This is a genomic window from Pseudomonas sp. DF5 (assembly GCF_058148225.1).
The window spans coordinates 113,182-168,031 of the sequence record NZ_JBYVYM010000007.1; the positions used below are offsets into that span (position 1 = coordinate 113,182).

Sequence of the window (54,850 nt, forward strand, 5' to 3'; positions counted from 1 at the left end):
TTGCTGAGAAAGCCGATGCTGGTCAGGCCGGCCAGTGTCAGCAGCCACCCCAGCAGCAGTCGACCCAGTCCGGAGAGGTAACCATGTTGCTTGTGATAGACCAGCAGCAGGGAGTAAGAAGGGACCGAGCCCAGGAAAGTCAGCACTGCAAGTACGCGATAATGAGCTTCGATTTCTCCTGTCTGGTACAGCGCCAGAGCAAATAACAACGCATTGACTGAAGTGATGGCAATTATCCATTGCCCCCAGAAGGTCAGTCCTTTGGATATGCTGTTTCGATTAATACGATTATGTACCATCGCGGTGTCCCTCGGGCGTGCGCCACGTTGTGTATCAGTCGACGGTTAATAAATGGCAGCCACGCGCAAAGGCTGAGCGAGCGCAGTTCGGTCAGAAATTGTTTTTATTATTGGAAGGGAATAACGCGGGCTATGGCTGGCCATCCGAATGTTGTTTTCTAGTCAGCTGATACGGTTGTCTCAGTGTCCGGTTTTTATACTAGTACCTTAATCTTTGTGGGTGTCAGACGAATTATAACGGACGCCATTTCCAGGGCTCTTGTTATAAAAGGTCGTGCTCTTTTATTAGGAGGGCATCGCTAAATCGTCTATATAATTGCAGCATTCCGATAAGCGTTTGCCCGCCATGGAAGGAAACCCGGCAGGAACTATGGATAGAAGGACGTGTGAAGGACAGGCGGCGGGAAGTACAAGGTGAGGGGGGCAGGCAGTCAGCGGTATCGAGTGGTGTGAGAAGTCGCATTTATTGTTATTGTTTTTGCGATCTCACTCAGTATGCGATTCTTATCCTTTGTGCCAGGCAATAACCACGGTTTCTGACCGAACGGATCAGGCGCTCCCCGTTGGCGGCGGTTTTGAATTTTTTCTGTAACCGGCTCAAGCACATTTCAAGGCCGCTGTAATTCTCCGGGTCTTTATCGATGCGTAGAATAAGATCATTCTTGCTGAGTACCCGTCGATCACTGATGATCAGTTGGGTGAGCATTAACGATTCGGTGCCAGTCAATGGGATGGTTATATCTTCCTTGATTAATGTTCTGTCGTCGGCATTAAACCACCAGATGTCGGGATTACCCCGTGACTCTTTAACCCGGCTGACTGCTGAGATGAACTCTGCGTCTGCCACCGGTTTCTTGAGAAAGCCATCAACCCCGAAGTGCGAGAAGTGATGGAGTTCTGAATGTTCCGAGTTGGGAGTTATGAGTATGATTTCCGCATCTTTTTGATTCTTGCGGATAAAGCTGACATCGCTCAGCGAGATATCGGCCTGGTCGAGCAGGATGTGCGTGAATCGACTCTTGCGGATGCGTTCGCTGCTGAGTTTTGCAGATTCGATTTCAAAAGATAAATACAGGCGTTGTGCGAGAAGCGATTCTATGGCTTGTCGTGCCAGTTGATCTCGGGTGAAAATTAGAAAGCTGTTGTTAGGTGTATTCACAATAAGGCTCCTTCCTAGTTTGGTGAAATTTTTAAAGCTTAAATAACCTCAGTCGGAGAGTAGTATCTCCCCTGGAAAAAATCGAAAGGCATGCTACGGGCTAGTGTGTGCAGTGCTTTGTGCTCGACCCGGTCCGCGATGAACTTGACCTTGCTGTCATGGATCATGCCGCTCAGGCAGTCGTAAGACCTGTTGAAGAAGTCCTGACTGTTATCGACCATGATGTCGAAATTGGATCGGGTCAAGTCCACTTTTATGTAGTCGAACAGCTTCGGGCTGACTAGTTTTTCCGCGCTGTCATCGCTTAAGTCATAGCCGTCGAAAGCGATCTCGATCCCGTTGTCCTTCAATAAATGAATGTGATTGATAATGGTTCTTTTTTCTTTGAGGTTGAAAGAAAGAGCCGAACTGCCGTTAATGCTGGGGATTAACTGTTGCCCATGATTCTTGAGTGTCGTTTGAGCGTCGTTCAGTTCCTTGATGAACGCTTTATCCAACAACGCGGATTGGTTCATGGTCACGAACAGTTTATTGGGTGTCTGTACGGGGGGGATGGCCTCGATCTGTGAAAGGGCATTTAATTGGATCCGCATCAGTACTTCACGATAAACCGCCAACGGGTGATCGGGATGCAATGGCTGATACCCCTTGTTCAGGGGTGTCTGCTGTTTGGTTGCCTTGGCATAAATCTCACTGCCGAACAGTTCATCGTTTCGTTTAAGAATCGATTGCCTGAAGAAAACCAATTCAAAGTTATCTTGCACTGTATATTGCCTGCCGGGCTCCATCATGTAGTCCCTTTAAGAGTGAAAATTTGTTTGTTTTACTGATACAACGCCTCGAAGCAATCGATAGCCATAACCGCGAACGCTGTGAATAATGTTAATACCAAAATGCTTTTTGATTTTATTTCGCAGTCGGCTAATGGACTTTTCAAGAACGCGTGAATCATAAAGCTTTATATTCAAACCCATGGATTCGGCCATGGAGTCATGGTGCAGGATATTGCCTTCTGCGTTAATAAGCGCATCCAAAGCTTTCATTTCCTGATAGGCCAGATCCAGTTTGAACTCATTGTTGTATAAGTGCAGGCATGTCTGGTCCAGGGTCAACTTGATGGCGGGCTGCCATTCAGGTGTTTCGAGCAGTTCCGAAATTAACCTGGCTTTTTCATCTTGGTCGTTCGGTACATTGATACAGTGATCGGCGCCGGCCAGGTAACATTCAATTTTGGTTTGCGGAGCGCGAAAATTGATTGCAACGATAATGGCCAGTTCCGATGGAGTTGTCCGTAACTTTTTAATGAGTGCCAGGCAGTCATCAAGGATGGAAGGACTTTCAATGTCGATCAATACCGCGTCGTGCGGATGCACTCCGTTATCAAGGTTTGGCAGGTTTGGGTAATCTAATGTATAAACATGTGTGAGATTGGGTACAAATAACTGCCGAAGTTTCTCTGTCGAGCGCCAAGTGTGCCCAATAGCGAGAATACCCTTCTGGCTATTTTCGATTTTGCTCTCAGTACTCATCATGCAAATTACTCATATGTGCTGGCGTTGCAATCTTAATACACAAAATACTGAAGTTATCTGACTTTTTATAACATTTCAGCCTTGTGAACAGACCTCATTCCATCGTCAATAGTTTCAGCTGATTCAATGGCATAGCCAACTGTGGAGGCTTTAGCCAATTTGATTTTCTGATACCCGGCTTAGTTGGTGAGCCGCTTGGCGCCGGACTAGGCCGGCTGGGTTGACTTTTCTATGACCAACACTGAAGCGTGGCTGATCCGCGGATCAGGCTACAGAACGAGGCATCACTGAGAAGTCTTGCGTATAAATTGTGCGAAAGTCCGCATTTTTGATATCTGGATTTGATTTATAAGGATATTCCACGGTGTTCTATGGCAGTTTGGGTGCGCGCTCGAAAGGCGCCAGTTCAACTGTCGCCTCTTTTTAGGGCAAATGAGAGTGGGTATATTAATTGACTCATTTTGCATTATATTCGTAATATTTTGTATCAAAATTTGATTTTGTGAACGAGGTAGTTATTTCGTCTGGTTATTGAATAAAAAAAGCCAAAGTTGATATTAAAGAGCCATTAGACTTATGGACTAACCGGGGGGGCAGACCCGCTCATTGATCCTTTTCGCAATTAATCATCCATGACACGCCAAACCGATCGACCAGCATCCCGAAACGGGCGGCCCAGAATGTTGTCTCTAGTGGCATTTGAATATTGCCGTCTTCCGCCAGTGCTGCGAACACTCGCTCCGCCTCAGCCACACTGTCGACATTCAACGAAACCGAACATCCGCTCATACCTGCGCTGGGGCGATCAGGTGTGGTATCCGACCCCATGATTGCCTGGTCGCCTACCAGCAGGCGAGTATGAATGATCAGGCTGTGGCAGTCTGTCGACACCTGCTCGCGAGCCGGGGTTTCGCCGAAGGTCATCATGACTTCGATCTGGCCTGGCAGGCTTTTGGCGTAGAAGTTGAAGGCGTCCTGGCAGTTGCCGTTAAAGATCAGGTAAGGGTTGATTTTCATGTTCTGCTCCCGTTCATTGAGTGGGGCACATCGGTTGGACGATCAGGTTCGTCTTGCAATCCAGATGGGCATTGACTCCTCATAGCAAAGCGCTAAAACGTGGTGAGCGGCAGTGCTTTTTTAGATGTTTTTCCTATGGACGAGGCGAGGCTTATCGCCTCATATCCACGTAAGTGGGCGTTGCTCATTCCGCATACCGTATGACCTGCCGCGCCCCTCTACATCCGCCACCGAGCCCATTGCCCTATGCCTGTCCTTACCCGTTTCGCCTCTTTGCTCGACCAAGCGAGGCGTGCCTTGCTGCTGGTCTGGGGAACATCACGCGGGCTGTTCCTGGGGTTGGTGCTGGCGACACTGATTGCCGGGGTGCTGCCCGCATTGGCGGCCTGGTTGGGGCAGCGGATTGTCGACGCGGTCGTTACCGCCATGCAGTTGCACGCGCAACAGGGCAGCGCGCCGTTGTGGCCGGTCGTGCGCTATGTGCTGTTTGAAGCGGGCGTGCTTGCGTTGCTGTCCGGGACGCAGCGCGCGTTGTCGGTGCAGCAGTCGTTGTTGCGGGTGCAGTTGGGGCAGAAGGTTAACACGATGATTCTGGAGAAGGCCCAGACGTTATCGTTGGTGCAATTCGAGAATTCCGAGTTCTACGACAAGCTGGTTCGGGTTCGGCGCGAAGCATCGACCCGGCCGTTGGCGCTGGTGATGAAGTCGCTGGGGCTGATCCAGAACCTCATCGTGTTGATCAGCTTCGGTGTGTTGCTGGTGCATTTTTCGCCTTGGGCGCTGGTGCTGCTGGTGGTCGGGGCGTTGCCGGTGTTCTTTGCCGAAGCGCACTTTTCCGGAGATGCCTTTCGGTTGTTCACGCGCCGGGCACCGGAGAGTCGGCAGCAGAACTACATCGAGACACTGCTCTCCCATGAGGGCTACATCAAAGAGGTGAAACTGTTCGGCTTCGCGCCGCTGTTGTTGCAGCGTTATCGGGATACGTTTGCTCGTCTCTACGCCGAAGACCGGCGCCTGACATTGCGTCGCGATGGCTGGGGATTTGTACTGGGGCTGCTGGGCACCGCGGCGTTTTATCTGGCCTATGCGTGGGTCGTGGTCGATACCGTTCACGGCAGCATCAGCCTCGGGCAAATGACCATGTACCTGGTGCTGTTCAAGCAGGGGCAGACGGCGGTGAGCAGCAGCTTGAGCGCGATCAGCGGTCTCTATGAAGATGGCCTTTACCTGTCGAGCCTCTATGAGTATTTGGCTGAGCCGGTGGTGGCCGATGCCGGAAGCCTTACCGTGGGTGCGGTGCCTGGCGATGGGTTGCGTTTCGAGAGTGTCGGTTTCCGTTATCCGGGGGCGAGCCGCGCTGCTTTGCAGGGCATCGATCTGCACCTGTTGCCCGGACACAGTGTTGCGCTGGTGGGGGAAAACGGCTCGGGCAAAACCACGCTGATCAAGTTGCTGACGCGGCTGTATCGCCCTGATCAGGGCCGCATTCTGTTGGATGGCAGTGATTTGCAGGCCTGGGAAGAAGAGGCGCTGAGACGGCGCATCGGCGTGATCTTCCAGGACTACATTCGCTACCAGTTCTCCGTCGGCGAGAACATTGGTGTCGGCGATACCCTGGCGTTCAACGATGAAACCCGTTGGCAGCAAGCGGCCGCCGAGGGTATGGCTGCGCCCTTCATCGAGCGTCTGGATCGTGGTTATGCCACGCAGTTGGGGCGATGGTTTGCCGGTGGGCAAGAGCTGTCCGGTGGGCAATGGCAAAAGATTGCCTTGTCTCGCGCTTACATGCGCCGCGACGCCGATATCCTGATTCTGGATGAACCGACCTCAGCCCTGGACCCGGCGGCGGAGGCTGCGGTGTTCGAGCATTTCAGCCAACACACTGAAGGGCGCATGACGTTGCTGATATCTCACCGCTTCTCCAGCGTACGCAATGCCGACCACATCATCGTGCTGGACCAGGGGGCGATCCTTGAGCGGGGTGATCACGACAGCCTGGTCGCGGCGGGTGGGCGTTATGCGCAGTTGTTCAACGTGCAGGCGCGTGGTTATCGATAGCCGCAAACTTGTGTTGCGCGATCATGAACAACTCATCGGCATCATCCGGTCCCTTAGCTTCAACAAGCGCAAGGCCTGTTCCAGCAAGAGCGCGACGACGATGGCCCCGGCCGCGATGACGAACAGTAACCCGTGATGACCGCCGCTGACGTTGAACAGCGCCGAGTAGGCAAAACCGGCAATGGCCTGAAAGGTTGCGAATGAAACCGTGGCGCGGCTCCAGGCCACTTGCTGTTGATGGTGTTGCGGTACCAGCTCATGCACCCGGGCCAGCGCCAGCGGCACGATGCCCGGCGGGAAGGAACCGAGGATGACTGCCAGCAGGGCCAGGGCGGTGAACGAACTCGATATAGCCAGCAGGCCGACGGCAATCGCCTGCACCACCAGCACCAGGCGGATGCTCAGCTTCGCCCCCAATTGATCGGCCAGAAAGCCATAACTCACCGGACCGACAATCGCGCCGAGGCCGTACATCACCCAGATCAGTGCACCGACATGGGGCCCGGCACCGAGACCGCGGGCCACGTAATCCACCAGAAACACCATGGCTGGCACCAGCCCGGCAGCCATGAACGCGTACTGTGCAAACAGTAGATAAAGGTTGGGATCAATCGGCGATTTGGTGTGCTGAGCGTGCGGTGCAGCTGTTTCATTGGCAACGGATGACGGCCAGCCAAACCAGCTGGCGGCGGTCAGAATCAAGGCCAAGGCGCCGAGCCCAAGCCAAGTGTTCTGTAAGCCAAGGCTCAGCAGTGGCGGAACGAGGGTGCCTGAGCCGGCGATGCCCAAGCCGATGCCCAGGAAAATCGCACCGCTGGCCAGGCCTCGGCGCGAGGCGGGCACATGGGGCAACACGGTCGCCGCCACCAGCACCATGATCGCGCCACCGGCAATCCCCGATAGCAATCGCCAACCGAAGAACCAGCTCACCGATAACGGAAAGGCACAGGCAAAAAATGCCAGTGTCACCGCCAGCATCATCAGCCGCAAAGCGGCTTTGTTGGACGTGCGACGGGCCAGCGGATGGCCGATCAGTGCGCCGATCAGGTAACCCACCAGGTTGGCGGCGCCGAGGTACACCACGTCGCTGGCGGAAAACCACTGGGCCTGAATCAATGACGGAATCAACGGCGTGTAGGCAAAACGCGCCAGGCCAATGCTGACCAGGCTGGCGCAAAGGCCCGCGAAGATCGGCAGCCAGATCGCGCTGCGCCCAGTGTCGAGGGAGGTGCTGTGCATGGGAGCGGTCCTGTGAATTTGTGCTTGGCCTCAAGCATATCGAGGAACGCCGGTGCAATATTGCAGCGATTTCGCGCTACGATGATGCGTATATGCATCACTACAGGAAACACTATGAATTGGGATGATGCGCGAGTGTTTTTGGCGGTATGTCGAGAATCGACCTTACGCGGCGCAGCGCGGGTGCTGAAGGTCGATCAGGCAACCGTCGGCCGGCGTATCGCCGCGCTGGAAAAATCGTTGAATGCGACTTTGTTTCTGCGCACCTCCGAGGGCTATGCGCTCACTGCGGTCGGTGAAGCGGCGTTGCAATCGGTGGAAAAGATGGAGCATTCGGCATTTGAGCTGGAGCGGCAGATTCAGGGCCTCGACGAGCGACTGATCGGCAATGTGCGCGTCAGCACCACCGATTCTCTGGCCATCGATTTTCTGATCCCGGCCATCGCTCGTTTGCATGCAGTGCACCCCGACGTGCGAGTGCAGTTGGACGCCTCCACGCAAATCCTCAGCCTGGCCAAGCGTGAAGCCGACATCGCCGTGCGCAACACCCGGCCGGACAATCCCGACCTGATCGCCCGGCGCATCGCACGCTGGCCGGTGGGGCTGTTCGCCTCGCGAAGTTATGTCGAGGCCAACGGCATGCCGCAACCGGGCTCGGCCTTCGAGGGGCATGATCTGGTGGTGTATCAGCCGTACTTGCAGGGCAACAAGAACATGACCCTGGTCTCGGAACCCCTGAGCCGCGGGCGGATTGTCGCCAGCCTGAGTTCCAGCCTGCTGGTGCGTCGTTCGATTGCCGCAGGTCTCGGGGTGGGGGAGGTTCCGGTGTACATGGGCGAGCGCGATGGGCTGGTCAGGCTCTGGCCGGAACGCACGCGCCCGCTGCCGTATGAAGTGTGGCTGGTGACCCATGCGGACCTGCGTCACACCGCACGGGTGCGAGCGGTGATCGAGCAGATTGTCGAGGCGTTTGCGCTGGAGAATGAATAAATCGGGCTGTTTGTATCGGTGCCCATTCAGTCAAAACAAATCACCCATCCTGCCGGCCCCCGACCATTCGCAGCCCTCCAGCGTCAGCAACCGCTCTTTGGCCTCAAGCCCCCCGGCAAACCCCGTCAATTTCCCCGACGCCCCGATCACCCGATGACACGGCGCGACAATCGATATCGGATTTTTGCCGTTGGCCGCGCCCACCGCCCGAACCGCGCTGGGATTGCCGATCTGCCGGGCGATATCGCTGTAGCTGCGCGTCTCGCCAAACGGAATCGTCAGCAATGCCTGCCACACCTGTTTCTGAAAGTCCGTCCCGGCAAAGTCCAGCTCCAGTTCGAAGTGATTGCGCGTGCCGGCAAAGTATTCCTGCAACTGCTGCGTGGCGCGTATCAGGATCGGGTTGTCCAGCGCTTCACTCATCGGCCCCAGTCTTACCCGGCCGGGTTTGTCGTTTTCCCAGAGGATGGCTACCAGCCGCGAGCCTTTCGCGACCAGTTTCAACTCGCCGACCGGCGACGCCAGGGTGGTGAAGGTGTAGGTCATGCCGGCGGACTCCGCACACGTGCTGAACAGGCGCCCAGCATACTGCCTCGTCGGGGAGGCGCAATACGTAATAGCAGCCATACTTGCCAACTGCTTTTGAACCGTTCCCTCTGTTTTTCCACAGAGCCTAAAAACAAAAAAGAGACCGACCCATGAAGTTTGAACCTTTTGCCAAATCGCTCATGGCGACCTCATTGGCGCTGAGCTGTCTGATGGCTCATGCGGCTTCCGTTGCACCGGTCGCGGCCGAAAATGGCATGGTCGTCACCGCCCAGCATCTGGCCAGTCACGTCGGCGTCGATGTCCTCAAGAATGGCGGCAACGCCGTCGATGCAGCCGTTGCTGTGGGGTATGCGTTGGCGGTGGTGTACCCCGCGGCAGGTAACCTGGGCGGCGGCGGTTTCATGACGATTCAATTGGCGGACGGGCGCAAGACCTTCCTCGACTTCCGTGAAAAAGCACCGCTGGCCGCCACGGCCGACATGTACCTCGACAAGCAGGGCAACGTCATCCCTGATCTCAGTACCCGTGGCCACTTGGCCGTTGGCGTGCCGGGCACTGTGTCTGGCATGGAGTTGGCGCTGAAGAAATACGGCACCAAGCCCCGCAAGGAGGTGATCGCCCCGGCGATCAAGCTTGCCGAAGACGGGTTTGTGCTGGAGCAGGGTGATGTCGATTTGCTGGAGTACGCCACAGACGTCTTCAAGAAAGACATGCGCGACTCGGGTTCGATCTTCCTGAGCAATGGCGAGCCGATGCAGGTCGGCCAGAAACTCGTACAAAAAGACTTGAGCAAAACCCTGCGGGAAATTTCCGAGAAGGGCGCCGACGGTTTCTATAAAGGTTGGGTGGCCGACGCCATTGTCACCTCCAGCCAGGCCAACAAGGGCATCATCACCCAGGCTGACCTCGATAAATACCAGACCCGCGAACTGGCACCCATCGAGTGCGACTACCGCGGTTATCACGTGGTCTCGGCACCGCCGCCAAGCTCCGGCGGGGTGGTGATCTGCGAGATCATGAACATCCTCGACGGCTACCCGATGAAAGACCTCGGCTACCGCTCGGCTCAGGCCATGCACTACCAGATCGAAGCGATGCGCCACGCGTATGTAGACCGCAACAGCTACCTCGGCGACCCGGACTTCGTGAAAAATCCGATCGCCCATTTGCTGGATAAAAACTACGCGACCAAAATCCGCGCCGCCATCGATCCGCAAAAGGCCGGCGTGTCCCGCGAGCTCAAACCCGGCGTGGCACCCCACGAAGGCAGCAACACCACCCATTACTCGATCGTCGACAAGTGGGGCAACGCGGTGTCGGTGACCTACACCCTCAATGACTGGTTCGGCGCCGGCGTGATGGCGAGCAAAACCGGGGTCATCCTCAACGATGAAATGGACGACTTCACCTCGAAAATCGGCGTGCCGAACATGTACGGCCTGGTGCAGGGCGAAGCCAATGCAATTGCCCCTGGCAAGGCACCGCTGTCGTCCATGAGCCCGACCATTGTCACCAAGGATGGCAAAGTCGTCATGGTCGTCGGCACGCCCGGTGGCAGTCGCATCATCACCGCAACCCTGCTGACCATCCTCAATGTGATCGACTACGGCATGAACATCCAGGAAGCGGTGGATGCGCCGCGTTTCCATCAGCAATGGCTGCCGGAAGCAACCAACCTGGAAAACTTTGCCACCAGCCCGGACACCAAGAAGATGCTCGAAAGTTGGGGCCACAAGTTTGCCGGGCCACAGGACCCCAACCATATTGCAGCTATTCTGGTAGGTGCGCCTTCGCTGGAAGGCAAGCCCGTGGGCAAGAACCGCTTCTATGGGGCGAATGACCCTCGGCGTAATACCGGGTTGTCACTCGGTTACTGATACAGGCGATCATCGGCCACCCCGACTCCCTGGGTGGCCTCGATCCCCGACCCTTGAACGTATCCTCGCAAAACGTAGCCTCGCAAGTGGCTACAGGCTAGAAGGGAGTTGAAATCCATCGTTCCAGCGACCTGTCTAAGGAAGGAAGCCATGAGCACCGCACTCCTGATCATCGATGTCCAACGCGCGCTGTGCGCCGGCGAGTATGAATGCTTCAACATCCAGCGCGTCGTCGACACCATCAACGGCCTCAGCAGCAAAGCCCGAACCGCCAATATTCCGGTCATCCTGATCCAGCACGAAGAAGAGGGCAATCTGCTGCAATACGGCGCCGAAGGCTGGCAACTGGCCGAAGGCCTGAAGACGTCACCCCAAGACCTGCGCGTGCGCAAAACCACCCCGGATTCGTTCTACCAGACCCACCTGCATGAATATCTGCAAGAGCTGGACGTCGACCGCCTGATCATCTGCGGCCTGCAAACCGACTGCTGCGTCAACGCCACCGTCCGCGAGGCATTATCGCGAGGCTACGACGTGGTGCTGGCCGCCGACGGCCATTCCACGATCGACAATGGCACGATGAGCGCCGATGACATCATCGCCGAACACAACAAGGATCTGGCGCATCTGACCGGTTCCGTGGCGCGGATCGATGTGGTGCCGGCCAGTGAAATCAAAATCTGAAAACACCCGTGATTCCCGGATGAGATGTCCCCCTCGCTTCAAATAAAACGGGCGCCGATCATGGCGCCCGTTATCGTTCAATCCGTCTGCAACCGCCGCACCACCGCCTGAAAACGCTCCGACGCAATCCAGTCCGGATCCGCGTCCTCCACCAGCAGCATGATCCCCAGGTAGTGTTCCAGATGCAGCGTAATCGTCTGCCCCTCGACGGCCAGGTCCCAATAACGCTGGTCCAGCCCATTGATCTGTGCCGTCCAGGTCCCGCCCAGCCCTCGTGCCAATTCACTGGCGATGCGATTGAACAAATCCCGGTCGGATGTCTGCGAGAGATAAATTTCCCGTGGTGGCGGGGGCGACGGATGAGCCATGTTTTGCTCCTTGAGAATGAGCGTGACTTTACGCTGCCTGTGAGATTTGTGGCGAGTGAGCCATACCAAAACAAGCGCCTTTTCACGTTTGTCTCGGCATACTGGCGCGCTCAAAGAATGGAATCTGCCCATGCACCCGACCTTGTTCTGCTCTGACGCTCGCCGCGCTTTACTGCTGGGGGTTCTCGCATTCTCTGCCGCAGCCCATGCCAGTAGCTTCGATTGCACCAGCGCCGCCAGCTCCAGTGAAAAAGCCATTTGCGCCGATGCTTACACGTCGAAGCTGGACCAAAAAATGGGAGCGGTCTGGCGCTCTACGCTGGAAAAAGTCACCGACCCTAAAGCGTTAAAGGCAGACCAACGTCAGTGGTTGAAACAACGTAACCGCTGCGCAGACCAAATCGATTGCCTGCGCCAACAGTACCTGATGCGCATCACTGAACTCGAACGCGCGGCCATTCCGTTTACCTGGGACGCCACTTGGCAACGCATTCCCTGGGGCGTTTCGACGGGAGCTGAGCTGAAGACAAAGCGCCGGGATTCGACTCATCTCGTGTTCGAAGTTTCTGCCGCGAGCGGCGCCAACTCTGGCGACCTGGATGGCGTCGCCAAACTGGATGGCACTCAGGCGCATTACGTCGAAGGTGAATGCGCGTTGACCTTCCAAGCCATCAACGGCGTGCTTGATGTCACCCAGGACGGCGCCGATGCCGATTGTGGTGCGGGCATGGGCGTGTTCTATGCGGGGCGTTATGTCGCATCGGAACAGCCCTTGGCTCTGGAAAACGATCTGCTGAGTCTGGGGTTGGCGCGTACGCAGCAAGAAGACGATGCGTTGCGGCAATTGCTCAAGGACGATTACCAGGCGCTGGTGGACAGCAGCAGTTCCAGGCTGATCGGCGACGAGTCGAACGACCTACCGGGCGCCGAAGTGACTGAAATGTGGGTACGCGGCCTGGGCAATACCAACGCCGCCATCTTCATGCGTACAGCAGACGTCCGATTTTGGCTAGTGCTGCTGGTGTTCGATGAGCAGAACAATTCCCGAGCCCGTTACTACACCAATGTGTCAGGCTGGAAAGGACGCTTACCCGATGTTCTGCAGCGTTGGTATGACGAGCGAACAAAAGGGCAGGTGATGCCGTTGGATCTGATGCCTTAATGCCGTTGCGTTGGCGACCCAGATTAGTACGGTTAAGCGAAATCCCTGCGGGAGCGGCGGTGCGGTGATCCGTCTTGCCCGCGAAGAGGGAGTGTCAGTCGACATCAATGTTGCCGGGTACACCGCCTTCGCGAGCAAGCCCGCTCCCACAGGTTTAACACCGACTCACCGGTATTAGCGTCTACCCCATAAGAAGAGAACAAAAAAATGACCAAGATCAGCGATACCCAGCAGCGAAGTCCCCTGATCGAGACACGTTCGATCGATTACATCCCGGAAACCGAGCGCCATGGCAGCCTCTACAGCCAGTTCACCCTGTGGCTCGGCGCCAATCTGCAGATCACGGCGATTGTGACCGGCGCATTGGCCGTGGTGCTGGGTGGCGATGTGTTCTGGTCACTCATTGGTTTGCTGATCGGCCAGTTGCTCGGCGGCGCGGTGGTGGCGCTGCACGCTGCACAAGGACCCAAGCTCGGGCTGCCGCAGATGATCTCCAGTCGTGTGCAATTCGGGGTCTATGGGGCGGCGATTCCGATTGTGCTGGTGTGCCTGATGTACCTTGGCTTCAGCGCCACCGGCGCGGTACTGTCGGGGCAGGCGATTGCCCAGTTGGTCCATGTCAGCGACAGCGCCGGCATCCTGATTTTCGCCTCCTGCATCGCGTTTCTGACCCTCTTCGGTTATCGGGTCATCCACCTGGTGGGCAGGGTGGCCAGCGTGCTGGGGATCATCGCCTTCGTGTATCTGTTTACCCGGCTGATGACGCTCAATGACATCGGTCTGTTACTGGAAAACCGCCATTTCGGCTGGAGTACTTTCCTGCTGGCGGTGTCTCTTTCCGCATCCTGGCAGATCGCATTCGGCCCTTATGTGGCCGACTACTCACGCTACCTGCCGAGCAAGACCTCGTCCTGGAAGACGTTCACCGCCGTAGGCCTGGGAACGGTGCTGGGTGCCCAGGCTTCCATGGTGCTGGGGGTGTTCGCCGCTGCGTTGGCGGGCGCGAATTTTCGCGGGCATGAAGTCGCCACCATCGTCGGGTTGGGCAGTACCGGGGTGATGGCCTCCCTGCTGTACTTGAGCGTGGTGTTCGGCAAGGTCACGGTGTCGACTCTCAACGCTTATGGCAGCTTCATGTGCGTGGCCACCATCATCAGCGGCTTTCGTCGTGGCTTCGAAATATCCGCCGGCAAACGCATGCTGTTTGTGCTGGCGATTGTCGGCGCGTCCACCACGCTGGCGCTGTTGGGGCAGTACTCGTTCCTGAGTACGTTCAAGTACTTCATCCTCTTTCTGCTGACGTTCTTCACGCCGTGGAGCGCGATCAACCTGGTGGATTATTACTTCATCAACAAGGAACGCTATGACATCCCGGCGTTGTCCGACCCGGCGGGGCGTTATGGCCGCTGGAATGTGTTGGGGATCAGCGTGTATGTGCTCGGGGTGTTGGTCCAACTGCCTTTTGTCGACACTCACTTCTACTCCGGACCAATGGTCGCGCAGCTCGGCGGTGTCGATATTTCCTGGATCGTCGGGCTGGTGGCGCCGGGCATGCTCTATTACTGGCTGGCCAGGACATCAGCGCTTGCGGTGTCGGTCGAGCGCAGTTCAGAGGCGTGAATGCCCGGTCATCAAAGGGGGCAGGGCGGGCGCGCGGCTAACTACCGGGTCCTCAAGCGTCTCCTATACTGATCCGCGTTGACGGTTCAACGCAGACACCGAATGCCGCCGGAACAGCAGCCAGCATTCCGGCGACTTCCCTACGACTCAACAGTAAGGAGAACGAACATGGCAATCCGTATTGGTGACGAAGCACCGGATTTTACCGCTGAAAGCACTGAAGGCCCGTTGCATTTCCATGAGTGGATCGGTGACAAGTGGGCGATTCTGTTCTCGCACCCCAAGGATTTCACCCCGGTGTGCACCACTGAACTTGGCTATATGGCGGGGCTCAAGCCAGAGTTCGATAAGCGCAACACCAAAATCGTCGGGCTCAGTGTCGACCCTGTCAGTAACCATAAGACCTGGGCCAAAGACATCGAAGAGACCCAGGGGCATGCGGTCAACTACCCCATGATCGGCGACGAGAACCTGGTGGTGGCGAAGCTCTACGACATGATTCATCCGAATGCCAGTGGCGGCGCACGGACTGCCGTGGACAATGCCACGGTGCGTTCGGTGTTCATTATCGGCCCGGACAAAAAGGTCAAGGCGATGCTGATCTACCCGATGAGTGCCGGGCGCAACTTCGATGAAGTGCTGCGTCTGCTCGATTCTCTGCAACTGAACGCCAAGCACACCGTTGCCACGCCGGTGAACTGGCGTCCGGGCGAGGACGTCATCATTCCCACTTCGGTCTCCGATGAGGACGCCAGGAAGAAATACCCGGATGGCTTCAAGACGCTGAAACCTTATTTGCGCACCGTGGCGCAACCGAAGTAACTCATCTGTTCGGAGACCACCCACATGGCCGTCCAGGTCCTGCGCGTTGATGCAACCCACATCGATAAAGTCGCCAGCCTCTTCGACGCCTATCGAGGCTTTTACGGCCAGCCCTCGAACCTGATGCAGTCTCGCGCTTTCATCGCAGAGCGCATCGCCAGGGACGAATCGGTGATTTTCTTCGCCGAGGACTCCACGGGCGAAGCGCTCGGCTTTGTCCAGTTGTACCCGACGTTCTCCTCTATCGACGCCCACCGCACCTGGCTGCTCAACGACCTCTTCACCACACCTGCCGCCCGCGGCAGAGGGGTAGGGACGTTGCTGATGAACACCGCCCGAGCCTTTGCGCTGTTGACCGGCGCCAAGGGCATGGTGCTGGAAACGGCCACGGACAATCACCTCGCGCAACGGTTGTATGAGTCATTGGGCTATGTGCGCGATACGGGTTACTACACCTACTGTCTCGATTTGAAGTAGGCGCAAACTTGTGCGAACGAGCCTGTGTGGTGTTCAAGCCCTGACTGACTGACCCCAGTCCCAGCGCCAGCCATTTTCTATGGACGGTTCGAAACCCTCACTCAAGGCGCGCCAAACAGCATCGTCCAATAAACCCCTTTGTTGCTGCGCGAATCGCTGGCATACGCCGCGCCGACCTGGGTAAACATCGGGTTCATCAGGTTGGCGCAATGCCCGGGGCTGGCCAGCCAGCCGGACATCGCCTGGCTGGGCGAGCCTTGCCCGGCGGCGATGTTCTCGCCGATCTGCCGGCCGCGGTAACCGGCGGCTCTGGCGCGATCCGCCGGCATATCGCCGTCGGGGTCCTGGTGGGCGAAGTAGTTGCCGTAGGCCATTGCCTTGCTGTGGCCTTGCGCGGCGGCGCCCAGGGCGGCGTTCCAGGTTAATGGGCGCGCGGCGGCAAAGCGTTGGCGCCCACACATGCGTGGTCTGGCTCGTGCTGCGTTGACCTGCGCCAGCAACGTCTTGCCTGCGGCGCGTGAATCGCCGATACGCCCATCGAGCACCGGTTGTGCCAGTACCACTCGCCATTCGCTGCGGGCACGAGTGACGCCGATGTCGGCGTATTGGGTATCGAGCAGCGCCCCACAGTAATCGCTCTGAAGCATGTCGAACGCCTCATCGGCGTCTTGCGCGCCGACCAGACGGATGGTCCGCACCGTCACCGCCTGATAGCCGTTAGCCTTCAACCCCTCCCGTAAGCCACCGCCATAGCCGATCGGCAAGGACAAGTCCGATTTCAGCGCCAGCGGCCGTAACGGCCTGACCGCACGCCCCGCGCAGCGGTCGGGATCGGCGCGGTAATCGTTGATGACTTCCACCAATTGCCGTTCCCCGCTGGCATGTGCGGGGCTGGCGAACAGCGGAAACAAAGGCATCAGGCACAGCGAAATAAAGCGGCAGCAGCGGACAGTCGGGCGCATGAACAGACAGCTCTGATGAGTTGACGACGATAAGGGTGGGATAAATATGAGCAATAACCGCATGAGCGCTTCTTTGGGCGAGCGTCTTTTACGGCACGGCTATGACTGCGGGTCTCAAAACTGGTTCACGAGGGGAACAGACAAATTTTACGGCTACGCTGAGAGGCCCGATCCAGGTGGGTCACGAGCCTGGGACAGCAGACGCTCGCACTGGTAACGTACTGACATCATTCGAGTGGTACAGGGACATGACTAAGACCAAGGGCAACAAGGATTGGGTCAAGCGCTCGGCGCAGCCGTTGAAGATGGAGCGCATCGAAGCCTTTTTTGGCGGCCATGGCTTTACGCCGCATCGCCACGATACTTACGCCATCGGGCGAACGCTGTCGGGTGTGCAAAGTTTCCAGTACCGCAAATCCCAACGCCACAGCCTGCCCGGTAAAACCATCGTCTTGCACCCGGACGAGGTGCATGACGGTGAGGCCGGTACCGAAGCGGGTTTTCATTACCGGATGATCTACATCGAACCGGCCTTGATTCAGAAGGTACTGGGCGGCAAGCCGTTGCCATTTATCGAGGGCGGCTTATCGAGCGACCCACGGCTGGGTGCCGCAACCCAGGTGCTGCTGCAAAACCTCGACGCTTGCATCGAGCCCCTGGAAGAAGACGATGCTATTTATGATCTCGCGCAGGTGCTGGACACGCTCTCTGGCCAGCGTGGGCGGCGCAAGTCGTTTGATTTTGCAGCGGCCGAGCGCGCGCGTGCGCTGATTCATGACTCGCTGGATCGGGTCATTACCCTGGATGAGTTATCGCAAGCGAGTGGCCGGGATCGCTGGAGCCTGAGCCGCGACTTTCGTGCGCTGTACGGTACGAGCCCCTATCGGTACATGACCCAACGCCGGCTCGACCTGGCAAGAGCATTGATGATTGGGGGCCATTCGATGGCAGAGGCGGCCGTATGGGCAGGTTTTTTCGACCAAAGCCACATGACGCGTCAATTCGTCCAGACCTATGGCGTTTCACCCGGCCGATGGCTGAAGAGGTTGGGCCTTGCTTGAGAATGGCCCCGGTCGACTTGCACAATCGTGCAATACGCAGCGTCAGGTCATCCCTAAAGTCAGGGCTCGATATCTTGTCCAGTGAGGGTGACTTAAATGAATTCCCAGGTCTGTACCGCGATTAACTTTGCCGAAAAATATGCCCTGTTCAGCGAGCAATGGGCGCCCAAGGTGATTGCCGAAATGAACGACTATCAGTTCAAGGTGGTGAAAATCGAAGGCGACTTTGTCTGGCATTCCCATGCCGATACCGATGAAGCCTTCATCGTCCTTGAAGGCGAGCTTCGCATCGATTTTCGAGAGGGGGCGGTCGTGGTCGGGCAGGGAGAAATGTACGTCGTTCCCAAGGGTATCGAACACAAGCCTTACGCTGAACGCGAGGTGAAGTTGTTGCTGATCGAACCGCGTGGTGTGCTGAACACCGGTGATCAGGCCGGGAAAAGAACCGCAATCAATGATGTGTGGATTTAGCCATTTTGGTGGTTTCTGTCGGCATTTTCCTTGAAACGATTCAATGGAGGCTGGCGAAATGCCTCTCGTCGGGAGACAAGGCAGCTATTGCGCGCTTTTCAGCTATTCTTCCGGCATCTGGATGGTAGCCATTACGTAGTGGCACACGATGCGCAGGGAAGGGAAAGACAAATGGATGATGTGCATTGCGTGCAAGTTATCGCTGTGACCGGCGGCAAGGGTGGTGTGGGCAAGACCACGGTGGCGGTTAACCTCTCGTTGGCGTTGGCGAAAATGGGGCGGCGCGTCGTACTGCTGGACGCCGACCTTGGCCTGGCGAATATCGATATTCTGCTGGGGCTGACCCCGCGCTACACACTGGCCGATGTTCTCGAAGGGCGTTGCGAGCTGTCCGAAGCACTGATGCCAGGGCCTGGCGGCATTCGTGTGGCCCCGGCCTCTTCTGGTTTGCAGGCCATGACTCATCTGGAGCCTGCGCAATACCGTGCGCTGATCCAGGCCTTTAGCGATATCGGCGACAAACTGGATGTGCTGATCATCGATACAGCCGCCGGTATCGGTGGCTCAGTGATCAATTTCATCCGCGCGTCTCAGGAAGTGATGGTGGTGGTATGCGATGAACCCACCTCGATCAGCGGCGCCTACGGGCTGATCAAATTGCTCAATCTGAACTACGGTCTGCACCGTTTTCGCGTGCTGGCCAACATGACGGGCAGTCCGGCGGAAGGTCGCAATCTGTTTGCCAAGCTGGAAAAGATTACCGATATGTTCCTCGATGTCTCGCTGCAATACGTCGGCGCGGTGCCGAACGACGACAGTGCGCACAAAGCCGTGCAGAAGGGACGTGCAGTGTTTGAAGCCTTCCCGCGCTCCAGGTGCGCTCAAGCTTTCCAGGCCCTTGCGCACAACGTCGACAGCTGGCCATTGCCAACTCATCCGCGAGGGCATGTGGAATTCTTCATTGAGCAACTTGTGCAGAATTCCGGCAGGTGAGGCTGTCGACGGCGGCAGCCCATCGTTAGCTCAGCAGCGAAACGTGTTTCACAGCTTGTAGCCAATCTGCCGCAACAAATTCTTGCGCCACAGGATGTCTTCGTCGCCTTCAATGCCCTTGGCACAGAAGCCATCCACGACGCCCAGGATCGCGCGTCCCTGTTCCGTCTCGGCAAGAATCACTTCGGTTGGATTGGCTGTTGCACAAAAAATGCGGCACACCTCTGGCACCATTTTGACGGCGTTCAACACGTTCAGCGGATAGAAACCGTCGCCGAGGAAAATGATGAAGCTATGGCCGGCGGCAATGGCTTGCGCGTTTTTCTGCGCAAGCTCGATCATGGCGGTATTGGTGCCAGACCATCGCACCAGGCATTTGCCGGAGGCTTCACAAAAAGCCACGCCAAACTGGATACCTGGTACGGCGTTTATCAACGCTTCGTGGAGGTCTTCAACGGACTTGATGAAGTGCGTCTGACCAAAAATGAAATTCGTCGCTTCCGGTTTGTCGATTTTCAACGTGATGAGTTGCATCTCAAACGCCTCCTGTCACGATGTCGCGGACCGGCATCGGGCCTGTATTCAAGCCGGGACGATCTCCTGCTCCTCTGGCTGCGTCTCCGGGTGGATGCGAACATCCCCCAGTTTCCTTATGGTTGACTTGGGCAGGGTCGGGGCATCCAGCAGAATCGAATCAATGCGCTTGCGGATGTCCAGCACGATTGGCCCCAGGATAGCCTCGTCCTTGCCGCTGGCGATTTCGTCCTGAATCTCGCGAGACATCGCACCGAGCTTCTCGGAGGTGTCTTTGTGCCCGGCAGCCCGGGTATCAAAGTTCAGGAAGGTCTGCACTGAACTCAGCACCAGGGTCAGCAGTGAAAGGATGCCGGCTGCATATTGGAGCCATGCTGGCGATGAGTCACTGATTGAACCAAAGACGCTGGCGCTGACTATCGCCGACAACACCACGCAAGGGATGCCCAGTTTCCAGCTGAACTTCTCGAAATCCCGGGCACTGATTTCGTGCTCGATCTGCAACCGCACGATCATGCGATTCCATTTGGTCAGTAACTCGAGCCGGCTCATGATTGCGGTCCTTTGCAGGGGAATACAGCTGAATATTAGCTTTTATTTGACCACCAGCCAGGGCGCCGGGAATCAGTCTGGGGACTGTCGTCGTGCCTTAACGCGGACTCATTCGATAGGCCGTCGCGCTCCAGTACCGATTACCATTGCTGGTATGGCGAATCCATCCGGTAGCCTCCAGGTGCTTGGCAATCATTCGATTCATTATTCCATGACCGAGCAGTAAAACGGGCCCTTCGTCGGCAAGGGATTGAAGCCGTTGAGCTGCCGTATTGGCGCGCATTCTGGCCTTACTGGCAGACTCGACCTTCCCCGAGAAACCGCACAACCATAAAACACGAAGAATGAATGCCCACGTAAATGGTGAAAGGCGCGGCAGTGTCCATCGTCCATGGGGGAGCTGCGCTTCGCAGAACATATCATCGACAAGGCTGGCTTGAAGGCCTAGCGCTCGAACAGACGTCAGCGCCCGGGGCGCACTGCTCGACACGATCATTCTGGCGGTACGCGCCAGCGCCACACTCGATTGCGGGGCGGGTTGGTCGATGATTTCTGACAGGTCGTATTGCTCGATCCAGCGTTTCATATCGCGCGCTGAAACTTTGTCTTGCACAACCAGATTGGGCTGGCCATGACGCATCAGGATGATTTCCTTTTCCACTGTTGTTACGTCCTTGTTTTGCTATTCCGTGAGTGCACAAGTTGCACCCATCGGAGATTTGAAGGCAAACGACCCGTTGTGGGTCAAACTGCAACGCCTGGGTTGTAGTCCTGTCAGCGATACTCAAGAGGCAGGCGAGCGACAATCATTATGAAGAGGGATAGCCACTATGAGCAAGGAGACGGCTGGATCTAAGGACACTGAGGGGCAGGGCTCTGCCTCTGCGCTGATCGAGGCGAAAATCAAGGCACTGGATGATTGGCGGGGCGAGACGCTCGCTCGGGTTCGAGCGCTCATCAAGCAAGCCGACCCCGAAGTGGTCGAGGAGTTGAAGTGGCGGGGCGTTCCGGTGTGGTCGCACGCCGGCATTATCTGCACCGGCGAGACGTACAAGAATGCCGTGAAGATGACGTTTGCCAAGGGCGCCTCGCTGGAAGACCCTTCAGGACTGTTCAACGCCAGCCTCGATGGCAACACCCGACGTGCCATCGATATTCATGAGGGCGACCGGATTGATGAAACAGCCTTGAAGGCACTGATTCGCGCCGCCGTGGCGCTCAATCTTTCGTAGTGTTGTTCAGTCGAGTACAGATTCCGGTTCATCCAGGTGATCGATGTGCTTGAAACGCTCGACCAGAAAATCGATCAGGCTGCGCACTCGCGCCGACAGGTGTAACTGTTGCGGGTAGATGGCATAGACATCGGCGCGGGTCGGTGTCTGGTCCTCCAGCACCAGGCGCAAGCGGCCACTGCGCACGTAGCGGGCGATGTCCCATTCGGCCCGCAGCAGAATCCCATGACCTTCCAGCGCCCAATTGAGGGCCACTTCACCGTCGTTGCAGCCTAACGCGCCACGCACTTTGACGTTTTGCGTGCGCCCACCGTTGGTAAAGCTCCATACGCCGTAGGGCGTTTCGTTTTGCCGCAGGAAGATGCAGTTGTGTTGCTGTAAATCCGCCAGGCGTTGCGGCACGCCATGCTTTTCCAGGTACAGCGGCGAGGCGCAGAGCAGACGGCGATTGGAGGCAATCTTGCGCGCATGAAAGGCCGCATCCGGCAGCGTGCCAAAACGAATGCCCAGGTCAAACCCGTGAGTCGCCAGATCGAGTGGGTGATCGCTGATTTCCAGCTGTATTTCCACCTCCGGGTATTGCGCGAAGAACGCGCCCAATGCCGGGCCGATGTAGCGACGACCGAAACCCAAAGACGCGTTGACGCGAATCAGGCCTTTCGGCGTTGCACGACTGCTGCTGATGAGCTGCTCGACCTCATCGATCTGCGTCAGGATGCGCGCGGCATGGGAAAAATACAGTTCACCTTCCGAGGTCAGGCTCATGGAGCGCGTGGTGCGGTTGACCAGGCGGATGCCCAGCCGTGCTTCCAGCGCGCTCAAGCGTTTGCTCACCGCCGGCGGGGTCACGCCCAGCTCTCGCGCCGTCGCGGCGAGGCTGCCTTTGTTGGCCAGCAGGTAGAAAAAAGACAAATCCAGGGTCTGGCTCATTGGTAACTCAAATTCATCTATGTAGTGATTTGGAGTAACTCACGCTCATTTGCTCACTACATATACTCCGCTCACACCCTGATTGAACACCCCCGTTCGACAGGCACAACAAGAACGTAACGAGAGTGGAGTTGATGATGAGCGCATACAAAATTGCTGCGGTTCCAGGTGATGGCATCGGCGTGGAAGTGATCGCTGCGGGCGTCGAGGTGCTGCAAGCCTTGTCGAAAAAGTCCGGCTTCGAACTGGCCTTCAAACACTTCGACTGGAACTCGGATAACTACCTGAAAAACGGCTACTACATCCCGGAAGGTGGCCTGGAAGAACTGAAAACGTTCGATGCGATTTTCTTCGGCGCAGTCGGTGCGCTCAATGTGCCGGATCACATTTCCCTGTGGGGCCTGCGCCTGCCGATCTGCCAGGGCTTCGACCAGTACGCCAACGTGCGTCCGGCCCGCGTGCTGCCAGGGGTGAAAAGCCCGCTGCATAACGGTGATCAGATCGACTGGGTGGTGGTGCGTGAAAACTCCGAGGGCGAATACTCCGGCAATGGCGGTCGCGTGCACCGGGGCCTGCCTGAAGAAGTCGCCACCGAAGTGTCGGTGTTCACCCGTGCCGGGGTCGAGCGCATTCACCGTTTTGCTTTCGAACTGGCGCGCAGCCGTCCGCGCAAGCACCTGACCATGGTCACCAAATCCAACGCTCAGCGTCACGGCATGGTGTTGTGGGACGAGATCTTCTACGAAGTCGCCAAGGACTTTCCGGACGTGAAGATCGACAAGGAACTGGTCGACGCCGTAACCACGCGCATGGTGCTCAAACCGTCGACGCTGGACGTGATCGTCGCCACAAATCTGCACGCCGACATCTTGTCCGATCTGGCCGCCGCGTTGTCCGGCAGCCTGGGTATCGCGCCGACTGCCAACCTCAACCCGTCACGCAAATTTCCCTCGATGTTCGAACCGATCCACGGCTCGGCCTTCGACATCACCGGCAAAGGCGTGGCCAACCCGATCGCCACATTCTGGACCGCGGCAATGATGCTCGAGCACCTGGGCGAAGCGGCCGCGGCGAAACAGCTGATGTCGGCCATCGAAGCCGTGACCGAAAGCGGTTTGCATACCCCGGATCTGGGCGGCACGGCCACCACCCGGCAGATCACCGATGCTGTCATTGCGTTGATCAACCGCTGATATTTCCCACCGACTCAAAGTAGTACTGCGGCACAGCGCCAAGGGGCAGATCGCTGAATCCGGTCCCTTGGCATTTCCTGACAACAATAAAAAATCAGGGCCCTGTCATGAAAAGAATATTTGGCAAACTCTACGTACAAGTGCTCATCGCGGTCATCCTCGGTGCCATTGTCGGGGTGTTCATTCCCGAGACTGGAGCCGCGCTCAAACCCTTGGGTGACGCGTTCATCAAACTGATCAAAATGCTGCTTGCCCCGGTGATTTTCCTCACGGTGGTGACGGGCATTGCGCGCATGGAGAACATGAAAGAGTTGGGGCGTGTCGGCTTCCGGGCGCTGCTCTATTTCGAAGTGGTCTCCACACTGGCGCTGGTGGTCGGCCTGGTCGTGGTCGATGTGTTCAAACCCGGCGCGGGCATGAACATCGATGTCGCCTCGCTGGATACGTCCAGCCTCGCGACCTACACCACGGCGGTGAAACATGCGTCGTTCATGGACTTTGTGATGAACATCATCCCCGACACCATCGTGGATGCATTCGCCAAAGGCAACGTCCTGCAAATCTTGCTGTTCTCCATTCTGCTGGGTGTTGCCCTGGCGCATGTCGGGCCGCGCGCAAAAGTGTTCGTCGACACGCTGGATAGCCTGATGCAAGGGATGTTTCGCATCGTCAACATGGTCATGCGTCTGGCCCCCATCGGTGCCTTCGGGGCGATTGCCTTTACCATCGGCAAATACGGCTTCGGTTCGCTGTTCTCCCTCGGCAAATTGATGGCGTGCGTATACCTGACCTGCGCGGTGTTCGTGATTTTCGTGCTCGGGCCGATCTGCCGCTACAGCGGTTTCAGCCTGTGGAAGTTTCTGAAGTTCATCAAGGAAGAACTGTTCACGGTACTGGGCACCAGCTCTTCGGAATCGGTGCTGCCGCAGATGATTTCCAAGATGGAAAAGGCCGGCGTTTCCAAACCCGTCGCCGGGATGATCATTCCCTCGGGCTTGACCTTTAACCCGGACGGCCAGGCGATCTACTACACCATCGCCGCGATCTTCATTGCCCAGGCGACCAACACGCCGCTGACCCTCATGGACCAGTTGATCGTGCTGGCGGTGCTGATGTTCACCTCCAAAGGCTCGGCGGGGGTGACCGGTTCGGGGTTCATCATCCTGGCGGCGACGCTGTCCTCCCTCGGCACCATCCCGGTGGCGGGCATGGTGCTGTTGTTGGGCGTCGATCGGTTCATGTCGGAAGCACGCGCGATCACCAACACCATCGGCAACGGCGTCGGCACCATGGCCATTGCCAAGTGGGTCGGCGCGTTGGACACGGTAAAGATGAACAAGGCGCTGAACGGGGAGGGCGCGGAGGAAAAGCCTGAGATAGCTCAGGCGGACGTTATTGCTGCTCCTTCATCGATGACAGCAGGGCGGTTGAGCAACTAGCTTCTTCCCCTCGCAGCTGACGGCTCATGTCGTCGCAGCTTTGCGACCAGGCCGTCAGCCACATCGACATCTCGGGTGACTGTTCGGCCAACCCCAGCTCGCGGACGAACTCGACCGGTGTAACTGTGCCTTTGGCCGAGCGGAACAGACCCCGCATGATGACGACGCCAATCACCCGTCCTTTGCTCACGAAACGGTGTTCCATAAAGCTCCATTTATCGTCCCAGCCGAGTATGCGGGTATGAATCTCGAACGATTCGAACAGCTTCAGCTCGCGCCGAAACTTGCCCCAGGTATCGCCAACGATCGGCACGGCCTTGTTGCGCAAGGCTACTCGAAAGGCGCCGCTGCGCAGCACGAAATCCATGCGGCCTACGTCGGCCAGGGTGAAATAGCGGCCATTGGTGACGTGGCGGTTGAGGTCGAGGTCGAGCGGCCAGACGCGCAGGCGGATAACGGTGGTGGCCAGGCCGTCGACCGGTTTGCGCCATGGACGACGGAACAGCATGAGGATAAGTCGGAACCAGAGATTCATAAGTACGCCGAGGATTGAATGACCGGTGAACTTTAGGGGGCGGAAATCGGATAAGGTAGGTGCACAAATGACTTTTTTCATGCGAAAAGCGCAATCTGGATGATTCATGCACGTCACCCTGCTACTGGCTGATCAATGTTCCGCCGCCAGCGCCACCCTTGCGCTGGAGGTGCTCAGTGCCGCCAACCTGTTCGCCGATACCGCCAGTGCGCCGTTTGAGGTGGTTGCCGCCTCGCTGGATGGCGCCGATGTCGCCGCATGGGGAGGGCAAACGCTGCGCGTGGACCGATCCATCGCCGACATTTCCCGAACCGATCTGGTGCTGATCCCGGGGTTTCTCTTCACCCTGAAGGACGCCTTGCCGGCATTTCCCGGCTATGGGCCGTGGCTGCGTCAACAGCACGCGCAAGGTGCCGTCATGGCTTCCATGTGTACGGCGGCGTTCATGCTCGCCGAAGCGGGAATGCTGGACGGCATTCGTACCACCACACACTGGGCCTTCGCCGATTTTTTTCGTCGCCGGTATTCAGGGGCCTGTCTGGAAGAGGCGCGGATCCTCTGTGAAGACAATCGCGTGATCACCAGCGGTGGCGCGACGGCCGCCATGGACCTTTTGCTGCATCTGATCCGCCGCTTCGCATCACTGGAGCTGGCGCAGAAGTGCGGCAAATACCTGCTGGCCGACAACGTACGCAGCGAGCAATCGGCTTATGTCATGTGGTCGATGCCGAAGAACCATGGGGATGGCGAAATCCTGCGGGTTCAGGCGTGGCTGGAAGATCACTTCCATCAGCCGCTGCTGATCAATGACATGGCCGAGCGATTCGGATTCGGCGTCAGGAACTTCAAAAGGCGTTTCAAGGAAGCCACCGGTTACACGCCGCTGACCTACCTGCAAACGCTGCGTCTGGAAAAGGCAAAGCAGTTGCTCGAATCCACACGAATGACCCTGGACAGCATCACGTACAAAGTGGGCTACGAAGATGGCAACTCGTTTCGCCGGCTTTTTCGGCAGCGTGTGGGCCTGCTACCGGCGGCTTACCGGAAGAAGTTTCAAGCGTGTGGGAGTTGAGTGACACGCCCGGTCCAGATCAGTATTTCGGTGTAGCAGCCAGACATGATGAAATAGCCGCCCGCTTTTGCTGTCAGCCGCACCTGATTTGGAGCCGAACATGAAAAACGCCGCCGTACTCACCTTGGCCTTGATGCTCAATATGGGGTTGTTCAGCACGCAAGCAGTAGCGGCTGGCGATGCTGAGGCGGGCGAGAAACTGTTCAAGCGAATCTGCGGCGGCTGCCACCAAGTGGGGAGTTCAGCGCGAGGTTTTTTTGGTCCGCAACTCAATGCCATTTTCGGCCGCCCCGCAGGCAGCACGGCGGACTACCAGTATTCAGATGCGATGAAATCATCAGGCGTCGTCTGGACCCGTGAAACACTCACCGCCTACATCGAAGCGCCGAAGGCAGTGGTCCCCGGCACCCGCATGATTTTCTGGGGCCTCAGCGATCCTGAAAAGATCGAAAACCTGTTGGCCTACCTTCAGACATTTCAGCCGCAATGATCGGTCTCTCATCGATCAGTTTTTTCAGTGCTGTGTGATATCAATGAGCCACTTCTTCCGTTAGAGTATGCGCCGCCCGAGAGATGGATCCCGGGTATTTCTAATGGAGTGACACAGTGAATTACCTCAGCAAAGTGGTTGCCGTAGCCTTGTTTGGCCTGGTTCTGGCGGGTTGCACCGGCACCCCGATGAAGACCCAGCAATACGACAGCAGCCAGTACACCGTTGTCGGCCACAGTGAAGCGACCGCCACTGGCCTGCTGCTGTTCGGCGTCATCCCGATCCAGCAGAACAACCGCTTCATCCGCGCTCAGAACGCGGCGATCCAGGCCAAGGGTGGCGACGCGATGATCAACACCCAAGTGCAGGAAAACTGGTTCTGGGCCTGGGTCCTGACCGGTTACACCACCAAAATCTCCGGTGATGTGGTTAAGCTGAAAACCGTTCAGTAAGCGTCAGTGCTTCGCCTTTGTGGTGAACGCGCTTCGACATGAACGAGCCGGATTTAGTCGGCTACCTTGTGGCGAGCGAGCTTGCTCGCGCTGGGCTGCGTAGCGGCCCCAAAAAATCTGGCAACCATTGCCGATTCTTGTGAGTGCTACGCACTCAAGCGGGAGCAAGCTCCCTCGCCACAGGTTTCTCACTCATTGATCATTGCCTCACGCCCACGCTTTTCCAAGTTCCTCCAGACCCGCGTTTTGCAGGTCCTGCGGGTTCATGACCACACGGAATTTGCAGTTGGCCTGGAAGTTAAGGAAGAAGGGTTCCGCATATCCGGGTATTTCGGAGGAATCCACGACATCGATCAGAAAAATCCCACCTCGCATGCCATCTTGCTCAGTGAAATAAGCCGCCTCGGGCTTAATGGTGTCCAGGATACGGTTCATGATTTCGCCGACCTTCCCCGACCTGACAAACGCGTTGAAAGGCTCATGGGGAAACTCGACTATCAGTAGCATTTTCATATTTGATACTCAGTTTGAAGTGGCGTGCTCCTTACCTGGATCCTTACTCCTGATTTTGATGCCGCAAGCCGTGCCCGCGGTGTGTGTGGTTAAGAATAGCGAAGGGGGAGAGGCCGTCGGGGCGGGGTTACGGACGGTCGTTGTTGATGATTCAGCGCGGGCGCCAAATCGCTGAAACCCGCGTCTATGCTGCTTCGGGCAAACATCGATGCAGTCGGGCATTAAAAAAAGGCATGAAAAAACCCGGCTGATGAGGCCGGGTCCTTTGGTCGAGTGTTGCTGTAAAGCCATTCATTCATGCCGCACGGTTTTCGATCAGACGATCCGAGCCACCTTCAGCGACGCGGTTTTCGATCAGACGATCCGAACCACCTTCAGCGACGCGGTTTTCGATCAGACGATCCGAGCCACCTTCAGCGACGCGGTTTTCGATCAGACGATCCGAGCCACCTTCAGCGACGCGGTTTTCGATCAGACGATCCGAACCACCTTCAGCGACGCGGTTTTCGATCAGACGATCCGAACCACCTTCAGCGACGCGGTTTTCGATCAGACGATCCGAGCCGCCTTCAGCAACGCGATTCTCGATCAGACGATCCGAACCACCTTCAGCCACACGGCTTTCAATCAGGCGATCCGAGCCGCCTTCAGCGACGACCGGGTGAGTAGAGGAAGCGGCGAAAGCGTTTACTGCAAAAACCGAGAAAGCGATGCTGAGAAGGGTTTGGCGTTTCATGATGGTGTGCTCCGGGGTGTTATTGGCTGGGTATGGAGCGGATGTTACGCCGAGGATTTTTTATGAGAACTTCATTGACGTGATGGTGACTATCGACGCCAGCAATGGTTGAAACCGCATCGCCCCAGGCAATAGCGATCTGCTCAGGCCTGGCTGATATCCAGCAACCGAGGCTTGGCAATCGCCAGATAATCCTGCGTATCGAGCACCATCGACGCATCAAGCCGACCGGCGTTGAAGGCGATTTCGCTGTAGCCAGTGGTCAGGGCCGGATCGACGATCAATTGAATCCGCTCATCGAAGACAAAAGGGGGGATGGCGCCGATTCGGCACCCGGTCAATTCCATGGCGGTTTCGGCTTTCACCAGTTCGGCTTTTTTTCCGCCCAGCGCCACTCCGACCTTCTTCATGTCGAGTTTCTGGTCCCCCGGCAGTATCACCAGGGCATAGGCTTCAGCCTGACCCTTGAGCGAGCAGAGCATGGCTTTCGCACCCTGGCCGGGCTCAGTGCCACGGATTTCGGCGACCCGCGCTGACTGACCCTCGGCATCGTGCAGCAATACCCGGTAGGAGGCTGCACGGGCATCGAGTAACGCCACCAGTCGATCGAACATTGCATGCATGGGGTTCTCCTCAGGTTTACAGGAACAGATCGTAGGACAGTTTGCTGATCAGAATTACCAACAACACCAGGAACAGCGCCCGGACAAAGGGCACGCCTTTATGAACCGCCAGCCAGGTGCCGGTCAGCGCACCAAGGATGTTGAATGCCGCCATGGGGATGGCGATCAGGTAGAGCACGTTACCTGTGGGAATGAAGAATATCAGCGCCGCTACGTTAGTCGCGATGTTCACCAGCTTGGCCGACGCCGAGGCATGCAGGAAGTCGAAGGCGAAACAGCGGATAAACAGGAAGATCAGGAAACTGCCTGTGCCGGGGCCGAACAGTCCGTCGTAGAAGCCGATGGCACCGCCGATGACGATCGCCAGCAGTTTCTCCTTGGTCCCGATGTGCATGGGCTTGTGCAGGGCACCGAAGTCCTTTTTCCAGAAGGTGTAGATCGCCATCAGCACGATCAACAGCAGCACCGCCGGCCGGATCACCGACTGGGGCACGAACGACACTGTGGCCGCACCGAAGAAGGACATGACAAACGCCGCACAGGCGGCGGGGATCACCAGGCTCCAGTTGATCACCACCTTGCGCACGAAAGACCGGGCCGCGAATGCGGTGCCGCAGGCTGCCGCAACCTTGTTGGTTCCCAGCAGCGCCGCCGCTTGTGCCGTGGGCAGCACGTTGAACAGCGCGGGTATCTGGATCAGTCCGCCACCGCCCACCGCCGCATCGATCAGGCCGGCAGAGAAGGCGAACACGCAAAGGATGACAATATCGACCATGAAATCAGGCTCTGACGATGAAAGGTTGGTGAGGGGTCAGCGGCACCACGCGTGCCGGGTCGTTGACCCCGAAGACGCGCAGCATCCAGCGGTCACGGCCGTCGTAGCGGGGAGTAAAACCGTCCCGGGCATGCAGGGTTTGCTGGTTCTTGAAGATCAGCATGTCGCCCGGTTGCAGCAGTATGTGGTGCACGACATCGGGATGATTGGCGGCGGCGGCGAACAGTTGCAGGGCAAGCTGCGCGTTGGCGCAAGTCGCCTCTACACTTGCCTGGTTGTAGCGGCAATACAGGCCACCGGCTGCGTTTCTGTACAACAGGGGGACGTTTTCCAGCACATTGCCCTGCTTGCCAAAGGAGGCCGGTCGGCGAACGGTGAAATGCGGTTGTGACAACTCTTCTTCGACGTCGGTCGGCAGCATGGCCAGCACGTCGTCAATGGCGACGATGCGAGTCGGCACGCCGAGCTCGCAACGAAGGCCGGTCAGGGTCAAATACTCCGGGCAGGCCGACAATTGCGATACGGGTTCGCAGGTCAAGGGCAGGTGAGGATTGTCGACATGCATGTCCAGGTCCATGCGCGAGCCATAGGAGCTCTTTTCGGTCTCTCGCTTGTGCTTGGGCGATACGTGGCGGAACACGGTGTCGTCGCTTTCACCCTCGTACGCCAGAGGATGGGTTTGCAGGGTTTGCAGCACGGACAGGATAGCCCCGGCCAGAACCGACAGGTTCTCGATACCCGGCTCTTTGTCGTAGGGCGTGGCGGGCAGTTGCGGGTCCAGCGGCAGGCCCCTGACGATCATCGCCACCTCACGGGCCTGGGGAAAATTACGCAACTGCTGGATTTTCTCGGCGCACAGGGCGCTCTCCAACAACTCGCCCAAGGCCGGCATATGACGGATGCCCGAGGCGCTATCGGTCACGGCCAGCGATGCCAGGCCGGCCTCAAGTGTGCGCTGTTCTTCGAACGACAGATGGATGTGCGGTATTTCCTGTCGGGTCGAAGTCGCTGATTTTTTTTGCGGCCATTCATGAACTTCACCGATACCGGCTGCGGATTTCCCGAGTATTTCATCCAGCTTCGACACGTCCTTCTACTCCCGTTTGCCTACATCCCTGTGGGAGAGCGAGGTTAACGGAAGCGCTTTTTTTGTGTTGCAATGTAACATTGTGAAAAGTGCAACGAGGTGGCGCATGGCATTGGATATGTTGGGGGAGCTTGAAGCATTCGCCGCGGTGGCACGCAAGCGCAGCTTCGTCGCCGCGGCACGTACTCTGGGGCGCTCCCCAAGTGCGCTGACCCGCGCTGTTCAGGCTCTGGAGGAAAGTGTCGGAGTCAAGTTGTTCAATCGCTCCTCCAATGCCGTGAGCTTGACCGAGGCGGGTGAGCGCTTGTTGCCTCACGCTTACAAAATGCTGGATCTGCAACGTGAGGCGGATGAAGACCTCGCTGGCATCAGCGGCCAGGCCTACGGCTGGGTCCGCTTTTCCGCCCCCGAGTTTCTCGGCCACGGGGTATTGCCCCGGCTGATCGCGCAGTACGCCGAGCGTTATCCAGACGTGAACGTCGACGTGATTTTCACTGATGAAACCATCGACCCGGCCAAGAGCAAGCTGGACTTCTCGATTCGTGGCGGGTATCCGCAATCCAGTGACCTGATCGGCTTTGCGCTCTGGAGTTATTCACGTTACCTGTACGCCAGCCCCGAGTACCTGGAGCGGCAAGGGATGCCCGACTCCATCGAGGCGCTGGAGGCGCACTCGCTGATCCTGCACACGGCACCGCGGATCCTCAAGGAGTGGAATTTTCGTAGTGAGACGCAGGCCATCAGCGTTCGGGCTCACCCCAAGTTCCGCTTCAACTCCGGTTCGGCGGCGTTCCAGGCGGCCCTGGCGGGCCTCGGCATCGCCCGCCTGGCGGACTGGCTGGCGGAGCCCGAAGTGGAAGCGGGGCGCCTGCTGCGGGTCTGTCCCCAGTACAAACTCACCTCCAGCAGCGGTGAGAGCCCGCAGATGCACGCGGTGTACCCGGCCGGGAATCTGCCGCTGCGGGTGAAGTCATTGCTGGAGATGATCCGTGGCTACGGCGAAAGCCTTGATCGAAAGCACGCAGTAACGCTCCAGGGTGGCTGATGCATCACCAATTGCGGACACAAAAAACGGGCGCCCTTCAGGCCTTCAGGTGCCCGTTTTTGTCTGCTCCATCGCTTGCGCCCGTAAGCGCCAAACGACCGGTTCTAGCGCTTGATCAGGGAAATCTTGGTGCCTTCGATGCTGATCCCGGCCATTAACCCTTGCTGGTCGAAAATGAACGCGTAGGCATCGTCCTTCAACGTCGTACTGGACAGATTTTTCGCCACCCCTTCATCAACCACAACAACAGTTGGGCCTACGCCGATTTCCCATCCTTTGCTTTTACGTAAATAGTCCACCGCTTTCTCGTTCATCAGGAAAACCACATAGCCATACGACTGGGCGCCTGCCTGTAACCCCCAAGACCCACTTACGGTGTTGTAGTAATTCTCTACTTTCTTGTCCTTCAACATCACGCCTTCGCCGTAACTGCCACCAAACACAAGACCCGCCTTGATGATTTTCGGGAAGACAAGAATCGCTTTGGCGTCGCGCGAAATGGTTTCGGCAACTGGCCTGGCCTTATAGAGTGTTTGCAACGCTTGCCGAGAGTCGACATTCAGATCCTCGGCGGTTGCCGCACCGGCAGTGTTCAGGAAGCTGGCCGATGCCAGTGAAGCTGTCGCAAGGACAATTGATAGGAAGAACCGCATTGACTGAGTCATGTCAGGTACTCCAATACGGGAGCATTGGATGTGAGCAGCAGTCAGCCGCTGCCCTCGGGCAGAAGCCGAGCCTGCTGAAATTATCCGGCGCACCCTACAGTGGTGTGAGCTACTGGCTTCGCCCTTGAATGAAGCAGGCCAGCGGCCTGTGATCAGTAGCGATGCCATCACTGGTTTCGACCTCTGCGTGTTGGCCGGGTTCGAAAAAAACAAAACGGGCGCCTGACGAGGCGCCCGTTTTCATTTATTCCGCGGAATGTACTCGCAGCACCAAGTCGAAGCGGGTGACGAATTCTTTTTTACATTCAGTCTTGAGCACGTTTAATTGCATTGGCGAGCGTTGCGGCTTCACCTCTTAGTGAATCGAGCTTTTCGTTCAGCTCAACATGCCCAGGTTCCCAGGCAAAAACACCATCGACGCATCGTTGGCCAAGAACGAGGTCATTGAACGAGCCCATCCCGCTATAGGCTGACAGCAGATATTCAATCCCGTAGTAATCAGCATTCAGCAAGTGTCCTCTCGCTTTGCGCATCCACTGACTCCAGTGAATGGCGCCATCGCTTTCAAGCACGACAGGGAGCCGATCGAGCACGCCAATCAGCTGTTCGGTCTTTGGTCCCATTTTTGAAATCACCCAAACTGAGGAATGATGGATTTGCCCAGGTAATTGACTGCCGACACGTATTGTCGGCCATTGAGGCTGACCAACCTCGCGTGGCACTCGCAGCAATAGTCATAGAGGCTGTTTTGATCGTAGTTAAACAGCACCGTCGCCTCTTGAAGCTCCGAAAGTGTAAATCCTTCCCGCCCAAGGATTTCCTCGAATCGTGCTTTCAGTGCATTGAGTCCGTTGGACAAATAGGGATGACTTTTCAGCTCCGGAGGACAGGGGGCTTGTTTCATCAGATCAACCGCCGCTGCCCTGACGCCCAACGGTCGCAACGCCACACTTAGATGGGGATGGACATAAGACAGCGAACTCCCCGCGTGGTGAGCGAGGCTATGACACACGCTACCAAGGCGTTTATGGGAAGGCATTCACGGTCCTTGCAAAGTGAGAGCGAGGTGAGCGATGGATTCTATGCCTCTGTGTGTTTTCCGACAAAGAAACGGGCGCCCGCAAGGCACCCGTTTTCATTTACTCCGCCGCCTGCGCCCGCAAGCGTCTGCCGATCACATCCATCAAGTCACAGCCATCGCGCAGGGGAATGGCCAGCAGTTTGGCAAAATCCGACAGCACCACCGTATCGCAACCGATCTCGGCGCGGAAGGCGATGTTTTCCAGCACCTGAGTGACGGTGCGGATGCGGTAGTCGGCCATGGCTTGCAGGACGTCAAGTGGGGCTTGGGTGTCGATGAGCAGGGAGGCCGGGATCAGGTCGATTCCGGTGAGGGGCATGTATCTTTCCATAGGTGAAACTCCGAATCAGATTTAAAGGGACTGATCCGATCTGCAGGTCGCCAAACCTGGTCGCCATTTGGGCGACGGGCGGACTATAAACATCAATGGGCTAGGCGGGCAAGGTGCAAGGGGCTGCGATTGGTGTAGGAAGTGATAGACAAACCCTTCTTTGCGTCTTTTGGAATCATATGCCGCATAGGTTTCAGGGGAGAGAGAAGCTATACTCCTGCGCCATGCACAATCCAGATCATATCCGCCAACTGCTTAAAAAATGGGTCGCCAAGACCATGCCTCACGGTGAGGACGATGTCTTCATCGGGGAGCTTTGCTTTATCAACAAAGCTAGGCGTGCAGATCTTGTGCATGCCAACGGTCAGCTAACGGCGTTCGAAATAAAATCAGCCTCAGATAGCTTGTCCCGATGGGAAGGGCAGCAAGATGCGTATCTCAGTTGCTTTGATCAGGTTTGGCTTTGCTGTCATTCCAAACACATAGAGAAAGCGTTCGGCGTAACTCATCGGAGCGTCGGAATTCTTGTAGTTGATGATCTTGGAACTATTGCTGTGGTCAGGAAAGCAACGAGCAACAAATTGCGCGATAAATTTACACTTACAGGGCTTTTGTGGCGCTCGGAGTTAGATGAAATTTGTAAGGAGTTTCAGCTTGAAACGAAAAGCGTTATGAAGATCAAAGAAGTGCGCCTCGAAGTGGCCGAGGCGCTAGAGTGGGACCTTATAAGAGACAAGGTTTTAACTAGGTTGAAGGTTCGTTACTCTCATGGTCAGACCATGTCGTCGATGGAAACATTGTCGCCATCATCTTCATGCTGAAGGAATTGGAGCGTTGCACAAATATGCTGGTTGGCTCTTAGGCCGTTCCATACCCCATTATTCCCATATTTCTCATTTGTTTGACTAATCCGGCCATATTCTCTGGTTGCCCAGCAAAACTCATCGCCGTGGTAGTCGGGTAACTGACGAATATCCCTTGCTAGCTGAACGTAGTTTTCAAATTCTTTATCTCTTCCTAGTCGCTTCAACCACCATTCATTAGGTGCGTAATAACTAGCAAAAGGTATGACAGCCATGCCGGGAATATATTCCACGGCGGCACCGGGATTTGTGCCAGCGTAATCGCCATAAATTAAATTTATTGCGCCGTTCAGTTGTTTTGCTTCCGCTTGCCAAACTAAATCGTGGCAAATAGCTGTGCTGGAACTTCCTGACTGAGGTTTCTGGCTCGGGAAGGACGAACTGATAAGAGTAACGCTATGAACTCCGTAAGTATCCAGGGTGGATAAGCTATGGTCGAGTGTGCCACCGTTAATAGTGGATATTGGCGACCTGTCTCCAAAGTCTAGGATTACATTTACATTTTCTGGGTTCGGTATAGCGTCAAGAATGCTGATTGCCCTGTCCCAACTGGCTCCTGTTATTTCGGGAGTGCAAATAACCCTGATGGCGATCGCTTCAAACTCTGTTAATAATAGTCTTGCTTGTTGTATGACGTCTCGCGAGTTGTCTGTGTCCAGCCAGGATACAACTGGTATTAGTGAATTATTTTGGGTTTTTAATTCGGTGAGCCAGATCCGCTTGTTCTTGAAGTGATTGGCAGGGTTGTGCAGGTTTCTTTCTGCTATAACTTCGTCGGCGATGTCTTGTGGAGATCTAGAGATGTCCATCAAATAAGGGTGGTTGCCCCAGCCTACCAGGAAATCATTAAGGTTGCGTTCTTTGCCTCTCATGTTTAGAAGTGGTGATACTAATTCTTTACGATTTTCTTCCAGATTTATCAGAGCCTTTACATCGTTTTGACCTACCTTCATACACGGTATGTAAAGCATGTATACCTTCCTTTGGTGGTGGTGCGTAGCTCGACTAGAGGTAGATTGAGCGTAGATGCCTTTTCCGATAGCTGGGTCTATGTGATGTATCCGCGTATTTCTGGTTAGATTTCCTACACGAAATCAAAAAATACATTTCAAGGTATCAGTTACATTCATTCATACTTGCGTAAATCCATTTACAATCCTCTGATTGCGTAGCGTCCGCCCCTCATCCGAGACATTTCTACTCATGCAAACCCCCACCACCCAACACCCCCTCTGGCAAACCTACCTCCTATTCCTCGCCCCCATGGTCCTCTCCAACTTCCTCCAGTCCATGTCTGGCACCGTCAACAGCATCTACATCGGCCAATTGCTCGGCACCCAGGCGTTAGCGGCGGTATCGGGCATGTTCCCCGTGGTGTTCTTCTTCATCGCCCTGGTCATCGGCCTCGGTGCGGGCGCTGGGGTGTTGATCGGCCAGGCCTGGGGCGCCCGGGAGCCGCATCTGGTGAAGGCCATCGCCGGCTCGACGTTGTTGCTGGGGGCGATGATCGGGTTGGCGGCGGCGGTGTTGGGCAGTGTGTTTGCCCGGCCTGCGTTGCAGGGCTTGGGGATGCCGGGGGATGTGCTGGACGATGCGGTGGCGTATGCCCATGTGATGATGTGGATTTTGCCGTCGCTGTTGGTGTTTGTGTTGTTCACGCAGTTGCTGCGTGGGGTGAGCGATACGCTGTCGCCGTTGTTGGCGCTGGTGGTGTCGACGTGTGTCGGGCTGGCGCTGACGCCGGCGTTGATTCTCGGTTGGTTGGGGCTGCCGCCGATGGGGATTCAGAGTGCGGCGTGGGCGGGGTTGGTAGGTAACTTGTCGGCGATGGGGTGGCTGGCGTGGCGGTTGATTCGCAAGGGGCATCCGTTGGCGCCGGATCGGGAGATGTTTGCGGCGATGCGGCTCGATAGGGTCATCCTCGGCAAGGTGTTGCGCATCGGGCTGCCGACCGGGTTGCAGATGGTGGTGTTGTCGTTGTCGGAGCTGGTGATTCTGGCGCTGGTGAACCAGCACGGTTCCCAGGCGACGGCGGCGTACGGGGCGGTGACGCAGATCGTCAATTACGTGCAGTTCCCGGCGCTGTCGATTGCGATCACGGCGTCGATCCTCGGCGCGCAAGCGATCGGGGCAGGGCGCATTGAGCGCATGGGGGAGATTTTGCGCACCGGGTTGTTGATCAACGTGTGCCTGACCGGCGGCCTGGTGCTGTTGGGTTATCTGCTGTCGCACTGGTTGCTGGGGTTGTTTCTTACGGATGATTCCACCCGGGCAATGGCCGAGCACTTGTTGCACATCATGCTCTGGAGCCTGCTGGTGTTTGGTTTTCAGGCGATTGTCGGCGGCATCATGCGCGCCAGCGGCACGGTGTTGGTGCCGGTAGCGGTGTCGATTGTGTGCGTGGTCGGGGTGCAGTTGCCGGTGGCGTATCTGCTGGATGCGCGCTTTGGGTTGCCTGGGGTGTGGATGGCGTTTCCGGTGGCGTATCTGGGCATGCTGATGCTGCAGACGCTGTATTACAAAATGGTCTGGCAGCATCAGCGGATCGAGCGGTTGGTCTAGGGGGCCCCTCAAGTATTGCTCTTGAGCCAGGTTTCGAAGCGCGTTGGCCCAACGATGGGGTGCTCGCCCGGCGTCAGCGAGTGGTCATCGATCGGCGCGCCGAAGTAGGGGACCGTGTCGTCCGGTTGGGCCTGGCGCGGGTCGTTGGAGTGTTGCAGAAACAAGCGCACGAATTCTACCAGCGGCCAACGCTCAGGCCCGGCCACTTCCAGGGTCTGGTTGCCTGGCGCTTGCACGGCGACTTTCGCCAGCGCCGTCGCGACATCGAACGCGGCAATCGGTTGCAACGCGGCGGAGGTCAAGCGCACGGTGTCGCCTTCCTGTACGCCCGAGTGGGAAATGGCCCCGATGAACTCGAAGAACTGCGTGGCCCGCAGGATTGTGTAAGGAATGCCTGAGTCCTTGATGAGTTTTTCCTGGGCCATTTTTGCCCGGAAATAACCACTGTCGAGCATGCGCTCGGTGCCTACCACTGATAGCGCGACATGGTGTTTGACCCCGGCGGCCTTCTCGGCGGCGAGCAGGTTGCGCCCGGAGGTTTCGAAGAACTCGAGCACGGCAGCATCTTCGAAGGAGGGCGAGTTGGCCACGTCGACCACCACATCGGCGCCGTGCAAGGCGTTTTGCAAGCCCTCGCCGGTGAGGGCGTTGACTCCGGTGCTCGGTGATGCGGCCAGGGTTTCATGCCCCAGGTCTTGCAGGTTTTTGCAGAGCTGCCTGCCGATCAGCCCGGTACCGCCAATCACGACGATTTTCATGACGAGACTCCCGATGCATGCGCAGTGGGTTGCGAGGTGTCAGCCCCGCTTGGACATCGTGCTTCTGGTCGGAGTGGGGGGGCTGGCTTGGAATCCTGCAACCATTAAAGACCCGGAATCGGCTTAATGGCGCAAGGGGCGGGAAGTTGTCCGATAGGTGGTCAGTTCAGCCGTGATGCGATCCGTAGCAGCTGCCGAGCTTGCGAGGCTGCGTTCGGCTGCGAAGCAGTCGTAAACCAGAGTTTGCGGTGCATCAGGCAGACCACATCAGCTGGGTTTACGGCTGCTATGCAGCCGAACGCAGCCTCGCAGGCTCGGCAGCTGCTACAGGTAGTGCCGGCCCATCCGGTGCAAAACCCATTATTGCTTCTGCTGATTCTCCGCCACAGCAGCCTTGGACTTGGAGAACCGATAGAACAGGTTGGGCTCGCTCACAATGTAGAGCTCGCCGGAAGTGTCCATGGTCATGCCTTCGGCTTGCGGTATGGTTTTTTTCAGGTCATTCAGGCCGAGCAGGGAGCGGAAGCTGACGAAGTTGCCGTCTTGGTCCAGTTCGGTCACGTTGTTGGATTGCTCGCTCAATAACAGCAAGTGACCGGTCCGCGGATCGTAGTAACCCTCGGAAAGGTCCAGGCCGGAGACGCTACGGTCGATCCAGTGGGTCAAGTCCTGGATGTGCACCTGCAACGGGCTGCCGATGGACGCCAGCATGCCCGTGACCGTAAACAGCTGCCGCGGATCGCGCTCCTTGATCGCGAAAATACGATCATTGGCCGCGTCATAGGTCACGCCTTCAAAGCCCTTGTTGTGTTCGCTCAGGTTGATCTCGATGGCAACGAACGGGGTGTTCTCGACATGGATCGGGCCAGGGCTGTCCGGCAAGGTGACGACGTACAGTCGCTGCAACTGTTCATCGGCGATCACTACGCGTCCGTTACCCAGGTAAGCAAGGCCTTCGGTGTCCTGGAAGCCGATCAGCGGGTAACGTTCAAGCAGATCGCCGTTGCGGCTCATGGCCACAATCTGCATGGGCCCACCATTGGTGATGCCCAGCAGCCGATCATGGTCCGGGTCATAGGCGATGCCGGACAAATTGGTGATGTCCGCGACAGGCTTTGCCTGGATCACGGCTTTATAGTCTGGCAGCCAGATATTTTTATCGGGCGCCTGATTGCCGTGCCAGAGGGTTTGCCAGTGCGCATACAGCTGCTGGTGGACCATGAAGCGTGCGGAAACCACGTAGGCGCCAAGTAGTACAACAATGAAAAATACTCCCAGCGTCCCTCTCTTGCTCATGACTTGTCCTTGTCCCAGCTGAAGCGATAGACCTTGGCGGGTTGGCCGGGCTGGCATTGGCCGTTATCGGCATCGGCGCCCACGATCGACCACTGCGCACGAGACGTTTCGCCCAGCTCATGAGCGGCCTGGGGATTGAAACACTTGCTCAGCACTTCATCCGGGACCAAGGCGTAGGCATCACGGTGTTCGCGCAGCCACTGCGCCGCTTGTTCGACCGAGGAGTTGCTCATTCCGAAATGCACGATCGGCTGCCGGGCGAATAACCAGTGGCCCTCGCGCCAGTCGACCAGCACCAGCTCGGCACCGTGGGTCATGGTCGCCGCTTGCGCCATGATCGCTTCATGGGGGTTTGGACCTTCCTTGATCGGCTCGATGAACCCGCGGGCGAACCACAGAACAAACCAGGTTGCCACCAGCGCCTGGAATACCCGCATACCGCGCGGACGCTTGCCAAACCAGCGCTTGAGCAGCCAGGGAATCAGCGGCGCCGCCACCAGCGCCAGGCCGGGCAGCGCCGGATAGATGTACAACTTGCGCTTGCCGGTGCTCAGGCAGAAGAACAGCACTACCAGCACGACCCAGCTCAACAGTACCAGCACTCGACCGTCATGCTTGCGCAGTTGCTTGCGCCAGGCCGGCACCAGCCACGGCAGGGCCAGTACCAATGGCAGCCAGTATTGCGGGATCACGTTGACGAAGAAGTACCAGAACGGTTCGCGATGGTCCCACGCGGCGGCATAGCGTGCCGCTGTCTGGCGCAGCAGGATTTCTCGCGCATAGGCGACTTCTTCAGCGGTGCCATTGAGCACGATGGACAGTGCCAGAGGCAGCAGCCAGATCGCGATGGCGCCGAGCGCCACCAAAAAGCCCAGGAACCACTTGCGCTTCTGGCCGGGCATGGCCACCACGCCGGACCAGTTTTTGCGCACCGCGTAGGCATACGGAATCAGCATCAAGGCCGGGACGAAGCCGACCCCTTTGGTGATGATGCCAATGCCCATGGCGGCGCAACCTACGTAAAACCAGCGCCAGGCCGGCCCGAGCAGCAGGTGCCGTGCCAGTCCGTACAGACCCAGGGAGGTGAACAGAATCAACAGGCTGTCGATCTGGCCGGTACGCAGAATGCTATAAGTCTGATAGGTGGCCAGGTACAACAGCGCCGCTATTCGACCAATGCGCTGATTCCACAGCCGACGGCCCAGGTCGTAGACCACGGCCGTGACCGTCGCCGCCGACAACATCCCCGGAATATACAGGGCGAGGGCGGGCAGGCCGGTGAGCCACGCGAAGAACGCCACCATCCACATGAAGACCGGCGGTTTATCGCCGTAGATCTCCGCAGCGCGGTGAGGGATGAACCACGACCCGTTGTGCAGCATCTCCAGCGCTACGCCGAGGAAACGTTCCTCGTCGACGTTTTGCGGTTGACGCAGCCCCAGGCCAGCGCCGATCAACAGCAAGGCAAGCAGCACCAGGCCCAGGCATTCGATGCTGGGCGACAGGTTTTTACGCATGGCTCAGTCCTTCAGGTGTTTGGTGCGGGCAATCAATTGCAAATTGCGCAGATAGACGATGGAACCAAAGGCCTGGCCGGCGATGAACACCGGGTCTGCCCGGTAAATGGCATAAGCGAGCAGCAGGGCGCTGCCGACAATGCTCAGATACCAGAAACTCACCGGGATCACGCTGCGTTTTTTGTACTCGCTATACAGCCACTGCAGGATGAAGCGACCGGTAAAGGCGATCTGGCCTGCGAAGCCGACCACCAGCCACAGGGTTTCGCGGGAGAGGTTCATCCTTCGATCTCCTGCGCGTTGGTGTTCAACCGCGTGCGCTTGATCAGCCACCACACACCGAACAGGTCGAGAATGCCCACCAGGGCGCGGTCGATGTTGCCGTATTTGGACACCCCGGCGGTGCGGGGCCGGTGGTTGACCGGGTGGACAATCATTCGGCCATTGTGACGCTGGATCAGTGCGGGAATGTACCGATGCATGTGGTCGAAGTACGGCAGGCGCAGAAACGCCGCGCGCTCGATCAGCTTCAGCCCGCAGCCGGTGTCCGGGGTATCGTCATTAAGCAAGCGGCGACGCAGGCCGTTGGCGAAACGCGAAGCCCAGCGTTTGCTTGCGGTATCGCGGCGGTTGACCCGGTGCCCGGCCACTAGCTGAACGTCGACCAGACCCTTTTCACCGCGCACCAGCGCCAACATCCCGGGGATGTCCGCAGGGTCGTTTTGACCGTCGCCATCAAGCGTGGCCAGCCATTGCCCCCGGGCGGCGATTGCCGCGTGGTAGAGCGAGGTGCTTTGCCCCAGCGAGCGCTCATGGCGCAGGATGCGCAACGCGTCCAGGCCATTGTTTTTCAGCTGCCGCAGTTCATGCAGGGTGGAGTCGGTGCTGCCATCGTCCACCACAATGATTTCGTAGGCCTCATCGACCAATGCGGCGCGGACTTCCTCAAGTAACGGCTTGAGGTTGTTTGCTTCGTTCTTTGCTGGAATCAGTACAGATACAAAAATGTCTTGGCTCATAGAGTCCCCCCCTTGCTCCTTGGTCTTTTATTTATCAAGGGCTCGATTCATATCTGATAGAAGTGGCGATACCACTTCACAAATTCTGCTACACCGGTCTCGACCGTCACTTGAGGACGGAAGTCGACCCACTCGGCCAGTGCCGAAATATCGGCCCAGGTCTTGACCACATCGCCTGCCTGTAGCGGCATGAAATTACGTTGGGCCTTGATGCCCAGCGCCGATTCCAGGCAGTCGACAAACTCCAGCAGCGGCACGGGTTGGCCACGGCCGATGTTGAAAATCCGGTTGACGCCAGCGCCCGGCTCGTTCGGCACCGGTGGCTTGGAGCGCAGGCGGGCGATGCTTTCGACGATATCGTCGACATAGGTGAAATCGCGCGACATCTGGCCATGGTTATAGATGTCGATCGGCAAACCTTTGATGATCGCCTCGGTAAACTTGAACAGCGCCATGTCGGGGCGCCCCCAAGGTCCGTAAACGGTAAAAAAGCGCAAGCCGCTGGCTTTCAGGCCATAGAGATGGCAATAGCTGTGCGCCAGCAGTTCATTGGCGCGTTTGGTGGCGGCGTACAGCGAAATGGGATGATCGACGGCGTCTTCGACGCTGAACGGCATTTTGCTGTTGGTGCCGTACACCGAGCTGCTCGAGGCATAGATCAGATGCGCGGGGCGATGGTGCCGGCAAGCTTCCAGCACATTCAGAAAACCCACCAAATTGGACTGCGCATAAACATCCGGGTTGTCCAGTGAATAGCGAACACCCGCCTGGGCGGCCAGGTGCACAACCTCGGTAAAAGCGTGAGTTTCGAACAGCGCCATCAAGGCCGGTTTGTCGACGATGTCCATGGCCTGGAAGCGAAAACCCGGCAAGGACTCCAGCTCCTTGAGCCGCGCGTGTTTGAGTTCTACGCTGTAATAGTCGTTGAGATTGTCGATACCGACGACTTCAAGGCCTTCTTGACACAAACGCTTGACGGTGTGATACCCGATGAAACCGGCGGCGCCAGTAACCAGAACAGTCATGAGGCCTGCGCCTGTGCGTGACTGATTCCGATTCTGCGCAAAGGACGCTTTTGCATCACAATACAATCCCCTGTAAGTACTCGTACTCGCTGATCAGTATATTTTTTGGGCTTGTTACCACCATTGGCTCCATGCCTTGCTCCATTGTATGGGTAAAGCCCTGTGTGGTGCACATGATGAGCCGCAGAACTCGCAGCCGTATACCCTGCCAGTTGGATTGTAAAAAAAACGTTAAGTATTTACTTCGTTTTTCTGACCGTTTGCTTAAAAACGTGCTGCTGTGAGGGTGCTCACAGCGCGGCGCCCAGTATTTGCAGGTAGTTGGGGTTGTCGGAGATCGAGTTGTGGCCCGTGTCCGGTATGACCTGCAGCGATGCTACACCCTTGGCGAAATGCGTGTAGAGCTGGTCTGTGCTTGCGCGCGGTACGATTTCGTCGTGCTCGGCCGCAACCAACAGCGTCGGGACCGTGATATGAGCGGCGTATTTCCAGGACTCGAACTTGTCCTGCAACAGCCATTTCACCGGGAACCAGGGGAACTGGCGGGCGGCGAGGTCTTCAAGGCTGTTGTAAGGCGTGATCAGGATCAGCCGCGACGCCGGTCGCTGGCTGGCCAGGCGCACGGCAACGCCTGAACCCAGGCTGCGCCCGATCACTGCAATATCGCGATGGCTGTTGTAGACATAGTCGAACAAGGTCATGGCATCACGCTGAATCGCCTCCTCGGACGGCGACCCGGTACTGCCTCCGTAACCTCGGTAATGCAGCAAGTAGATCGCATGATCCGCAAACGCCTGCGAAAACCCGGGCAGGCTGCGGGAAACGTCCTCGGCATTGCCACCGAAGTAGATCAACGCCTTCGGCCCGTCGTGCGGCCTGACGGTCACCAGCACCTTCGCGTCGGCGACCGACAAGGCAAGAAGTGATTCGGGTGTGTCGATGGCGCGAGGTTGCGGGTAGTAGATGAGGGCCCGTTGAAACACAAACAGCGCGGCGCAGAGCAGCAGGTATGCAACGGCAATGAAAGCGAAGAGAGACACCAGGGTTCGCGACATTCGGCTAAGTTTAGTGGACGGCATGGACTGCTTCGGGCCTTGAGACAGCTATTGCTGGAGCGTCGCCAGAGTGTAGTCCAGCAATTTCAGCTGTGCAGGAGGGCCCAATGCCAGTCGTTATACGCAACCCTTGTGGGTGCAAGCCCCTCGCCACACAGGAGGCAAGAACATGCTGACCCGAGCCATTCCTTCCAGCAACGAGCCGTTGCCCATCGTCGGGTTGGGCACGTATCGCGGTTTTGATGTGGCGCCCTCCGATACCGCTTACAAACAACTGCACGCGGTGCTCAATGCGTTGTTCGAGAAGGGTGCAAAGGTGATCGACAGTTCGCCCATGTACGGTCGCGCCGAGCAGACCACCGGTGAGTTGCTGTCGATCCATCAACCGCGCTCGCCAGCATTCCTGGCCACCAAGGTCTGGACCCGTGGCCGCGAGGAAGGCATCGCGCAGATGGAGCAGTCGTTCAAGCTGTTGCAGACCGACCGGATCGACCTGATGCAGATTCACAACCTGCTGGACTGGAAAACCCATCTGCCGACCCTGCGTCAATGGAAGGCAGAAGGGCGCATTCGCTATATCGGCATCAGCCATTACACGGCGTCGGCCTACGACGAAGTGGAGGCGGTATTGAAAGCCGAGCCGATGGATTTTTTGCAGATCAACTATGCCCTGGACGACCGCGCTGTCGAAAAGCGAATCCTGCCGCTGTGTCGTGAGCGCGGTGTGGCGGTGATCTGCAATCGGCCCTTCGGTGGCGGCGGCCTGATCGCTCGATTGAAAGGCAAACCGTTACCGGGATGGGCTGCGCAAGTGGGGATCAACGGTTGGGCGCAATTGGCGCTCAAGTTCCTGCTGGCTCATCCGGCGGTGACCTGTGTCATCCCCGGTACCAGCAACCCGCGCTACATGACGGAAAACGCCGGTGCCGGTTTTGGCCCGATGCTCACGGATGCGCAGCGCCAGCAATTGATTGCGCTGGTGGGTTGACGGCTACCTTGTAGCAGCTGCCGAGCAGCGCGAGGCTGCGTTCGGCTGCGCAGCAGTCGTGAGTCCGATTGACGCGGTCTGCCTGATGCACCGCAAGCTCTGGTTTGACGACGGCTTCGCCGCCGAACGCAGCCTCGCAGGCTCGACAGCTGCTACAGGCTTACGGCGGCTGGCACCTGCGCCATCTCCAACGGAATCTCCAGGGTAAAAACCGCTCCCTGGCCGGGGCCGTCGCTATGGACGCGAAGGTGGCCGTTCATTTCTACCGCCGCGAGCGCGCAGCTGTGCAGGCCAAAACCGTGACCTTCCTTGCGCGTGGTAAAGCCGTGATTGAAGATGCGGGTCATGTTTTCGGCAGCGATCCCTTCACCCTCATCCTTGACGCTCAAGCACAACGTTGCGTTATCGATGATCCTCACGCCCAGCGTCATGTGGCGCTCATGATCGCTGACTTTCGACAGCGCATATTTGGCATTGCTGATCAGGTTGATCAGGATCAGCAGCAGTCGGTGTTTGTCGCCGATGATGGTCGGCGTGGCCTGGTAGTCTTTGGTGACCGTCACATGGTGCCGATTCAAGGCGCCGGAGTTCATGCGCAATGCATCTTCAAACAGATCGACGACATTCAACGGCTCGACCAACCGGGCAGCACCGGCATAGGCCTGTTGGGTGGCCACAATATCCTTGATGTGATCGATGCTTTTGGTGAGTTGCGCCAGCTCGTCAACGATGCTCGATTGCTCGATAGCGATGGAGTCGACCAGTTGATTGAAGTAAAGGGGCAACAACTTGCCTTTTTCATCGTGCGTCATGAACTGCCCCAGGTCTTCGGCATGTTCATTGATCATTTTTACCGCTTTACCCAGGCCGAGGGTTTTGCTGGTCGACAATTTACGAGTGATCAATTCCGCGGAGACGTTAACGCTATTCAACACATTACCAACGTTGTGCAGCACGTTGGTGGCGATCTCCGCCATGCCGGCCATCCGCGCGGCGTCGATCAGTTCGCGCTCGGCTTCCAACAGTTCGCGGGTGCGTTCCTCGACGCGTTGCTCCAGCCGCTCGTTCGCCGTCTGCAATTGGTTGTTCATCTTGTTGATCAGCGCATAACTGCGAATCAGACGGGCGGCCAGGTACAGCAACAGCAGCGCCATGATGCCGGCGCAGATTCCCAGGTAAAGGTGGTATTGGCGGTCTGTCGCGGCTGTGCGCCGTTGTGTCTCGTTCAATAACTCGTTGATGCTGTCCAGTTGTTGGGCGACTGGAATGGCACTGATGCGATCAACCAGGTCATTGACGATGGGCTGCTCTTGCACAATCGCATTCACTGCCTCTACCAAGGCAGTGAAAGGCGGGCGCTGTTCAGGCGGAAGTTGATGGATGTATTCATCGATATATTTCAGATGCCCGGAGATTTCTTCAGCCCGTTCACTGCTGACATAGAGGGCGTATTCAAGGGTATCCAAGGTCAGATCGAACACCACTGAGGCCGCCCGGGCATCCACCAACCGCAGTTTTTCGCTGGAATCTTCCACTAACACCCGAATGGTATCTTCCAGCGTAGGCAGGGCTTCGAATGCTGTTCGCAAGGCCGTGTTGTGCTGTTTGAATTGCTCAACCAACCGGATTTTGTTTTCTACCGCATCCAGATAACCCTGGCGTCGAGTTTGCCAAAGGGGGGCGAGGGGGCCGACCGCATTGAGGCTGTCAAGCTGCGCCCAGCGCTCTTCCGCTTCAGGAGGCGCCACCAGTAGCAGGTTGTTGTTCATGCCGATTTTGGCTCGCAGGATCTTCATGTTCCAGTTGGCATCGTATTGCTTGAGTTGACGCACAAAGTCGCGTGACTCGAAGAAGGTCGATGTTTCGTATGAGTAGGATTTGATCAGCAAAAATATCAGTACGCTGAAGAGGGTCAGTGCAATGGCGGCCAAGGCAGACCATTTGTAATGATTAGATATCTGCATGGCGGCATTCCTCCCTAATACAGTCCGTCCTGAGAGAGAGAGGCTGCCAATGGTCAATTAATTCCATTTTTTGCGCTCCCTGCAAAATGACGAGTCATCGCCACGTCATCCGTAAGCCTAGCGTTGTTGGTGGACGGTGCCGGAAAAAACACCGCATGGCTGGGGCGAGCGTCAGGGGACGAGCACGATCGCCCCTTTGACCTGACCGGCCCGCAGGCTTGCCAGCGCCTGATTGGCATCGTCCAGGGCAAAACAGGTGACGTCGCTGCGCACGGGCGTATGGCGCAGTTCGGCAAAAAAAGCGGTGCCGTCTTCGCGGGTCAGGTTCGCCACCGAGCGGACGCTGCGTTCGCCCCACAACAGTCGATAGGGGAAGCTGGGGATGTCGCTCATGTGGATGCCGGCGCAAATCACGCAGCCGCCCTTGACGCTGGCTTCCAGCGCCAGCGGCACCAGCGCACCGACGGGGGCGAAGATCAGGCTGGCGTCGAGCGGGTGCGGCGGCGGCTGATCCGAGGGACCTGCCCACACGGCGCCCAGCGTCCTGGCATAAGCCTGGCCCTCGTGGTCATCCGGTCGAGTGAAGGCGTACACCTGCTGTCCCCGGCCCCGCGCCACCTGAATCGCCAGATGCGCCGCCGCGCCGAAGCCATAGAGGCCCAGGTGGCGTGCGTCTTTGGCCATTTGCAAGGCGCGAAAACCGATCAGCCCGGCACACAGCAGCGGTGCGGCTTCGGTGGCCGAGAGCGTGTCAGGGAGGGGGAAACAGAAGCGCGCGTCGGCAACGGTGTAATCGGCATAACCGCCATCCAGATGACAGCCGGTGAACTGTGCCCGGTCGCAGAGGTTTTCCCGGCCCGAGCAGCAAAACGTGCACTCACCGCACGTCCAGCCGAGCCAGGGAACGCCGACGCGCTTGCCGACCCAGTCGGGCGCGACGTCGGCACCCACCGCCGTCACTTCACCGACGATTTCATGGCCCGGCACCCGCGGCAGCACTGCTTGCGGCAATTCACCGTCCACCAAATGCAGGTCGGTGCGGCACACGCCACAGGCCAACACCTTGATCAACAGTTGCTGCGCGCCGGGCTGCGGCACGGGACGTTCTTCGCGTTGCAGCGGCTGGCCGGGGGCATGCAGAACCATGGCGCGCATAACGACTCTCCAAAACCGATGCACCGCAAGGCGTCAGAGGGGCGCCTCCCGGTGGCAGCCGGCGACCAGTTGCTTGAGCCCGTCCAGATTCAGCACTTTGACGTTACGCCCGGAAATCTCGACCAGTTCCGAGTCCCGTAGATGAGCGATGCCCCGACAGATGGTTTCCAGACGCAGGCCCAGGTAGGAGCCGATCTCTTCGCGACGCATCTTCAATACAAAGTCTCGGGACGAGTAACCCCGAATGCTCAACCGTTGCGACAGGTTCAGCAGGAAGGCGGCCAGGCGTTCATCGGAGTTCATGTTGCCCATCATCATCAGCAGGTTGTGCTCACGGACGATTTCCCGGCTCAGGATCTTGTTCATGTTGTGCTGCAACGAGGGCAGCTCTAGAGCGAGCTTCTCCAGTTGGGCGAAGTTGAAGGGACAGACTTCGCTGTCCTCCAGGGCAAAGGCACTGCAGGTGTGATGATCGTCGCTGATCGCGTCCAGACCGAGCATCTCGCCGGGGATCTGAAACCCGGTGACCTGCTCGCGACCGTCGACCGACAGCATGCTGGTCTTGAATGAGCCGATCCGCACCGCGTAGAGCGAGCGCAACGGATCACCGGCCCGGTACAGGGCCGCACCTTTTTTAACCTTTACACGCTGAATGATCAGGGTGTCCAGCCGTTCGACTTCGTGGCTGGTCAAGCCAATCGGCAGACACAACTCCAGAACGCTGCAATTGGCACACGCGGCTTTCAAATAATGATGTTGATACGGCCGAGTTTCAGGCATCGCAATAATTCCCCCTGACAGGAGCCTAGAGCATAGTTCGGATCGGCATTTCAATCAGGTGTTTAACCAGGTGCAATCGACGAGCGGGAAAAGGTTTATCCCCTGTTGAACCGGGACGGGTCACGCAAGGTTGATGTAAATCAAGTCTTGTGCGGTGCAGGCTCCCAGAATCGACGCATGTCTTGCGGTTTACCCCAGCCCCTGGTGGAGGACGTCATGAGCGATTTTCTGAGTGCCGAGCAGCTGGAAGGGCTGGATGCCTACTGGCGGGCGTCCAATTACCTGGCGGTCGGGCAGATTTACCTCAAGAACAATCCGCTGATGGCGGTGCCGCTGACGCTGGCGGATGTAAAGCCAAGGTTACTGGGGCACTGGGGCACGACGCCGGGGTTGAACCTGATCTATACGCACCTCAATCGCCTGATCACGACCCACGACCTGAACATGATCTTCATCGCCGGCCCGGGTCATGGCGGGCCGGCCGTCGTGGCCCAGACCTACCTGGAAGGCACGTACACCGAGTTCAACCCGTCGGTGGGGCGCAATACCAACGGCCTGGCCCGACTGTTTCGGCAGTTTTCCTGGCCTTATGGCATTTCCAGCCATGTGTCGGCGCAGATTCCGGGGTCGATCCATGAAGGCGGCGAGCTGGGCTACAGCCTGGCCCATGCCTATGGCGCCGCGTTCGACAACCCGGACCTGATCGTGGCGTGTGTGATTGGCGACGGCGAGGCGGAAACCGGGACGCTGGCGGCCAGCTGGCATTCCAACAAGTTCCTCAACCCGGCACGTGACGGGGCGGTGCTGCCGATTCTGCATTTGAACGGGTACAAAATCGCCAACCCGACGGTGCTCTCCAGCATCAGCGAGGAGGAGTTGTCGGCGTTGATGTACGGCTATGGCTACGATCCTTATTTCGTCGAAGGCGATGATCCGACAGAGGTTCATCAAACCCTGGCCAGAACGCTGGACACCATCGTGCAGGATATTCGCGACATTCAGCGGGGCGCGCGTCAACGATCGTCGTCCCGGGCAGTGGAGCGACCCCTGTGGCCAATGCTGATCTTGCGCACGCCCAAGGGCTGGACGGGGCCGACATTCGTCGATGGCCAGCGGGTCGAAGGCACCTGGCGGGCGCATCAAGTGCCCTTGGCCGACTTCCAGCAGCCGCAGCATTTGCGGCAACTGGAGGAATGGCTCAGCAGCTACCGCCCCGACGAATTGTTTGATGCCAATGGCACCCTGTTACCCGAGATCGCGGCATTGGCGCCGACCGGCCATCGGCGAATGAGCGCCAACCCCCACGCCAACGGCGGGCTGCTGTTGCGCGCACTGGATCTGCCACGGTTCACCCAGTATGCGGTGAACGTTGAAGCGCCCGGTGGCCTGCGGGCAGAGGCCACGCGGGTGCTGGGCCGGTTTTTGCGCGACGTGATGAAATGCAATCTGACGTCGAGCAATTTTCGCCTGTTCGGCCCGGACGAAACCGCCTCGAACCGGCTGGATGCGGTGTATGAAGTCAGTGCCAAGGCGTGGATGGAAGCGCAGGGCCCCGACGATATCAATCTGTCGAGCGATGGCCGGGTGATGGAGATTCTGAGCGAACAGGTGTGCGAAGGCTGGCTCGAAGGTTATTTGCTGACCGGTCGGCATGGGGTGTTTTCCTGTTACGAGGCGTTCATCCACATCGTCGACTCGATGTTCAACCAGCATGCCAAATGGCTGAAAACCGCCGCCGAAGTGCCATGGCGCAAACCCGTGGCCTCGCTCAACTATGTGCTCACCTCCCATGTCTGGCGCCAGGACCACAACGGCTTCTCCCATCAAGACCCGGGGTTCATCGATCTGGTGGCGAACAAAACGGCGGACGTGGTGCGGATCTACCTGCCGCCCGATGCCAATTGCCTGCTGTCAGTGGCCGATCACTGCCTCAGGAGCCGCAACTACATCAACGTGATCGTGGCCGGCAAGCAACCGGAGTGGCAGTGGCTGGACATCGATGCCGCCATTCGTCATTGCCAGGCCGGTATCGGACGCTGGGATTGGGCCTGCCGCGATGACAGCGATCCCGACGTGGTGATGGCCTGTGCCGGCGACGTTCCGACCCTGGAAACCCTGGCGGCGGTCACTTTGCTGCGCGAATACGTGCCGGATCTGCGGGTGCGGGTGGTCAATGTCGTCGACCTGATGGTCCTGCAGCCGTCGTACCACCATCCCCACGGTTTGCCCGACAGCGCCTTCGATGAATTGTTTACCGTCGACCGGCCGGTGATCTTTGCCTTCCACGGCTACCCCGCGCTGATCCACCGGCTGCTGTACAAGCGCACCAATCATGAAAACTTCCATGTTCGCGGCTTCAAGGACGAGGGGGCGACCACCACGCCGTTCGACATGGCAGTGCTCAATAATCTGGATCGGTATCAGTTGGCCCTGGATGTCATCGAGCGCGTGCCCAGGCTGCACGATCAACTCCAGACCGCCCGGGCGCGTTACTGGGCGACGATGGAGAAACACAAGCTTTACCTCATCGAACACGGGCAGGACATGCCCGAAGTGATGGAGTGGCAATGGACGCCTGCGCCAGGCAATCAGGGGTGATGGAAGGCGTCGGTCGCTATTTGTTCTTCCAGTATTTCTGCATCTCCAGGAACAGGAACGAAGCGGTCCAGGAAATCAGCACCAGCCCTGTCAGTGCCTCCAATCCGGTCAGGTACTTGAGGTTTCCCATGGGTGAAATGTCGCCGAAACCGATGGTCGTGAACGTGGTGAAGGAAAAGTACACGCAGTCCATGAACGAGCCATCGAAATTGCCGCTCAGGCTGCCCCATTCGCCGGAGCGGATCAGCAGGTAATAGATCAGCGCGAAACACCAGACTTCTACCGCGTGAGCCACCATCGCGCCGAATACCCCGACGACGATCCGAAAGCGGCTCCAGAGTTTGAGCCTGGGCAGCCAATCGTTCAGGCGCAGCAGGCATTCGTAGTGGATCACCACCGTGACGATCACCACCAACGTGTTGATCAGCGTGACTGCGAACATGTTGAGCCTTCAGTGATGGGGGCAGGGCGCCGTCTGCGGGCGATTGATCGGTGCGTCACGGTGCAGGTAATGCCGGGGTGGGCTTGAATGGCATCAGCGGCGGGAACTCCTCGGGCGTGAGGGTTTCCTTTTCCAGCAACAGGCGAGCGCCCTCGTCCAGGTCGGCTCGACGACTCTGGAGCAGCGCCTTGGCCCGTTGGTAGGCTTCATCGAGCAGGGCGCGAATACCCAGGTCGATTTCCCGGGCGGTCTGTTCCGAATAATCCTTTTCGCCCATCGTGGCCATGCGATCTCCCAGGTACGTTGGGGTTTGCTTTTCCAGCACCGACTGCCCGAGCTCGGGGCTCATGCCGAAGCGGGTGATCAGTTGCCGGGCGATATCGGTCGCGCGGCCCAGATCGTCGGCGGCTCCGGTGGAGATCTGGCCGTAGACAAGGTCCTCGGCGGCGCGTCCGGCCATCAGCACGACAATCCGGTCCTTGAGTGTCTGGCAACTGATCAGGAAGTGATCCTCGGTCGGTCGCTGCAAGGTATAGCCCAGTGAGCCGATGGCCCGGGGCACAATCGACACTTTATGCACCGGGTCCATGGCCGGCAGGCTGCTGGCGGCCAGGGCATGCCCCATCTCGTGATAGGCCACCACCCGGCGCTCGTCGGCATCGAGCAGGCTGCTCTTGCGTTCAAGCCCCGCGATAAGGCGTTCCACCGCGGCGGTGAAGTCGTTCAGGCTGACCGCCTCGGCGCCGCGACGGGTGGCGACGATGGCCGCTTCGTTCACCAGGTTGGCCAGGTCGGCGCCGGTGAAACCAGTGGTGATTTCGGCGATACGCGCGCTATCGAGGCCTGGTTCCACGGTGATTTTCTTTAGATGAACCTTAAGAATCGACTGCCGCCCTTTGCGATCGGGGCGGTCGATCAGAATCTGCCGGTCGAAGCGCCCGGCGCGCAACAGCGCCGGATCAAGGACTTCCGGCCGGTTGGTCGCAGCCAGCAATACCACGCCCTCACGCGGATCGAAGCCGTCCAGTTCGGCCAGTAACTGGTTGAGGGTCTGTTCTTTTTCGTCATTGCCGCCTAACACGCCGACGCCACGCATCTTGCCCAGCGCATCGAGTTCATCAATGAAGATGATGCAGGGCGACGCCTGGCGGGCCTGTTCGAACAGGTCGCGGACGCGGGCCGCACCGACCCCGACGAACATTTCGACAAATTCGGACCCCGAAATCGAGAAAAACGGCACACCGGCTTCACCGGCGATGGCTTTGGCCACCAGGGTCTTGCCGGTGCCTGGCGGGCCGACCAGCAAGGTGCCCTTGGGAATGTGTGCGCCCAGGCGTGCGTATCGGGCCTTGTCCTTGAGGAACGAGACGATTTCCACCAGTTCGGCTTTGGCTTCGTCGATGCCCGCGACATCGGCGAAGGTCACTCCAGTGTCGCGTTCGACAAAGATCCTGGCCCGCGACTTGCCGACATTCATCAACCCGCCAAGGCCTTGTTTGTCCGCCATCCCGCGAAACAGGAAATGCCAGAACACCATGATCAGTATGAACGGCAACAACCAGCCCAACAGGCTGTTCATAAAGGTGTTTTCGTTGACCCCGGTAAAACCGACGCCCGATTGGGAGAGTTCGGTCGCCAGCGACGGATCGACCCGCACCGTGGAGAACCGGTCGCGTCCGTCGATGGGCTCCACCAATTTGCCGCTGATCCGGTCCTTGTCGATCTGCAAGTCACTGACTTTTTGCTCGTTCAACAATTGCATGAACTGGCTGTAGGGCAGGGGCTGCACGGCCTGGCGCTCGACAAAGAAGACCTGCATGAGGCCCATGACGATAAAAGCGATCGCCAAGTAGGACAGGTTCCACTGGTCGTTCTTTTTCATGGCCTTGGCTCAGAGTGTGAACGCATATCGGTAAGCCCGCGGCCATCCCGTTAAATATAAAGATAGCCTGCTTCAGCTTCTCCCTCGCGCAGGGCGCCGGATGATGTGCACAGATCACCTCACCTCGTGTCGGTCATTCAGGAAACGGTGGCTGAGCAGGCGATTCCTTTTCTGGAATATCCGTCATGGTCGCCTCGGTGAGCAGCAGGACACTGGCGACCGACACGGCATTTTCCAGGGCAATGCGTACCACCTTGGTCGGGTCGATGATGCCGGCTTCGTACATGTCCACATAACAATTGGCTGCCGCATCGAAGCCCA

Annotated in this window: 59 protein-coding genes (2 of these 59 running past the window's edge); 22 read left to right on the plus strand and 37 right to left on the minus strand. The window is 57.8% G+C overall.

Annotation, left to right across the window (positions count from 1 at the left end; translation table 11 throughout):
- The 5 genes from AC30D7_RS08865 to AC30D7_RS08885 all read right to left on the minus strand — a co-directional run.
- Nucleotides 1-299, minus strand: the 5' end (the start) of a protein-coding gene (locus AC30D7_RS08865; protein WP_490133770.1) for an undecaprenyl-phosphate glucose phosphotransferase. 1,096 nt of this gene lie to the left of the window's left edge; 299 of the gene's 1,395 nt are visible here — the first part of the coding sequence; the start codon lies at nt 297-299; the stop codon falls past the left edge of the window.
- 490 nt (nt 300-789) lie between these two features.
- A complete protein-coding gene (locus tag AC30D7_RS08870; RefSeq protein WP_490133771.1) occupies nt 790-1,458 on the minus strand; it encodes a winged helix-turn-helix domain-containing protein in 669 nt (222 codons plus the stop codon).
- Between the two features lie 38 nt (nt 1,459-1,496).
- On the minus strand, nt 1,497-2,246 hold the full coding sequence (locus AC30D7_RS08875; RefSeq protein WP_490133848.1) for an EAL domain-containing protein: 750 nt from the start codon (nt 2,244-2,246) through the stop codon (nt 1,497-1,499).
- A 12-nt stretch (nt 2,247-2,258) separates the two neighbouring features.
- On the minus strand, nt 2,259-2,990 hold the full coding sequence (locus tag AC30D7_RS08880; protein ID WP_490133772.1) for a winged helix-turn-helix domain-containing protein: 732 nt from the start codon (nt 2,988-2,990) through the stop codon (nt 2,259-2,261).
- Nucleotides 2,991-3,593: 603 nt separating this feature from the next.
- The gene (locus AC30D7_RS08885) at nt 3,594-4,007 is read right to left on the minus strand and encodes a VOC family protein (protein ID WP_490133773.1); all 414 of its coding nucleotides are present in this window, start codon (nt 4,005-4,007) and stop codon (nt 3,594-3,596) included.
- A gap of 246 nt (nt 4,008-4,253) precedes the next feature.
- Here AC30D7_RS08885 and AC30D7_RS08890 point away from each other — a divergent pair, with 246 nt between their 5' ends.
- The gene (locus AC30D7_RS08890) at nt 4,254-6,065 is read left to right on the plus strand and encodes an ABC transporter ATP-binding protein (RefSeq protein WP_019581993.1); all 1,812 of its coding nucleotides are present in this window, start codon (nt 4,254-4,256) and stop codon (nt 6,063-6,065) included.
- Between the two features lie 21 nt (nt 6,066-6,086).
- Here the strand turns inward: AC30D7_RS08890 and AC30D7_RS08895 are convergent, their stop codons facing one another.
- A complete protein-coding gene (locus tag AC30D7_RS08895) occupies nt 6,087-7,304 on the minus strand; it encodes a YbfB/YjiJ family MFS transporter (RefSeq protein ID WP_490133774.1) in 1,218 nt (405 codons plus the stop codon).
- A 114-nt stretch (nt 7,305-7,418) separates the two neighbouring features.
- Here AC30D7_RS08895 and AC30D7_RS08900 point away from each other — a divergent pair, with 114 nt between their 5' ends.
- A complete protein-coding gene (locus AC30D7_RS08900) occupies nt 7,419-8,294 on the plus strand; it encodes a LysR family transcriptional regulator (protein WP_490133775.1) in 876 nt (291 codons plus the stop codon).
- Nucleotides 8,295-8,324: 30 nt separating this feature from the next.
- Here the strand turns inward: AC30D7_RS08900 and AC30D7_RS08905 are convergent, their stop codons facing one another.
- On the minus strand, nt 8,325-8,840 hold the full coding sequence (locus AC30D7_RS08905) for a methylated-DNA--[protein]-cysteine S-methyltransferase (RefSeq protein WP_490133776.1): 516 nt from the start codon (nt 8,838-8,840) through the stop codon (nt 8,325-8,327).
- Between the two features lie 152 nt (nt 8,841-8,992).
- Here AC30D7_RS08905 and ggt point away from each other — a divergent pair, with 152 nt between their 5' ends.
- On the plus strand, nt 8,993-10,720 hold the full coding sequence (ggt, locus tag AC30D7_RS08910; RefSeq protein WP_490133777.1) for a gamma-glutamyltransferase: 1,728 nt from the start codon (nt 8,993-8,995) through the stop codon (nt 10,718-10,720).
- Nucleotides 10,721-10,870: 150 nt separating this feature from the next.
- Nucleotides 10,871-11,404, plus strand: coding sequence for a cysteine hydrolase family protein (locus tag AC30D7_RS08915; RefSeq protein WP_490133778.1), 534 nt, complete (start codon nt 10,871-10,873; stop codon nt 11,402-11,404).
- A 77-nt stretch (nt 11,405-11,481) separates the two neighbouring features.
- On the opposite strand, the gene AC30D7_RS08920 is transcribed toward AC30D7_RS08915, so the two are convergent.
- Nucleotides 11,482-11,772, minus strand: coding sequence for a DUF3630 family protein (locus AC30D7_RS08920; protein ID WP_490133779.1), 291 nt, complete (start codon nt 11,770-11,772; stop codon nt 11,482-11,484).
- A 130-nt stretch (nt 11,773-11,902) separates the two neighbouring features.
- Here AC30D7_RS08920 and AC30D7_RS08925 point away from each other — a divergent pair, with 130 nt between their 5' ends.
- From AC30D7_RS08925 to AC30D7_RS08940, 4 genes are all read left to right on the plus strand, one after another.
- Entirely contained in the window at nt 11,903-12,934 is a 1,032-nt protein-coding gene (locus tag AC30D7_RS08925; RefSeq protein ID WP_490133849.1) for a lysozyme inhibitor LprI family protein, read from the plus strand.
- A 207-nt stretch (nt 12,935-13,141) separates the two neighbouring features.
- On the plus strand, nt 13,142-14,554 hold the full coding sequence (locus AC30D7_RS08930; RefSeq protein ID WP_490133780.1) for a purine-cytosine permease family protein: 1,413 nt from the start codon (nt 13,142-13,144) through the stop codon (nt 14,552-14,554).
- Nucleotides 14,555-14,722: 168 nt separating this feature from the next.
- Entirely contained in the window at nt 14,723-15,376 is a 654-nt protein-coding gene (locus AC30D7_RS08935; RefSeq protein WP_018928249.1) for a peroxiredoxin, read from the plus strand.
- A gap of 24 nt (nt 15,377-15,400) precedes the next feature.
- Nucleotides 15,401-15,853 carry a GNAT family N-acetyltransferase gene (locus AC30D7_RS08940; protein ID WP_018928248.1) on the plus strand — a complete coding sequence of 151 codons (453 nt, stop codon included), beginning with the start codon at nt 15,401-15,403 and terminating at the stop codon, nt 15,851-15,853.
- Between the two features lie 101 nt (nt 15,854-15,954).
- Here the strand turns inward: AC30D7_RS08940 and AC30D7_RS08945 are convergent, their stop codons facing one another.
- Complete coding sequence (locus AC30D7_RS08945; RefSeq protein WP_018928247.1) at nt 15,955-16,815, minus strand: CAP domain-containing protein; 861 nt, start codon at nt 16,813-16,815, stop codon at nt 15,955-15,957.
- A gap of 248 nt (nt 16,816-17,063) precedes the next feature.
- Between AC30D7_RS08945 and AC30D7_RS08950 the strand changes: the two genes are divergently transcribed.
- The 3 genes from AC30D7_RS08950 to AC30D7_RS08960 all read left to right on the plus strand — a co-directional run bounded on the left by AC30D7_RS08950 (nt 17,064) and on the right by AC30D7_RS08960 (nt 19,340).
- Nucleotides 17,064-17,876, plus strand: coding sequence for an AraC family transcriptional regulator (locus AC30D7_RS08950; protein ID WP_490133781.1), 813 nt, complete (start codon nt 17,064-17,066; stop codon nt 17,874-17,876).
- Between the two features lie 96 nt (nt 17,877-17,972).
- Complete coding sequence (locus tag AC30D7_RS08955) at nt 17,973-18,347, plus strand: cupin domain-containing protein (RefSeq protein WP_490133782.1); 375 nt, start codon at nt 17,973-17,975, stop codon at nt 18,345-18,347.
- A 171-nt stretch (nt 18,348-18,518) separates the two neighbouring features.
- The gene (locus tag AC30D7_RS08960) at nt 18,519-19,340 is read left to right on the plus strand and encodes a MinD/ParA family ATP-binding protein (RefSeq protein WP_490133783.1); all 822 of its coding nucleotides are present in this window, start codon (nt 18,519-18,521) and stop codon (nt 19,338-19,340) included.
- A gap of 48 nt (nt 19,341-19,388) precedes the next feature.
- Here AC30D7_RS08960 and AC30D7_RS08965 read toward each other — a convergent pair whose 3' ends face one another.
- The 3 genes from AC30D7_RS08965 to AC30D7_RS08975 all read right to left on the minus strand — a co-directional run bounded on the left by AC30D7_RS08965 (nt 19,389) and on the right by AC30D7_RS08975 (nt 21,087).
- Nucleotides 19,389-19,874, minus strand: coding sequence for an adenosine-specific kinase (locus AC30D7_RS08965; RefSeq protein WP_490133784.1), 486 nt, complete (start codon nt 19,872-19,874; stop codon nt 19,389-19,391).
- Nucleotides 19,875-19,922: 48 nt separating this feature from the next.
- Nucleotides 19,923-20,426: an SLATT domain-containing protein gene (locus AC30D7_RS08970; protein ID WP_490133785.1), complete on the minus strand. Its 504-nt coding sequence runs from the start codon at nt 20,424-20,426 to the stop codon at nt 19,923-19,925.
- Between the two features lie 97 nt (nt 20,427-20,523).
- Nucleotides 20,524-21,087, minus strand: a complete 564-nt coding sequence (locus AC30D7_RS08975) for a histidine phosphatase family protein (protein ID WP_490133786.1) — start codon at nt 21,085-21,087, stop codon at nt 20,524-20,526.
- Nucleotides 21,088-21,256: 169 nt separating this feature from the next.
- Here AC30D7_RS08975 and AC30D7_RS08980 point away from each other — a divergent pair, with 169 nt between their 5' ends.
- A complete protein-coding gene (locus AC30D7_RS08980; protein ID WP_019582010.1) occupies nt 21,257-21,658 on the plus strand; it encodes a DUF1801 domain-containing protein in 402 nt (133 codons plus the stop codon).
- A gap of 6 nt (nt 21,659-21,664) precedes the next feature.
- On the opposite strand, the gene AC30D7_RS08985 is transcribed toward AC30D7_RS08980, so the two are convergent.
- Nucleotides 21,665-22,588: a LysR family transcriptional regulator gene (locus tag AC30D7_RS08985; RefSeq protein ID WP_019582011.1), complete on the minus strand. Its 924-nt coding sequence runs from the start codon at nt 22,586-22,588 to the stop codon at nt 21,665-21,667.
- A gap of 137 nt (nt 22,589-22,725) precedes the next feature.
- Between AC30D7_RS08985 and AC30D7_RS08990 the strand changes: the two genes are divergently transcribed.
- Nucleotides 22,726-23,781 (plus strand): tartrate dehydrogenase, encoded by a 1,056-nt coding sequence (locus tag AC30D7_RS08990; protein WP_007935426.1) that lies wholly within the window; start codon nt 22,726-22,728, stop codon nt 23,779-23,781.
- Nucleotides 23,782-23,888: 107 nt separating this feature from the next.
- Nucleotides 23,889-25,220 carry a dicarboxylate/amino acid:cation symporter gene (locus tag AC30D7_RS08995; protein ID WP_490133787.1) on the plus strand — a complete coding sequence of 444 codons (1,332 nt, stop codon included), beginning with the start codon at nt 23,889-23,891 and terminating at the stop codon, nt 25,218-25,220.
- On the opposite strand, the gene AC30D7_RS09000 is transcribed toward AC30D7_RS08995, so the two are convergent.
- Nucleotides 25,174-25,755 carry a thioesterase family protein gene (locus tag AC30D7_RS09000; RefSeq protein ID WP_490133850.1) on the minus strand — a complete coding sequence of 194 codons (582 nt, stop codon included), beginning with the start codon at nt 25,753-25,755 and terminating at the stop codon, nt 25,174-25,176. The genes AC30D7_RS08995 and AC30D7_RS09000 overlap by 47 nt on opposite strands.
- Before the next feature lie 106 nt (nt 25,756-25,861).
- Between AC30D7_RS09000 and AC30D7_RS09005 the strand changes: the two genes are divergently transcribed.
- From AC30D7_RS09005 to AC30D7_RS09015, 3 genes are all read left to right on the plus strand, one after another.
- Entirely contained in the window at nt 25,862-26,827 is a 966-nt protein-coding gene (locus AC30D7_RS09005) for a GlxA family transcriptional regulator (RefSeq protein ID WP_490133788.1), read from the plus strand.
- Between the two features lie 100 nt (nt 26,828-26,927).
- Entirely contained in the window at nt 26,928-27,317 is a 390-nt protein-coding gene (locus AC30D7_RS09010) for a c-type cytochrome (protein ID WP_305411878.1), read from the plus strand.
- 116 nt (nt 27,318-27,433) lie between these two features.
- Nucleotides 27,434-27,769 (plus strand): hypothetical protein, encoded by a 336-nt coding sequence (locus tag AC30D7_RS09015; protein WP_007935421.1) that lies wholly within the window; start codon nt 27,434-27,436, stop codon nt 27,767-27,769.
- Nucleotides 27,770-27,976: 207 nt separating this feature from the next.
- On the opposite strand, the gene AC30D7_RS09020 is transcribed toward AC30D7_RS09015, so the two are convergent.
- From AC30D7_RS09020 to AC30D7_RS09040, 5 genes are all read right to left on the minus strand, one after another.
- Nucleotides 27,977-28,282 (minus strand): panthothenate synthetase, encoded by a 306-nt coding sequence (locus AC30D7_RS09020; protein WP_490133789.1) that lies wholly within the window; start codon nt 28,280-28,282, stop codon nt 27,977-27,979.
- A 295-nt stretch (nt 28,283-28,577) separates the two neighbouring features.
- Nucleotides 28,578-29,018, minus strand: a complete 441-nt coding sequence (locus AC30D7_RS09025; RefSeq protein WP_490133790.1) for a phage infection protein — start codon at nt 29,016-29,018, stop codon at nt 28,578-28,580.
- A gap of 143 nt (nt 29,019-29,161) precedes the next feature.
- Nucleotides 29,162-29,641 (minus strand): YbaK/prolyl-tRNA synthetase associated domain-containing protein, encoded by a 480-nt coding sequence (locus AC30D7_RS09030; protein WP_490133791.1) that lies wholly within the window; start codon nt 29,639-29,641, stop codon nt 29,162-29,164.
- Between the two features lie 16 nt (nt 29,642-29,657).
- Nucleotides 29,658-30,416: a sulfite exporter TauE/SafE family protein gene (locus AC30D7_RS09035; RefSeq protein ID WP_490133792.1), complete on the minus strand. Its 759-nt coding sequence runs from the start codon at nt 30,414-30,416 to the stop codon at nt 29,658-29,660.
- Nucleotides 30,417-30,420: 4 nt separating this feature from the next.
- Nucleotides 30,421-31,503 (minus strand): TauD/TfdA family dioxygenase, encoded by a 1,083-nt coding sequence (locus AC30D7_RS09040; protein ID WP_490133793.1) that lies wholly within the window; start codon nt 31,501-31,503, stop codon nt 30,421-30,423.
- A gap of 106 nt (nt 31,504-31,609) precedes the next feature.
- On the opposite strand from AC30D7_RS09040, the gene AC30D7_RS09045 reads away from it, so the two are divergent.
- Nucleotides 31,610-32,548: a LysR family transcriptional regulator gene (locus tag AC30D7_RS09045; RefSeq protein ID WP_490133794.1), complete on the plus strand. Its 939-nt coding sequence runs from the start codon at nt 31,610-31,612 to the stop codon at nt 32,546-32,548.
- A gap of 104 nt (nt 32,549-32,652) precedes the next feature.
- On the opposite strand, the gene AC30D7_RS09050 is transcribed toward AC30D7_RS09045, so the two are convergent.
- From AC30D7_RS09050 to AC30D7_RS09065, 4 genes are all read right to left on the minus strand, one after another.
- Complete coding sequence (locus AC30D7_RS09050; protein WP_490133795.1) at nt 32,653-33,213, minus strand: lipid-binding SYLF domain-containing protein; 561 nt, start codon at nt 33,211-33,213, stop codon at nt 32,653-32,655.
- Between the two features lie 305 nt (nt 33,214-33,518).
- Nucleotides 33,519-33,836: a DUF6966 domain-containing protein gene (locus AC30D7_RS09055; RefSeq protein ID WP_490133796.1), complete on the minus strand. Its 318-nt coding sequence runs from the start codon at nt 33,834-33,836 to the stop codon at nt 33,519-33,521.
- Nucleotides 33,837-33,844: 8 nt separating this feature from the next.
- A complete protein-coding gene (locus AC30D7_RS09060) occupies nt 33,845-34,252 on the minus strand; it encodes a hypothetical protein (protein WP_490133797.1) in 408 nt (135 codons plus the stop codon).
- 100 nt (nt 34,253-34,352) lie between these two features.
- The gene (locus tag AC30D7_RS09065) at nt 34,353-34,625 is read right to left on the minus strand and encodes a hypothetical protein (protein ID WP_490133798.1); all 273 of its coding nucleotides are present in this window, start codon (nt 34,623-34,625) and stop codon (nt 34,353-34,355) included.
- Between the two features lie 224 nt (nt 34,626-34,849).
- Here AC30D7_RS09065 and AC30D7_RS09070 point away from each other — a divergent pair, with 224 nt between their 5' ends.
- Nucleotides 34,850-35,446 (plus strand): sce7726 family protein, encoded by a 597-nt coding sequence (locus AC30D7_RS09070; protein WP_490133799.1) that lies wholly within the window; start codon nt 34,850-34,852, stop codon nt 35,444-35,446.
- On the opposite strand, the gene AC30D7_RS09075 is transcribed toward AC30D7_RS09070, so the two are convergent.
- The gene (locus AC30D7_RS09075) at nt 35,398-36,459 is read right to left on the minus strand and encodes a beta family protein (protein WP_490133800.1); all 1,062 of its coding nucleotides are present in this window, start codon (nt 36,457-36,459) and stop codon (nt 35,398-35,400) included. The genes AC30D7_RS09070 and AC30D7_RS09075 overlap by 49 nt on opposite strands.
- Nucleotides 36,460-36,691: 232 nt before the next feature.
- On the opposite strand from AC30D7_RS09075, the gene AC30D7_RS09080 reads away from it, so the two are divergent.
- A complete protein-coding gene (locus AC30D7_RS09080; protein WP_490133801.1) occupies nt 36,692-38,050 on the plus strand; it encodes an MATE family efflux transporter in 1,359 nt (452 codons plus the stop codon).
- A gap of 8 nt (nt 38,051-38,058) precedes the next feature.
- Here AC30D7_RS09080 and AC30D7_RS09085 read toward each other — a convergent pair whose 3' ends face one another.
- The 7 genes from AC30D7_RS09085 to AC30D7_RS09115 all read right to left on the minus strand — a co-directional run bounded on the left by AC30D7_RS09085 (nt 38,059) and on the right by AC30D7_RS09115 (nt 44,744).
- Nucleotides 38,059-38,808 carry an SDR family oxidoreductase gene (locus AC30D7_RS09085; RefSeq protein WP_490133802.1) on the minus strand — a complete coding sequence of 250 codons (750 nt, stop codon included), beginning with the start codon at nt 38,806-38,808 and terminating at the stop codon, nt 38,059-38,061.
- Between the two features lie 360 nt (nt 38,809-39,168).
- Complete coding sequence (locus AC30D7_RS09090; RefSeq protein ID WP_490133803.1) at nt 39,169-40,104, minus strand: SdiA-regulated domain-containing protein; 936 nt, start codon at nt 40,102-40,104, stop codon at nt 39,169-39,171.
- Nucleotides 40,101-41,621, minus strand: a complete 1,521-nt coding sequence (locus AC30D7_RS09095) for an ArnT family glycosyltransferase (protein ID WP_490133804.1) — start codon at nt 41,619-41,621, stop codon at nt 40,101-40,103. The genes AC30D7_RS09090 and AC30D7_RS09095 overlap by 4 nt, the downstream gene beginning before the upstream one ends.
- Before the next feature lie 3 nt (nt 41,622-41,624).
- Entirely contained in the window at nt 41,625-41,903 is a 279-nt protein-coding gene (locus AC30D7_RS09100; RefSeq protein WP_018928220.1) for a lipid-A-disaccharide synthase N-terminal domain-containing protein, read from the minus strand.
- Entirely contained in the window at nt 41,900-42,640 is a 741-nt protein-coding gene (locus AC30D7_RS09105) for a glycosyltransferase family 2 protein (protein WP_490133805.1), read from the minus strand. Before AC30D7_RS09105 ends, AC30D7_RS09100 begins: the two co-directional genes overlap by 4 nt.
- A gap of 47 nt (nt 42,641-42,687) precedes the next feature.
- Nucleotides 42,688-43,665 carry an NAD-dependent epimerase gene (locus AC30D7_RS09110; RefSeq protein ID WP_019582031.1) on the minus strand — a complete coding sequence of 326 codons (978 nt, stop codon included), beginning with the start codon at nt 43,663-43,665 and terminating at the stop codon, nt 42,688-42,690.
- Nucleotides 43,666-43,955: 290 nt separating this feature from the next.
- On the minus strand, nt 43,956-44,744 hold the full coding sequence (locus AC30D7_RS09115; RefSeq protein ID WP_490133806.1) for an alpha/beta hydrolase: 789 nt from the start codon (nt 44,742-44,744) through the stop codon (nt 43,956-43,958).
- A gap of 145 nt (nt 44,745-44,889) precedes the next feature.
- On the opposite strand from AC30D7_RS09115, the gene AC30D7_RS09120 reads away from it, so the two are divergent.
- On the plus strand, nt 44,890-45,708 hold the full coding sequence (locus AC30D7_RS09120) for an aldo/keto reductase (protein WP_490133807.1): 819 nt from the start codon (nt 44,890-44,892) through the stop codon (nt 45,706-45,708).
- A gap of 152 nt (nt 45,709-45,860) precedes the next feature.
- On the opposite strand, the gene AC30D7_RS09125 is transcribed toward AC30D7_RS09120, so the two are convergent.
- The 3 genes from AC30D7_RS09125 to fnr all read right to left on the minus strand — a co-directional run bounded on the left by AC30D7_RS09125 (nt 45,861) and on the right by fnr (nt 49,607).
- Nucleotides 45,861-47,672 (minus strand): DAHL domain-containing protein, encoded by a 1,812-nt coding sequence (locus AC30D7_RS09125; protein WP_490133808.1) that lies wholly within the window; start codon nt 47,670-47,672, stop codon nt 45,861-45,863.
- 171 nt (nt 47,673-47,843) lie between these two features.
- Complete coding sequence (locus AC30D7_RS09130) at nt 47,844-48,827, minus strand: zinc-dependent alcohol dehydrogenase family protein (protein WP_490133809.1); 984 nt, start codon at nt 48,825-48,827, stop codon at nt 47,844-47,846.
- A gap of 33 nt (nt 48,828-48,860) precedes the next feature.
- Nucleotides 48,861-49,607, minus strand: coding sequence for a fumarate/nitrate reduction transcriptional regulator Fnr (fnr, locus tag AC30D7_RS09135; protein WP_490133810.1), 747 nt, complete (start codon nt 49,605-49,607; stop codon nt 48,861-48,863).
- Nucleotides 49,608-49,823: 216 nt separating this feature from the next.
- Between fnr and AC30D7_RS09140 the strand changes: the two genes are divergently transcribed.
- Complete coding sequence (locus AC30D7_RS09140) at nt 49,824-52,205, plus strand: phosphoketolase family protein (RefSeq protein WP_490133811.1); 2,382 nt, start codon at nt 49,824-49,826, stop codon at nt 52,203-52,205.
- Between the two features lie 16 nt (nt 52,206-52,221).
- On the opposite strand, the gene AC30D7_RS09145 is transcribed toward AC30D7_RS09140, so the two are convergent.
- The 3 genes from AC30D7_RS09145 to groL form a co-directional block, all read right to left on the minus strand.
- Complete coding sequence (locus tag AC30D7_RS09145) at nt 52,222-52,647, minus strand: potassium channel family protein (protein ID WP_490133812.1); 426 nt, start codon at nt 52,645-52,647, stop codon at nt 52,222-52,224.
- Between the two features lie 55 nt (nt 52,648-52,702).
- Complete coding sequence (gene ftsH / locus AC30D7_RS09150) at nt 52,703-54,529, minus strand: ATP-dependent zinc metalloprotease FtsH (RefSeq protein ID WP_490133813.1); 1,827 nt, start codon at nt 54,527-54,529, stop codon at nt 52,703-52,705.
- A 133-nt stretch (nt 54,530-54,662) separates the two neighbouring features.
- On the minus strand, nt 54,663-54,850 hold the final stretch of the coding sequence (gene groL / locus AC30D7_RS09155) for a chaperonin GroEL (RefSeq protein ID WP_490133814.1). It continues 1,429 nt past the right edge of the window; the window shows 188 of its 1,617 coding nt (coding positions 1,430-1,617); its start codon lies beyond the right edge, outside the window; the stop codon is at nt 54,663-54,665.

Excerpts from the sequence above, each read along its gene's own strand:
- AC30D7_RS09095 (WP_490133804.1), bottom strand. The coding sequence starts at position 41,621 with ATGCGTAAAAACCTGTCGCCCAGCATCGAATGCCTGGGCCTGGTGCTG.
- AC30D7_RS09120 (WP_490133807.1), top strand. The coding sequence starts at position 44,890 with ATGCTGACCCGAGCCATTCCTTCCAGCAACGAGCCGTTGCCCATCGTC.
- AC30D7_RS08920 (WP_490133779.1), bottom strand. The coding sequence starts at position 11,772 with ATGGCTCATCCGTCGCCCCCGCCACCACGGGAAATTTATCTCTCGCAG.
- AC30D7_RS09020 (WP_490133789.1), bottom strand. The coding sequence starts at position 28,282 with ATGAAAATGCTACTGATAGTCGAGTTTCCCCATGAGCCTTTCAACGCG.
- AC30D7_RS08885 (WP_490133773.1), bottom strand. The coding sequence starts at position 4,007 with ATGAAAATCAACCCTTACCTGATCTTTAACGGCAACTGCCAGGACGCC.
- AC30D7_RS09065 (WP_490133798.1), bottom strand. The coding sequence starts at position 34,625 with ATGGAAAGATACATGCCCCTCACCGGAATCGACCTGATCCCGGCCTCC.
- AC30D7_RS08960 (WP_490133783.1), top strand. The coding sequence starts at position 18,519 with ATGGATGATGTGCATTGCGTGCAAGTTATCGCTGTGACCGGCGGCAAG.
- AC30D7_RS09080 (WP_490133801.1), top strand. The coding sequence starts at position 36,692 with ATGCAAACCCCCACCACCCAACACCCCCTCTGGCAAACCTACCTCCTA.
- AC30D7_RS08875 (WP_490133848.1), bottom strand. The coding sequence starts at position 2,246 with ATGGAGCCCGGCAGGCAATATACAGTGCAAGATAACTTTGAATTGGTT.
- AC30D7_RS08945 (WP_018928247.1), bottom strand. The coding sequence starts at position 16,815 with ATGCGCCCGACTGTCCGCTGCTGCCGCTTTATTTCGCTGTGCCTGATG.
- AC30D7_RS09005 (WP_490133788.1), top strand. The coding sequence starts at position 25,862 with ATGCACGTCACCCTGCTACTGGCTGATCAATGTTCCGCCGCCAGCGCC.
- AC30D7_RS08895 (WP_490133774.1), bottom strand. The coding sequence starts at position 7,304 with ATGCACAGCACCTCCCTCGACACTGGGCGCAGCGCGATCTGGCTGCCG.
- AC30D7_RS08940 (WP_018928248.1), top strand. The coding sequence starts at position 15,401 with ATGGCCGTCCAGGTCCTGCGCGTTGATGCAACCCACATCGATAAAGTC.
- AC30D7_RS09055 (WP_490133796.1), bottom strand. The coding sequence starts at position 33,836 with ATGGGACCAAAGACCGAACAGCTGATTGGCGTGCTCGATCGGCTCCCT.
- AC30D7_RS08990 (WP_007935426.1), top strand. The coding sequence starts at position 22,726 with ATGAGCGCATACAAAATTGCTGCGGTTCCAGGTGATGGCATCGGCGTG.
- ggt (WP_490133777.1), top strand. The coding sequence starts at position 8,993 with ATGAAGTTTGAACCTTTTGCCAAATCGCTCATGGCGACCTCATTGGCG.
- AC30D7_RS09010 (WP_305411878.1), top strand. The coding sequence starts at position 26,928 with ATGAAAAACGCCGCCGTACTCACCTTGGCCTTGATGCTCAATATGGGG.
- fnr (WP_490133810.1), bottom strand. The coding sequence starts at position 49,607 with ATGCCTGAAACTCGGCCGTATCAACATCATTATTTGAAAGCCGCGTGT.
- AC30D7_RS09145 (WP_490133812.1), bottom strand. The coding sequence starts at position 52,647 with ATGTTCGCAGTCACGCTGATCAACACGTTGGTGGTGATCGTCACGGTG.
- AC30D7_RS09045 (WP_490133794.1), top strand. The coding sequence starts at position 31,610 with ATGGCATTGGATATGTTGGGGGAGCTTGAAGCATTCGCCGCGGTGGCA.
- AC30D7_RS08930 (WP_490133780.1), top strand. The coding sequence starts at position 13,142 with ATGACCAAGATCAGCGATACCCAGCAGCGAAGTCCCCTGATCGAGACA.
- AC30D7_RS08905 (WP_490133776.1), bottom strand. The coding sequence starts at position 8,840 with ATGACCTACACCTTCACCACCCTGGCGTCGCCGGTCGGCGAGTTGAAA.
- AC30D7_RS08965 (WP_490133784.1), bottom strand. The coding sequence starts at position 19,874 with ATGCAACTCATCACGTTGAAAATCGACAAACCGGAAGCGACGAATTTC.
- AC30D7_RS08890 (WP_019581993.1), top strand. The coding sequence starts at position 4,254 with ATGCCTGTCCTTACCCGTTTCGCCTCTTTGCTCGACCAAGCGAGGCGT.
- AC30D7_RS08880 (WP_490133772.1), bottom strand. The coding sequence starts at position 2,990 with ATGATGAGTACTGAGAGCAAAATCGAAAATAGCCAGAAGGGTATTCTC.
- AC30D7_RS09140 (WP_490133811.1), top strand. The coding sequence starts at position 49,824 with ATGAGCGATTTTCTGAGTGCCGAGCAGCTGGAAGGGCTGGATGCCTAC.
- AC30D7_RS08925 (WP_490133849.1), top strand. The coding sequence starts at position 11,903 with ATGCACCCGACCTTGTTCTGCTCTGACGCTCGCCGCGCTTTACTGCTG.
- AC30D7_RS09025 (WP_490133790.1), bottom strand. The coding sequence starts at position 29,018 with ATGAAACGCCAAACCCTTCTCAGCATCGCTTTCTCGGTTTTTGCAGTA.
- AC30D7_RS08980 (WP_019582010.1), top strand. The coding sequence starts at position 21,257 with ATGAGCAAGGAGACGGCTGGATCTAAGGACACTGAGGGGCAGGGCTCT.
- AC30D7_RS08950 (WP_490133781.1), top strand. The coding sequence starts at position 17,064 with ATGACTAAGACCAAGGGCAACAAGGATTGGGTCAAGCGCTCGGCGCAG.
- AC30D7_RS09050 (WP_490133795.1), bottom strand. The coding sequence starts at position 33,213 with ATGACTCAGTCAATGCGGTTCTTCCTATCAATTGTCCTTGCGACAGCT.
- AC30D7_RS08985 (WP_019582011.1), bottom strand. The coding sequence starts at position 22,588 with ATGAGCCAGACCCTGGATTTGTCTTTTTTCTACCTGCTGGCCAACAAA.
- AC30D7_RS08900 (WP_490133775.1), top strand. The coding sequence starts at position 7,419 with ATGAATTGGGATGATGCGCGAGTGTTTTTGGCGGTATGTCGAGAATCG.
- AC30D7_RS09105 (WP_490133805.1), bottom strand. The coding sequence starts at position 42,640 with ATGAGCCAAGACATTTTTGTATCTGTACTGATTCCAGCAAAGAACGAA.
- AC30D7_RS09130 (WP_490133809.1), bottom strand. The coding sequence starts at position 48,827 with ATGCGCGCCATGGTTCTGCATGCCCCCGGCCAGCCGCTGCAACGCGAA.
- AC30D7_RS08935 (WP_018928249.1), top strand. The coding sequence starts at position 14,723 with ATGGCAATCCGTATTGGTGACGAAGCACCGGATTTTACCGCTGAAAGC.
- AC30D7_RS08995 (WP_490133787.1), top strand. The coding sequence starts at position 23,889 with ATGAAAAGAATATTTGGCAAACTCTACGTACAAGTGCTCATCGCGGTC.
- AC30D7_RS08915 (WP_490133778.1), top strand. The coding sequence starts at position 10,871 with ATGAGCACCGCACTCCTGATCATCGATGTCCAACGCGCGCTGTGCGCC.
- AC30D7_RS08955 (WP_490133782.1), top strand. The coding sequence starts at position 17,973 with ATGAATTCCCAGGTCTGTACCGCGATTAACTTTGCCGAAAAATATGCC.
- AC30D7_RS09030 (WP_490133791.1), bottom strand. The coding sequence starts at position 29,641 with ATGCATGCAATGTTCGATCGACTGGTGGCGTTACTCGATGCCCGTGCA.
- AC30D7_RS09075 (WP_490133800.1), bottom strand. The coding sequence starts at position 36,459 with ATGCTTTACATACCGTGTATGAAGGTAGGTCAAAACGATGTAAAGGCT.
- AC30D7_RS09000 (WP_490133850.1), bottom strand. The coding sequence starts at position 25,755 with ATGAATCTCTGGTTCCGACTTATCCTCATGCTGTTCCGTCGTCCATGG.
- AC30D7_RS09125 (WP_490133808.1), bottom strand. The coding sequence starts at position 47,672 with ATGCAGATATCTAATCATTACAAATGGTCTGCCTTGGCCGCCATTGCA.
- AC30D7_RS09100 (WP_018928220.1), bottom strand. The coding sequence starts at position 41,903 with ATGAACCTCTCCCGCGAAACCCTGTGGCTGGTGGTCGGCTTCGCAGGC.
- AC30D7_RS09110 (WP_019582031.1), bottom strand. The coding sequence starts at position 43,665 with ATGACTGTTCTGGTTACTGGCGCCGCCGGTTTCATCGGGTATCACACC.
- AC30D7_RS09060 (WP_490133797.1), bottom strand. The coding sequence starts at position 34,252 with ATGCCTTCCCATAAACGCCTTGGTAGCGTGTGTCATAGCCTCGCTCAC.
- AC30D7_RS08970 (WP_490133785.1), bottom strand. The coding sequence starts at position 20,426 with ATGAGCCGGCTCGAGTTACTGACCAAATGGAATCGCATGATCGTGCGG.
- AC30D7_RS09070 (WP_490133799.1), top strand. The coding sequence starts at position 34,850 with ATGCACAATCCAGATCATATCCGCCAACTGCTTAAAAAATGGGTCGCC.
- ftsH (WP_490133813.1), bottom strand. The coding sequence starts at position 54,529 with ATGAAAAAGAACGACCAGTGGAACCTGTCCTACTTGGCGATCGCTTTT.
- AC30D7_RS09035 (WP_490133792.1), bottom strand. The coding sequence starts at position 30,416 with ATGGTCGATATTGTCATCCTTTGCGTGTTCGCCTTCTCTGCCGGCCTG.
- AC30D7_RS09085 (WP_490133802.1), bottom strand. The coding sequence starts at position 38,808 with ATGAAAATCGTCGTGATTGGCGGTACCGGGCTGATCGGCAGGCAGCTC.
- AC30D7_RS09115 (WP_490133806.1), bottom strand. The coding sequence starts at position 44,744 with ATGCCGTCCACTAAACTTAGCCGAATGTCGCGAACCCTGGTGTCTCTC.
- AC30D7_RS09090 (WP_490133803.1), bottom strand. The coding sequence starts at position 40,104 with ATGAGCAAGAGAGGGACGCTGGGAGTATTTTTCATTGTTGTACTACTT.